Annotated in this window: 67 protein-coding genes (1 of these 67 only partly in view); 8 read left to right on the top strand and 59 right to left on the bottom strand. The window is 46.2% G+C overall.

Going from position 1 to position 55,455, the window contains the following annotated elements; genetic code table 11:
- Positions 1-250: 250 nt before the first annotated feature.
- The 8 genes from VSQ32_18555 to VSQ32_18520 all read right to left on the bottom strand — a co-directional run bounded on the left by VSQ32_18555 (position 251) and on the right by VSQ32_18520 (position 6,709).
- Positions 251-1,135, bottom strand: coding sequence for a hypothetical protein (locus tag VSQ32_18555; GenBank protein MEH2944792.1), 885 nt, complete (start codon positions 1,133-1,135; stop codon positions 251-253).
- Positions 1,136-1,275: 140 nt separating this feature from the next.
- The gene (locus tag VSQ32_18550) at positions 1,276-1,812 is read right to left on the bottom strand and encodes a L17 family ribosomal protein (protein ID MEH2944791.1); all 537 of its coding nucleotides are present in this window, start codon (positions 1,810-1,812) and stop codon (positions 1,276-1,278) included.
- Between the two features lie 304 nt (positions 1,813-2,116).
- A complete protein-coding gene (locus tag VSQ32_18545) occupies positions 2,117-3,076 on the bottom strand; it encodes a DNA-directed RNA polymerase subunit alpha (protein ID MEH2944790.1) in 960 nt (319 codons plus the stop codon).
- Positions 3,077-3,117: 41 nt separating this feature from the next.
- Positions 3,118-3,711, bottom strand: a complete 594-nt coding sequence (gene rpsD / locus VSQ32_18540; GenBank protein ID MEH2944789.1) for a 30S ribosomal protein S4 — start codon at positions 3,709-3,711, stop codon at positions 3,118-3,120.
- A 19-nt stretch (positions 3,712-3,730) separates the two neighbouring features.
- Positions 3,731-4,126, bottom strand: coding sequence for a 30S ribosomal protein S11 (gene rpsK / locus VSQ32_18535; GenBank protein MEH2944788.1), 396 nt, complete (start codon positions 4,124-4,126; stop codon positions 3,731-3,733).
- A 101-nt stretch (positions 4,127-4,227) separates the two neighbouring features.
- Positions 4,228-4,596 (bottom strand): 30S ribosomal protein S13, encoded by a 369-nt coding sequence (gene rpsM, locus VSQ32_18530; protein MEH2944787.1) that lies wholly within the window; start codon positions 4,594-4,596, stop codon positions 4,228-4,230.
- 361 nt (positions 4,597-4,957) lie between these two features.
- On the bottom strand, positions 4,958-5,071 hold the full coding sequence (gene rpmJ / locus VSQ32_18525; protein ID MEH2944786.1) for a 50S ribosomal protein L36: 114 nt from the start codon (positions 5,069-5,071) through the stop codon (positions 4,958-4,960).
- Between the two features lie 204 nt (positions 5,072-5,275).
- The gene (locus VSQ32_18520) at positions 5,276-6,709 is read right to left on the bottom strand and encodes an Ig-like domain-containing protein (protein ID MEH2944785.1); all 1,434 of its coding nucleotides are present in this window, start codon (positions 6,707-6,709) and stop codon (positions 5,276-5,278) included.
- Between the two features lie 316 nt (positions 6,710-7,025).
- Between VSQ32_18520 and VSQ32_18515 the strand changes: the two genes are divergently transcribed.
- The 3 genes from VSQ32_18515 (at position 7,026) to VSQ32_18505 (ending at position 10,052) form a co-directional block, all read left to right on the top strand.
- A complete protein-coding gene (locus VSQ32_18515; protein MEH2944784.1) occupies positions 7,026-7,259 on the top strand; it encodes a hypothetical protein in 234 nt (77 codons plus the stop codon).
- Entirely contained in the window at positions 7,256-7,606 is a 351-nt protein-coding gene (locus VSQ32_18510; protein MEH2944783.1) for a tyrosine-type recombinase/integrase, read from the top strand. The genes VSQ32_18515 and VSQ32_18510 overlap by 4 nt, the downstream gene beginning before the upstream one ends.
- Positions 7,607-7,850: 244 nt before the next feature.
- On the top strand, positions 7,851-10,052 hold the full coding sequence (locus VSQ32_18505; GenBank protein ID MEH2944782.1) for a polysaccharide deacetylase family protein: 2,202 nt from the start codon (positions 7,851-7,853) through the stop codon (positions 10,050-10,052).
- Between the two features lie 105 nt (positions 10,053-10,157).
- Here the strand turns inward: VSQ32_18505 and infA are convergent, their stop codons facing one another.
- The 33 genes from infA to VSQ32_18340 all read right to left on the bottom strand — a co-directional run bounded on the left by infA (position 10,158) and on the right by VSQ32_18340 (position 31,640).
- Complete coding sequence (gene infA, locus VSQ32_18500; GenBank protein ID MEH2944781.1) at positions 10,158-10,376, bottom strand: translation initiation factor IF-1; 219 nt, start codon at positions 10,374-10,376, stop codon at positions 10,158-10,160.
- On the bottom strand, positions 10,358-10,648 hold the full coding sequence (locus tag VSQ32_18495) for a hypothetical protein (GenBank protein ID MEH2944780.1): 291 nt from the start codon (positions 10,646-10,648) through the stop codon (positions 10,358-10,360). Before VSQ32_18495 ends, infA begins: the two co-directional genes overlap by 19 nt.
- Before the next feature lie 55 nt (positions 10,649-10,703).
- Entirely contained in the window at positions 10,704-11,477 is a 774-nt protein-coding gene (gene map / locus VSQ32_18490; protein MEH2944779.1) for a type I methionyl aminopeptidase, read from the bottom strand.
- A gap of 3 nt (positions 11,478-11,480) precedes the next feature.
- A complete protein-coding gene (locus VSQ32_18485) occupies positions 11,481-12,125 on the bottom strand; it encodes an adenylate kinase (protein ID MEH2944778.1) in 645 nt (214 codons plus the stop codon).
- 69 nt (positions 12,126-12,194) lie between these two features.
- Positions 12,195-13,514 (bottom strand): preprotein translocase subunit SecY, encoded by a 1,320-nt coding sequence (gene secY / locus VSQ32_18480; protein MEH2944777.1) that lies wholly within the window; start codon positions 13,512-13,514, stop codon positions 12,195-12,197.
- On the bottom strand, positions 13,514-13,957 hold the full coding sequence (rplO, locus tag VSQ32_18475) for a 50S ribosomal protein L15 (GenBank protein ID MEH2944776.1): 444 nt from the start codon (positions 13,955-13,957) through the stop codon (positions 13,514-13,516). Before rplO ends, secY begins: the two co-directional genes overlap by 1 nt.
- 23 nt (positions 13,958-13,980) lie before the next feature.
- On the bottom strand, positions 13,981-14,163 hold the full coding sequence (rpmD, locus tag VSQ32_18470; protein ID MEH2944775.1) for a 50S ribosomal protein L30: 183 nt from the start codon (positions 14,161-14,163) through the stop codon (positions 13,981-13,983).
- A 14-nt stretch (positions 14,164-14,177) separates the two neighbouring features.
- A complete protein-coding gene (rpsE, locus tag VSQ32_18465) occupies positions 14,178-14,687 on the bottom strand; it encodes a 30S ribosomal protein S5 (GenBank protein ID MEH2944774.1) in 510 nt (169 codons plus the stop codon).
- 17 nt (positions 14,688-14,704) lie between these two features.
- Positions 14,705-15,073: a 50S ribosomal protein L18 gene (gene rplR / locus VSQ32_18460; protein MEH2944773.1), complete on the bottom strand. Its 369-nt coding sequence runs from the start codon at positions 15,071-15,073 to the stop codon at positions 14,705-14,707.
- Positions 15,074-15,092: 19 nt separating this feature from the next.
- A complete protein-coding gene (gene rplF, locus VSQ32_18455) occupies positions 15,093-15,632 on the bottom strand; it encodes a 50S ribosomal protein L6 (protein MEH2944772.1) in 540 nt (179 codons plus the stop codon).
- 227 nt (positions 15,633-15,859) lie between these two features.
- Entirely contained in the window at positions 15,860-16,261 is a 402-nt protein-coding gene (gene rpsH, locus VSQ32_18450) for a 30S ribosomal protein S8 (GenBank protein ID MEH2944771.1), read from the bottom strand.
- Positions 16,262-16,280: 19 nt separating this feature from the next.
- Positions 16,281-16,466, bottom strand: coding sequence for a type Z 30S ribosomal protein S14 (locus tag VSQ32_18445; protein ID MEH2944770.1), 186 nt, complete (start codon positions 16,464-16,466; stop codon positions 16,281-16,283).
- A 13-nt stretch (positions 16,467-16,479) separates the two neighbouring features.
- A complete protein-coding gene (gene rplE, locus VSQ32_18440) occupies positions 16,480-17,025 on the bottom strand; it encodes a 50S ribosomal protein L5 (protein MEH2944769.1) in 546 nt (181 codons plus the stop codon).
- A gap of 23 nt (positions 17,026-17,048) precedes the next feature.
- Positions 17,049-17,360: a 50S ribosomal protein L24 gene (rplX, locus tag VSQ32_18435; protein MEH2944768.1), complete on the bottom strand. Its 312-nt coding sequence runs from the start codon at positions 17,358-17,360 to the stop codon at positions 17,049-17,051.
- Between the two features lie 13 nt (positions 17,361-17,373).
- A complete protein-coding gene (gene rplN / locus VSQ32_18430) occupies positions 17,374-17,742 on the bottom strand; it encodes a 50S ribosomal protein L14 (GenBank protein ID MEH2944767.1) in 369 nt (122 codons plus the stop codon).
- A gap of 14 nt (positions 17,743-17,756) precedes the next feature.
- A complete protein-coding gene (gene rpsQ / locus VSQ32_18425; GenBank protein MEH2944766.1) occupies positions 17,757-18,014 on the bottom strand; it encodes a 30S ribosomal protein S17 in 258 nt (85 codons plus the stop codon).
- 16 nt (positions 18,015-18,030) lie between these two features.
- Entirely contained in the window at positions 18,031-18,237 is a 207-nt protein-coding gene (gene rpmC, locus VSQ32_18420; GenBank protein ID MEH2944765.1) for a 50S ribosomal protein L29, read from the bottom strand.
- Entirely contained in the window at positions 18,224-18,664 is a 441-nt protein-coding gene (gene rplP / locus VSQ32_18415) for a 50S ribosomal protein L16 (protein ID MEH2944764.1), read from the bottom strand. The genes rpmC and rplP overlap by 14 nt, the downstream gene beginning before the upstream one ends.
- Complete coding sequence (gene rpsC / locus VSQ32_18410; GenBank protein ID MEH2944763.1) at positions 18,664-19,320, bottom strand: 30S ribosomal protein S3; 657 nt, start codon at positions 19,318-19,320, stop codon at positions 18,664-18,666. The genes rplP and rpsC overlap by 1 nt, the downstream gene beginning before the upstream one ends.
- 10 nt (positions 19,321-19,330) lie before the next feature.
- Positions 19,331-19,717, bottom strand: coding sequence for a 50S ribosomal protein L22 (gene rplV / locus VSQ32_18405; GenBank protein MEH2944762.1), 387 nt, complete (start codon positions 19,715-19,717; stop codon positions 19,331-19,333).
- A gap of 30 nt (positions 19,718-19,747) precedes the next feature.
- A complete protein-coding gene (gene rpsS / locus VSQ32_18400) occupies positions 19,748-20,029 on the bottom strand; it encodes a 30S ribosomal protein S19 (GenBank protein MEH2944761.1) in 282 nt (93 codons plus the stop codon).
- Between the two features lie 72 nt (positions 20,030-20,101).
- Entirely contained in the window at positions 20,102-20,947 is an 846-nt protein-coding gene (gene rplB, locus VSQ32_18395; protein ID MEH2944760.1) for a 50S ribosomal protein L2, read from the bottom strand.
- Positions 20,948-20,986: 39 nt separating this feature from the next.
- Positions 20,987-21,286 carry a 50S ribosomal protein L23 gene (gene rplW / locus VSQ32_18390; GenBank protein ID MEH2944759.1) on the bottom strand — a complete coding sequence of 100 codons (300 nt, stop codon included), beginning with the start codon at positions 21,284-21,286 and terminating at the stop codon, positions 20,987-20,989.
- Positions 21,286-21,906 carry a 50S ribosomal protein L4 gene (gene rplD / locus VSQ32_18385; GenBank protein MEH2944758.1) on the bottom strand — a complete coding sequence of 207 codons (621 nt, stop codon included), beginning with the start codon at positions 21,904-21,906 and terminating at the stop codon, positions 21,286-21,288. The genes rplW and rplD overlap by 1 nt, the downstream gene beginning before the upstream one ends.
- Before the next feature lie 23 nt (positions 21,907-21,929).
- The gene (rplC, locus tag VSQ32_18380; GenBank protein ID MEH2944757.1) at positions 21,930-22,616 is read right to left on the bottom strand and encodes a 50S ribosomal protein L3; all 687 of its coding nucleotides are present in this window, start codon (positions 22,614-22,616) and stop codon (positions 21,930-21,932) included.
- A gap of 107 nt (positions 22,617-22,723) precedes the next feature.
- Positions 22,724-23,041 (bottom strand): 30S ribosomal protein S10, encoded by a 318-nt coding sequence (gene rpsJ, locus VSQ32_18375; protein ID MEH2944756.1) that lies wholly within the window; start codon positions 23,039-23,041, stop codon positions 22,724-22,726.
- Positions 23,042-23,531: 490 nt separating this feature from the next.
- Complete coding sequence (locus tag VSQ32_18370) at positions 23,532-24,809, bottom strand: hypothetical protein (GenBank protein ID MEH2944755.1); 1,278 nt, start codon at positions 24,807-24,809, stop codon at positions 23,532-23,534.
- 37 nt (positions 24,810-24,846) lie between these two features.
- Complete coding sequence (locus VSQ32_18365; protein ID MEH2944754.1) at positions 24,847-27,549, bottom strand: hypothetical protein; 2,703 nt, start codon at positions 27,547-27,549, stop codon at positions 24,847-24,849.
- A 185-nt stretch (positions 27,550-27,734) separates the two neighbouring features.
- Positions 27,735-27,944: a hypothetical protein gene (locus VSQ32_18360; protein MEH2944753.1), complete on the bottom strand. Its 210-nt coding sequence runs from the start codon at positions 27,942-27,944 to the stop codon at positions 27,735-27,737.
- Between the two features lie 237 nt (positions 27,945-28,181).
- On the bottom strand, positions 28,182-28,841 hold the full coding sequence (locus tag VSQ32_18355; GenBank protein MEH2944752.1) for a hypothetical protein: 660 nt from the start codon (positions 28,839-28,841) through the stop codon (positions 28,182-28,184).
- A 72-nt stretch (positions 28,842-28,913) separates the two neighbouring features.
- Positions 28,914-30,257, bottom strand: coding sequence for an MATE family efflux transporter (locus tag VSQ32_18350; protein MEH2944751.1), 1,344 nt, complete (start codon positions 30,255-30,257; stop codon positions 28,914-28,916).
- A complete protein-coding gene (lgt, locus tag VSQ32_18345; protein MEH2944750.1) occupies positions 30,242-31,015 on the bottom strand; it encodes a prolipoprotein diacylglyceryl transferase in 774 nt (257 codons plus the stop codon). Before lgt ends, VSQ32_18350 begins: the two co-directional genes overlap by 16 nt.
- 169 nt (positions 31,016-31,184) lie before the next feature.
- Entirely contained in the window at positions 31,185-31,640 is a 456-nt protein-coding gene (locus VSQ32_18340) for a hypothetical protein (protein MEH2944749.1), read from the bottom strand.
- A 124-nt stretch (positions 31,641-31,764) separates the two neighbouring features.
- Between VSQ32_18340 and VSQ32_18335 the strand changes: the two genes are divergently transcribed.
- Positions 31,765-31,992 (top strand): helix-turn-helix transcriptional regulator, encoded by a 228-nt coding sequence (locus VSQ32_18335; GenBank protein ID MEH2944748.1) that lies wholly within the window; start codon positions 31,765-31,767, stop codon positions 31,990-31,992.
- A 244-nt stretch (positions 31,993-32,236) separates the two neighbouring features.
- Here the strand turns inward: VSQ32_18335 and VSQ32_18330 are convergent, their stop codons facing one another.
- Positions 32,237-32,332: a putative holin-like toxin gene (locus tag VSQ32_18330; GenBank protein MEH2944747.1), complete on the bottom strand. Its 96-nt coding sequence runs from the start codon at positions 32,330-32,332 to the stop codon at positions 32,237-32,239.
- Between the two features lie 337 nt (positions 32,333-32,669).
- Here VSQ32_18330 and VSQ32_18325 point away from each other — a divergent pair, with 337 nt between their 5' ends.
- On the top strand, positions 32,670-33,530 hold the full coding sequence (locus tag VSQ32_18325; protein MEH2944746.1) for a class I SAM-dependent methyltransferase: 861 nt from the start codon (positions 32,670-32,672) through the stop codon (positions 33,528-33,530).
- A 104-nt stretch (positions 33,531-33,634) separates the two neighbouring features.
- Here the strand turns inward: VSQ32_18325 and VSQ32_18320 are convergent, their stop codons facing one another.
- From VSQ32_18320 to VSQ32_18295, 6 genes are all read right to left on the bottom strand, one after another.
- Positions 33,635-34,756: a pyruvate kinase gene (locus tag VSQ32_18320; protein ID MEH2944745.1), complete on the bottom strand. Its 1,122-nt coding sequence runs from the start codon at positions 34,754-34,756 to the stop codon at positions 33,635-33,637.
- A 51-nt stretch (positions 34,757-34,807) separates the two neighbouring features.
- Positions 34,808-36,289, bottom strand: coding sequence for a L,D-transpeptidase family protein (locus VSQ32_18315; GenBank protein MEH2944744.1), 1,482 nt, complete (start codon positions 36,287-36,289; stop codon positions 34,808-34,810).
- A gap of 25 nt (positions 36,290-36,314) precedes the next feature.
- Positions 36,315-36,701, bottom strand: a complete 387-nt coding sequence (locus tag VSQ32_18310) for a hypothetical protein (GenBank protein ID MEH2944743.1) — start codon at positions 36,699-36,701, stop codon at positions 36,315-36,317.
- Between the two features lie 16 nt (positions 36,702-36,717).
- On the bottom strand, positions 36,718-37,239 hold the full coding sequence (gene nrdG, locus VSQ32_18305; protein ID MEH2944742.1) for an anaerobic ribonucleoside-triphosphate reductase activating protein: 522 nt from the start codon (positions 37,237-37,239) through the stop codon (positions 36,718-36,720).
- Between the two features lie 13 nt (positions 37,240-37,252).
- Positions 37,253-39,415 (bottom strand): anaerobic ribonucleoside-triphosphate reductase, encoded by a 2,163-nt coding sequence (gene nrdD / locus VSQ32_18300; protein ID MEH2944741.1) that lies wholly within the window; start codon positions 39,413-39,415, stop codon positions 37,253-37,255.
- Positions 39,416-39,533: 118 nt separating this feature from the next.
- A complete protein-coding gene (locus VSQ32_18295; protein ID MEH2944740.1) occupies positions 39,534-40,175 on the bottom strand; it encodes a DUF308 domain-containing protein in 642 nt (213 codons plus the stop codon).
- 253 nt (positions 40,176-40,428) lie between these two features.
- On the opposite strand from VSQ32_18295, the gene VSQ32_18290 reads away from it, so the two are divergent.
- Entirely contained in the window at positions 40,429-41,430 is a 1,002-nt protein-coding gene (locus tag VSQ32_18290; protein MEH2944739.1) for a polysaccharide deacetylase family protein, read from the top strand.
- Positions 41,431-41,483: 53 nt separating this feature from the next.
- Here the strand turns inward: VSQ32_18290 and spoVT are convergent, their stop codons facing one another.
- From spoVT to VSQ32_18245, 9 genes are all read right to left on the bottom strand, one after another.
- On the bottom strand, positions 41,484-42,029 hold the full coding sequence (gene spoVT, locus VSQ32_18285; GenBank protein ID MEH2944738.1) for a stage V sporulation protein T: 546 nt from the start codon (positions 42,027-42,029) through the stop codon (positions 41,484-41,486).
- Positions 42,030-42,181: 152 nt separating this feature from the next.
- Positions 42,182-43,648: a polyphosphate:AMP phosphotransferase gene (gene pap / locus VSQ32_18280; protein MEH2944737.1), complete on the bottom strand. Its 1,467-nt coding sequence runs from the start codon at positions 43,646-43,648 to the stop codon at positions 42,182-42,184.
- 49 nt (positions 43,649-43,697) lie between these two features.
- Complete coding sequence (locus VSQ32_18275; GenBank protein MEH2944736.1) at positions 43,698-43,973, bottom strand: acylphosphatase; 276 nt, start codon at positions 43,971-43,973, stop codon at positions 43,698-43,700.
- The gene (locus VSQ32_18270) at positions 43,973-44,329 is read right to left on the bottom strand and encodes an arsenate reductase family protein (GenBank protein MEH2944735.1); all 357 of its coding nucleotides are present in this window, start codon (positions 44,327-44,329) and stop codon (positions 43,973-43,975) included. The genes VSQ32_18275 and VSQ32_18270 overlap by 1 nt, the downstream gene beginning before the upstream one ends.
- Positions 44,330-44,507: 178 nt before the next feature.
- Positions 44,508-45,695 carry a hypothetical protein gene (locus VSQ32_18265; protein ID MEH2944734.1) on the bottom strand — a complete coding sequence of 396 codons (1,188 nt, stop codon included), beginning with the start codon at positions 45,693-45,695 and terminating at the stop codon, positions 44,508-44,510.
- On the bottom strand, positions 45,695-47,185 hold the full coding sequence (locus tag VSQ32_18260) for a biotin/lipoyl-binding protein (protein ID MEH2944733.1): 1,491 nt from the start codon (positions 47,183-47,185) through the stop codon (positions 45,695-45,697). Before VSQ32_18260 ends, VSQ32_18265 begins: the two co-directional genes overlap by 1 nt.
- 26 nt (positions 47,186-47,211) lie before the next feature.
- Complete coding sequence (locus tag VSQ32_18255; protein ID MEH2944732.1) at positions 47,212-48,102, bottom strand: carbohydrate ABC transporter permease; 891 nt, start codon at positions 48,100-48,102, stop codon at positions 47,212-47,214.
- A gap of 22 nt (positions 48,103-48,124) precedes the next feature.
- The gene (locus VSQ32_18250) at positions 48,125-49,015 is read right to left on the bottom strand and encodes a sugar ABC transporter permease (GenBank protein MEH2944731.1); all 891 of its coding nucleotides are present in this window, start codon (positions 49,013-49,015) and stop codon (positions 48,125-48,127) included.
- A gap of 17 nt (positions 49,016-49,032) precedes the next feature.
- On the bottom strand, positions 49,033-51,552 hold the full coding sequence (locus tag VSQ32_18245) for an ABC transporter substrate-binding protein (protein MEH2944730.1): 2,520 nt from the start codon (positions 51,550-51,552) through the stop codon (positions 49,033-49,035).
- Positions 51,553-51,732: 180 nt separating this feature from the next.
- Between VSQ32_18245 and VSQ32_18240 the strand changes: the two genes are divergently transcribed.
- Positions 51,733-52,413 (top strand): response regulator transcription factor, encoded by a 681-nt coding sequence (locus VSQ32_18240; GenBank protein MEH2944729.1) that lies wholly within the window; start codon positions 51,733-51,735, stop codon positions 52,411-52,413.
- The gene (locus VSQ32_18235; GenBank protein MEH2944728.1) at positions 52,406-53,692 is read left to right on the top strand and encodes a HAMP domain-containing sensor histidine kinase; all 1,287 of its coding nucleotides are present in this window, start codon (positions 52,406-52,408) and stop codon (positions 53,690-53,692) included. The genes VSQ32_18240 and VSQ32_18235 overlap by 8 nt, the downstream gene beginning before the upstream one ends.
- 6 nt (positions 53,693-53,698) lie before the next feature.
- On the opposite strand, the gene VSQ32_18230 is transcribed toward VSQ32_18235, so the two are convergent.
- Both VSQ32_18230 and VSQ32_18225 read right to left on the bottom strand, forming a co-directional pair.
- Positions 53,699-54,313: a non-canonical purine NTP pyrophosphatase gene (locus VSQ32_18230; GenBank protein MEH2944727.1), complete on the bottom strand. Its 615-nt coding sequence runs from the start codon at positions 54,311-54,313 to the stop codon at positions 53,699-53,701.
- A 61-nt stretch (positions 54,314-54,374) separates the two neighbouring features.
- On the bottom strand, positions 54,375-55,455 hold the end of the coding sequence (locus VSQ32_18225) for an SNF2 helicase associated domain-containing protein (protein MEH2944726.1). Its footprint extends 2,216 nt past the window's final position; the window shows 1,081 of its 3,297 coding nt (coding positions 2,217-3,297); its start codon lies beyond the right edge, outside the window — the gene reads right to left on this strand; it ends in the stop codon at positions 54,375-54,377.

The raw sequence follows: 55,455 nt of genomic DNA, 5'->3' as shown, positions 1-55,455 counted from the left end.
ATTTTATGATACAAACTCATTAAAAAAGAATTTCGTTTTACGAAATTCCGCACCGCAAATGCGTCGCTCTGGCGACATATTTCCTTTGCATTTGCGTGTGCATCTTTGTTTTTATCTTATAGGAAAGACACTTTCACGCTTTAGCGTGACAAGGTCTTTCCTATAAGATAAAAAATCGACAAAGCTGCTAAACTCTGCCGATTCCCTGTTATGAACAGTTTGTTTCCTTATCTGGTTTCCTACGCCTTTCCTACATCCCTCCGGCAGCCATATCCGCCGCAGGAACTTCTCCGCCTGCTCCGGAAGGGGCGCCGCCGGCCGGTGCCCCTTCCGGGCCTGCAGATGCCACTGGCACGGATACGCTGGCTGCTGACAGTTCTGCCGCCATGGCCATGGCTACTTCCTGTTCGATTTGCTGTTCAATCTGGGCTTCTGTCAGTTCCATACCGTCATCGCTTAATTCCAGTTCCACTCCTTCTAATGGGAAAAATGCAGGCTCGAATTCCATCTCGCAGGAATTATCACGGGACGCATTGCCCATATTCTTTTTATACTCCAGGTCTGCTTCTTCCATCTTCTCATGTTCCATATTGCGGTGAATCCGGCGGCGCTGCAGCAGTTGCTGGTGCTGGCGTTTCTGCTTCTGCACGTTCTGTGCCTTTTCATTTCTGGCTTTCTGCTTCAGATTCTGCTCTTTCCGCTTCATCCGCAGTTTCAAATCATTTTTCCGCTGCTGCTCCTCTGCCTTTGCTTCGTTGGCGTTTTTCTTCTGCATTTGTTCTTCCTGCTTCAGATTCTGAGTTTTCATCTGGGCGCACCGCACCATTCTTCTGGCATGGATAATGGCGGCAGCAAGCTCTGATTCATTGAACTGGCCGGTTCCCTTGGCCCGCAGAAGATTTGCCAGCTTTCCTTTGGCCTGCGTCAGCACTTTTCCCGCGCTCTGGGCTCTGGAAGCCCGCAGTAATGCGGAGCGTATTTCTCTGGGGTTATAATTTACCCTTTTCTTTATCACTTTATTCTGATTGCTTTTCCGGACCGGGCCGGTACGTTTTCTGGTATTATTCGTAGATATGCTTCCCTGCATACTCCCGGCAGACATTCCGCCGGCATTATATGACGATGCTACTCTCATGCTGTTCCCTCCCTGAAACTTTTCCGGAAATCCATTCCCTTTTTAATAACATCGTCAGATTTTTACAAAAAATAACCGCCGGAAAGAATACATTTCAAATAATCTTTCCGGCGGTTTCTTATAAAACGTCTTTTCCGATTCTATACTAATTCCAGAAGAACCTCTAAAGCACCGTCACCTTTACGCTGGCCAATTTTCACGATTCTGGTGTATCCACCGTTACGATCTGCATATTTTGGAGCAATTTCGTCAAATAATTTAGCTGCAACGTCAACTTTTCTGGTGTTCTTCTTCTTTCCTGCATTTTCAGCGGGTACAGATGTCACAGAGTATAATACTTTGTTCATCTTACGTCTCGCATGTAAACGGGAAGGAAGGTCCTTTTTGATTTTCTTCTCTACTTCGTCGTATACGGTTACTTTCTTGCCGTCTACCACTTCTTTTACTCTCTTGCCGTCTTTGTCCTTGCGGGGAACTTTGGCGGTTACCGTAACCTCTTCAAAATTGTCTTTTTCCTTCACTGCCATGGCAATCAGTCCTTCAGCCACTTTGCGGACTTCCTTTGCCTTTGCTTCGGTTGTCACAATTTTACCGTTGTATAACAATGCGGTTACCTGGTTTCTGATCAGGGCTTTTCTCTGGTCAGAAGTTCTGCCTAATTTTCTGTATTTAGCCATTTCAATAATCCTCCATTTTAAATATCCGGCAATGCCTTTTGGTCTTATTTACCGAACATGTGATACGCAGGGTTTCGCCCTTTGGTCTTATAAACCCTGTTCTATAGCGGAACCTGAACGAACATGAGCAGTTCGTTTGGCAGCACCCTGGCTCGGCTTACTCCTCACCTTTATTCTGCGGTACCTGAACGAACGTTAGCTGTTCGTTCAGTAGCACCCCTCCGAAGAATTTCATTCTTCTCCGAAGTTAGCGGTACCCAAACGAACATGAACTGTTCGTTTGGTAGCACCCCTCCGAAGAATTTCATTCTTCTCCAGGGTTTAACTGTAAACCAAGTTCTTTTAATTTTGCCAGCACTTCTTCCAGTGACTTGCGTCCCAGGTTCCGAACTTTCATCATGTCCTCCGGCGTCCGGTTGGTCAGTTCTTCCACTGTATTGATTCCTGCCCGTTTCAGGCAGTTGTAAGAACGTACGGACAGTTCCAGTTCGTCGATATTCATTTCAAGAACTTTTTCTTTTGCATTGTCTTCTTTTTCAATCATGACTTCTGCAGTTCTCGCATTCTCGGACAGGTCAATGAACAGGTTCAAATGCTCGCTTAAAACTTTTGCCGCCAGACTGACTGCTTCGTCCGGCTCTAACGTACCGTTGGTATATACGTCAAGTGTAAGTTTATCATAGTCTGTAATTTGTCCCACACGTGTATTTTCGATGGTAAGGTTCACACGTTCTACCGGTGTATAAATGGAATCAATCGCAATTACACCGATAGGTACATCTTCACTCTTGTTCTTATCGGCGCTCACATAGCCTCTGCCTTTTGTAATGGTCAGTTCCATATACAGTCTGGAATCTGCACCTCCGTTGAGATGGGCAATTACCAGATCAGGATTCAGCACCTGGATATCCGGGTCCACCTGGATATCTGCTGCTGTAACTATGCCTTCGCCTTCAAATTCAATGTAAGCAACTTTAGACTCGTTTGTTGGGCTGGTGTTTTTTAATGCCAGATTCTTGATGTTCATAATAATCTCAGTTACGTCTTCCTTTACGCCGGGAATGGAACTGAATTCATGCAAAACACTTTCGATTTTTACCTGGCTGACTGCTGCGCCTGGCAGAGAAGAAAGCATAATTCTTCTCAGAGAATTGCCAAGTGTAGTACCATAGCCTCTTTCCAGTGGTTCTACGACAAATCGGCCGTACTTCTTGTCTTCTGAAATTTGAGCAATTTCAATTTTCGGTTTTTCAAAATCGAACACTACAAAGTCCCTCCTTTTCGGGTATCGTTGCTTGTTAATGATTATTTAGAATACAACTCGACGATAAGCATTTCGTTTACCGGAACATCAATTGCCTCTCTGCTCGGTAATTCTTTCACGGTACCCTTCAGGTTTTCCTGGTCGGCCTCCAGCCACTCCGGTACCAGTCTTCCGGATGTTACCTCCAGAATGTCCTTGTACCTCTGAGAACCTTTGCATTTTTCTTTGATTTCGATTGTGTCACCTGCTTTTATCAGATAAGAAGGAATGTTTACCTGTTTTCCATTTACCAGAATGTGTTTGTGATCCACGATCTGTCTTGCTTCTTTTCTGGTTCTTGCCAGACCCAGACGGAATACTACGTTGTCCAGTCTGCTTTCCAGCATGATCATCAGGTTTTCACCTGTCATGCCTTTCATCTTATCTGCTTTCAGATAGTAATTGTGGAACGGTTTTTCCAATACGCCGTAAATAAATTTTGCTTTCTGTTTTTCTCTTAACTGAAGTCCGTACTCAGATACTTTCTTATTTGCTCTTTTCAGCTGTCTGTTGGACTTCTTGTCTATTCCTAAATAAATTGGATCCAATCCAAGGGATCTGCATCTTTTCAGAACCGGAACTCTGTTTACTGCCATCTTAACTTATACCTCCTAATCAGACTCTTCTACGTTTGGGCGGACGACATCCATTATGAGGTACAGGAGTAACATCTTTGATGCTTGTTACTTCAAGACCACATGCCTGAAGTGCGCGGATTGCTGCTTCTCTTCCGGAACCAGGTCCTTTTACCATAACGTCTACTGTTTTCAAACCATGTATAAGAGCTGCTTTTGTTGCTGTTTCTGCTGCCATCTGTGCGGCATACGGAGTAGATTTCCTTGAACCTCTAAAACCAAGACCGCCTGCACTTGCCCATGATAAAGCATTTCCTTCAGCATCCGTAATCGTTACAATTGTATTGTTAAAAGATGACTGAATGTGCGCCTGTCCACGTTCAACGTTTTTCTTTACGCGCTTTTTTGTCACTTTTTTTGCAGTGTTTTTCGCCATATCTAAACTAACCTACTTTCTTTGTTTTATTATCATGTTATAAAAAGTTTCACTAAATTCAGGCTGTGACTGTCAGCCTGCCTTCATAAAGTGCTCAATGCCTACTTTTTCTTATTTGCAACAGTACGCTTCGGACCTTTTCTGGTTCTTGCGTTGGTTTTTGTTTTCTGGCCGCGAACCGGAAGCCCTTTCCTGTGACGGATACCGCGATAGCATCCAATTTCCTGTAATCTCTTGATATTCAGGGCGATTTCTCTTCTCAAATCACCTTCTACCATCTGAGTCCGGTCAATCACTTCACTGATTCTCTTTACTTCCTCGTCCGTCAAATCTCTGACGCGGGTATCCGGATTTACTTTTGCTTCTGCAAGGATACGGTTGGAACTTACTCTTCCGATTCCGTAAATATAAGTCAATCCGATTTCAACACGTTTTTCTCTTGGTAAATCTACACCTGCGATACGAGCCATGTATGTCGTACACCTCCATAATTTTCTTTTCTTCACTGGCGCTGCCAGCTCACTTTCCGGCAGACTGCCGGCCGGCTGCCGCTGTCTTCGGTATTAAAGACCGGCTGCCTGTAACAATTGCAGACATATCCGCAACAAAATATGCCTTATACACGAAAAACAAACATATACAGCTACGGTTGCTCGCCCTGAAATGAGTGTATATCTTTGTTCTCTGATAAATATTCACTTCTGCACATTCACCGGATTCCCTCGGTATCAAAAAATCCGGCAACAGCCGTACACGCTGCTTATTATGAACAGTGAGAACAACTTATCCTGGTGTCTCACTACAGCCGCACATAAATAAGATGGTTTACTGTCATCCCTGTCTCTGTTTGTGTTTCGGATTCTCACAGATAATCCGGATACTTCCTTTTCTCCTGATGACTTTGCACTTCTCGCAAATAGGTTTTACGGATGATCTTACTTTCACAGCAATTCCTCCTTTCCTCTGCCTGTACAGGCAATTCGTGAATTTTTCTGCTAAGAAAAATAACTCGCTCCAAAAGCGTCCGCTTGATATTATACCATCCAAGTCCGGAAAAATCAAGGGGTTTGTCAAGTTTTTGCAGTAAAAAGGTACGGGCATCCCTTTCGGACGCCCGTACCTTTTTCATTACCCCTGCATCAGGTCAGATTATTTTACTGTAATCTTACAGGTTGCTTTACCGGTTTTCCTGGCACTGATTTTTCCATTCTTTACCGTTGCAACTTTTTTGTTGGAAGTGGACCAGGATGTTTTGTCTGTGGTATCGGAAGGAGTTACCGTTGCTTTTACATTAACGCTCTTGCCTTTTACCATATAAATCTGTTTGGTATTTAAGGTTACTTTTGAAGCCGGAACTTTTACTGTTACGGTACAGGTTGCTGTTTTATCCCCTGCTTTTGCTGTAATGGTTGCTGTTCCTTTTGCAACTGCCGTTACCGTTCCATTGGATACGGTCGCCACTTTCTCATTGGAACTGGACCAGATAACTGTTTTATCCGTTGCATTTTCCGGCGCTACGGTTGCTGTCAGAGCTGCTGTTTTGCCTTTGTCCAGCGTAATCGTTGTCTGGCTTAAGGAAATACCGCTGACTGCTACCGGCGTATTTGTACTGGTGCCTCCGCCCGGCTGTTCCGGTGTGGGCTGCTCTGGTGTGGGCTGTTCCGGTGTGGGCTGTTCCGGTGTGGGCTGTTCCGGTGTGGGCTGTTCCGGTGTGGGTTCTTCCGTCTGACCTTCTGTTACTTTTACGGTAAAGGTCTGCTGTTTCCAGCTTTCGGTCCGGGCCTCATCTGCCTGGCCTTCTGCTTCTTCTTTTACAGCAACGGTTACATTGATTTCACCCACCGCAACTGCAGTAATGGTTGCTTTTGTTGTATCATTTTCTGCAGAAGTTACCGTTGCAACATCTTCGGGCTTTGGTGCTTCCGGCTGATTTTCACTGCCTTCTTCGTTTTCATCCGGATTTTCCGGTTCTTCTTCCTTGGCAGGAAGCGCTGACGTCCATTCCAGTTCCGTTCCGTCTGCCACGCCGCTTACCGTGATTTCAGCAGTTTTATTCTCTTTCAAATCCAGATTTACGTTTCCGTCTGTCACACCGTCTAACTTAAAATTAACAGTAATTTTGCAGGTAAGAGGTGAGCCACCCGCTCCTGTTTTCTGTTCTTCGGATGCTTCCTTAACGGTAGCGCTGATATTTGCTTCACCTGCAACACCTGCTTTTACTTTTACAGTGGTCTCTGTTGCTCCGTCTGTCACTGTTGTATCGGCAGTCGCTTCTTCTGTTTCTGCCTGTTCTTCTTCGGCACCTTCTGTTTCAAAATCAATAACGGCTTTATTGTCGCTTGTCCAGGTAACTGTGCTTCCTGCTTTCAGCCCTGTGATTTTCAGCGTTCCTTTGTCCCCACTGGCCATTATTTCAGGATTATCCTCTGCGAATGCAGGTGTTGCAGTCTCTTCTGTGCTTTCTTCTGCATATACCATAGACAGGCCTGCGTATTCTGCAGGTACAAAAGAAAGGCTTCCTGCTGCCAGTACCGCTGAAAGCAGAACTGCCATGTGCTTCTTTGACAAAAACTTTTTCTTCATTTTGTTTCCTCCTTGTTTTTCATGGATTAATGTAACGTTTTATTGACAAAGGTTACATTTTGCCCCAATGATTTGAACAGACATACGCTCTGTCCCATCCGCTTATTCAGGGGATTTGAGAACTTGCAGAAAAAACGTAACAGTTCAGCCCAGGACTTTGCGCCTGCTGCAAAGTCCGTGAGAATGTGTGATGGTTGAGAGGAATCCGGCCTCTTTGCCGAAGGCAAACTGGAACAGGCCGGATTCAGTAACTATGAAGCCGAAGGCTGAATAGTTACGAAAAAACCGGTTCACAGCCTTTACAAGGAGGAAAATTATGAGTAAAACCCAGCCTATCCGACAGACCAGCCAACTGGCAGAAGTAAAAAAATACTATCTTACCGAGTGTCCCAATCCGCGCAATTACGCCCTGATTATTCTGGGCCTGAATACTGCGCTGCGTATTGGTGATATTCTGAAAATTACCTGGGACATGGTATATGATTTCAATACCGGACAGTTTCGTTCTCATTTACATCTGACAGAACAGAAAACAAAAAGGAAACCATGATTGCCCTGAACCGCATGGCGGTTACCGCACTGGAACTGCTGCGCCAGAATCAGTGCCCCATACAGCCAGGCGCCTGTCTGTTTGCAGGTCAAAAAGACAGAACATCCCATATCAGCCGCCAGCAGGCCTACCGAATCATAAAAAAAGCCGCAGATTATGCCAGCCTGCCGGAGCATATCAGCTGTCACTCTCTGCGGAAAACTTTTGGTTACCATGCCTGGAAAAACGGAACTCCTCCGGCACTTCTGATGGCTATCTTCAATCATTCTTCCTATCAGATTACAAAGCGTTATCTGTGTATTGAACAGGAAGATATGGACGATGTGTTCTGCCATCTTAATCTTTAAGGAATAAAAATTTTTAAATAGCTATAAAGTATTTGTAATCTGCACCGATATATAAGATACAGACTAAAAATGTAACCTTTGTCAATAAAAGGTTACATTTTTTATTTTATTCTAACCATATTGTTTCTGTTTATGCAAAACCGGTTTCATCCTGTACCGGCAGACTTCCTCTATCCACACACCTTGAACCCTGTATGCCAGTGGTGTATAATAAAAGAAACATCACACAAAGGAGTACTAAATCATGAGATCAGAATTCAAACACAAAAGAAGCACCTGTGTTCTGCTGGCAATGCTGCTGGCCCTGTCCTGCAGCATAACACCTCTGCAGGCGAAGGCAGCCTCTCCGGCGGAACAGGAAGAGACTTTGCCGGCAGAACAGGCAGAAACTTTGCCGGCAGAACAGGAAAAAGCCTTACAGGAAACATCTTCCGGCAAAAGGGATTACGAAAACAGCTCCGGGGAGGAACTTTCCACAGAACACCTGGAACTGCCGGAATTACCGGAAGAATTATCCAGAGAACCGGAAACAGTCACGGAAACCGCCGGAGAAAATAGTTCCCCTCAGGCAGAAGGGGAAAATATTCCCGCTGACGGGCTGGTACAGCAGGGAAATTATTATGTTCTCTATGTGGGAGGCCAGCAGGTAACTGCTGCCGGATGGCAGGAACTTCCCACGGGAAAATTTCTCATTGACGCCGACAGCCATGTGGCTGCCCGCATGGAAGCGGCCGGCAGTTCCTGGCTGTTCTTTCAGTACAGTTCCGATACCCTTTCCTGGGAACTCCGGGGCAATATCTGGGAAACCGTAAACGGTAAAGATTATTATTTTGACACCACCGGAATCTGTACGAAGATTTTTGACACGGTTTCCGCACAGCTAACTGTTTTTGCCAATGACCGGATGATTCCGGCAAACAATTACATATATCCGCTGAAAGACGGGCGCATATATTATTTTGACGCCGCAGGCATCTGCAACACCCTTTCCGAATGGAAAAAAATTTCATCTGCAGAATGGTATTATGTAAATGGAGATGGATATGTATCGGACAAACTGACAAGTAACAAAAACCTCCGGAAATATTACGTCTACAATTACAGCACATCTCAATGGGAAAAACAGAAAGACGTCTGGAAAACCATAGAAGGAAAAGAGTATTATTTTAATGCCAGAGGAAAATGCGTAAGAATTTATAATCCTGCCACAGAAAAATGCCAGAAATACGAAAACGGCAAACTAATTAAAATCAGAAAAGATATTGTCCGCCTGAAAAATGGGAAATATTATTATTTTAACGGCAAAGGCGTCCGGGTAACGAAAAAAGGGTGGCAGAAACCTTCCGGCAAACAGTATATGGAAATCGGGAAAAAGGGCTATGTAACCGGTAAAATAACGAAATCCGGAAATACCTGGAAATGCTACCGGTATGACTACAAAGACAGCAAATGGAAGAAACAGAAGAAGGTCTGGAAAACCGCCGACAAAAAAGTCTTCTATTTTAATGGTTCCGGCAAGTGTACCCTGCTTTACAACAAAAAAACCGGAAAATGCTACGATTACAAAAGCGGAAACATGGTTGTTGTCAGAAATGATGTGCGCGACATTCAGGGTACCCGGTATTATTTCGCTTCCAACGGTATAAGAAACAGTTCGCCGGGTCTGTATCTTACCGCTTCCGGCCGAATTATTTATGCGGAATCCAATGGAACCGTAAGCCGGGAGCTGTCCGGAGAAATTCTGGAATATACCGAAGCAGGTGGGAAAATTACCTCCTGCCGAATCCGTGACGGTCATTTTATGTGCTATTATAACAGTTCCGGAACCTTAACAAGGCAGATTGATTTGAATCAGCCCATGGTGGCGCTGACATACGATGACGGTCCCTCCCAGTATACCTCAGAAATTCTGGATATCCTGGCGCAATACGGGGGTACAGCAACCTTTTTTGTGGTGGGGAATCGGGTACCTTCCTGGCCCGGCGTGTTAAAGCGCGCTTTTGATATGGGATGTGAAATCGGCAATCACACCTACGACCACAAAATTCTGACCAAAACGGACGTTGCCACTATTCAAAGCCAGATAAATGGAACAAACGCAGCGGTACAGAGCATTACCGGTGTTTCGCCGGCTGTCATGCGTCCGCCGGGAGGGGGATACAATGGTACGGTTTCCGCCGCAGTGGGAATGCCCATCATTTTATGGTCCATTGATACTCTGGACTGGAAAACCAGAAATCCTCTGCTGACCCAAGCATCCGTTCTGAACCATGTACAAAACGGTGATATTATCCTGATGCATGATCTCTACAGCCAGACGGCCGCCGCGTCCGGAGTTATTATTCCGGAACTGCGTAACCGCGGTTATCAGCTTGTAACTGTCAGTGAGCTTTCTGACTGCCGGGGCGCCATGTCCAATGGAAGCGTGTACCACGCCTTTCCCTGAGACTGCATAAAACAGCCAGACTCCTCAGAATTGAGGATTCTGGCTGTTTTTATTCCCTGTCCATCAATCCTGAAGGAATTGACGGACAGGGAAGCCCGTTTTGTTCTATTTATCTCTCCATATGATTCTTCCTTTTGTCAGGTCATAGGGGGACATTTCAATGGTGACTTTATCTCCCGGAAGAATACGGATAAAATTCATTCTCAGTTTTCCGCTGATATGGGCCAGAATCTGGTGTCCATTTTCCAGTTCCACCTGAAACATGGCATTCGGCAGCTTTTCCACTACCGTTCCTTCTACTTCGATTACGTCTGCTTTTGACATATTGTTTCCTCCTGATATTCCATGCTTTTCTGATAAAGCTGAATGGCTCTTTTTATTTCTTCATTCCGAAAATTCTCCTGCGTAAAGACTTCTGTAATTTCTTTCGGAAGCTGTTTTATTATCTGAATATGTTTTCTGTTCTTTTTTTTCGGCTTTTCCAGTGGTTTTAATTTACCATCCGCCAGATACACCATATCGGCTTCTTCTTTTACAATTACATAAATGCTGTCTTTGTCGTGACCGGATCTGGAAACTGCTAATTTTATATCCATGGTTTTCTCCATCTTCCTGCGGACAGACGTTTACTCACATCTGCTTTCAGCCTGATTATGCCAGGTTGCCTTCCATGCCTGAAAGACTCAGGATTTCCGGCTCCCCGGATGTCACCAAAATTGTATTTTCGTAATGGGCGGACAACGAACCGTCCTGTGTTACAACCGTCCAGTTGTCATCCTGCCATGCCACATCAAAACGCCCTGCATTGATCATGGGTTCAATTGCCAGTGTCATGCCTGCTTTCAGTCTTACGCCTCTGCTTTTCTGGGTAAAATTGGGAATCTGGGGGTCTTCATGGAGCCGGGTTCCTATCCCGTGCCCTACCAGATCCCGGACTACTCCATATCCAAAGCTCTCCGCGTAAGTAGCAATTGCATTAGAAATCTCATGTAGATGATTGCCTTCTTTTGCGTATTTTATGCCTTCAAAAAAACTCTGCCTGGTTCTTTCAATCAGCAGGGAGGCTTCTTTTGAAATCTCCCCGATTCCGTGAGTTCGGGCTGCGTCGGAGTGATATCCTTTATAAATGACTCCGATATCCAGGCTTACAATGTCGCCTTCTCTGAGCTTTCGTTTCCTGGTGGGAATCCCGTGGACTACCTCATCATTTACCGATACGCACACCGAAGCCGGATATCCATTGTAATTTTTAAAGGATGGAATGCACCCGTAACTCCGGATAATTTCTTCTCCCAGACGGTCGATGTCCAGAGTAGACATGCCTTCCTTCAATTCCTTTTCCAGATTTTCATGCACCTTTTCCAGGATTTTTCCTGCTGCCCGCATTAACTCAATTTCTCTGGCAGATTTAATTGATACTGACATTTTTTACGCTCCTAAAATTCCCACAATGGCACCAAATACATCTTCCATTGGCTGGGTTCCGTCTACGGTCTTTAAAATATTCTGTTTTTTGTAATAATCAATCAATGGCTGTGTCTGTTCATGGTAAACATCCAGACGTTTCTTTACCGTTTCCGGCTGGTCGTCGTCTCTCAGTACTACTTTGTTGCCGCAGCGATCACAGATACCTTCCACTTTGGTGGGGATGGAAACGATATGATAAGTTGCGCCGCAGTTCAGACATGCGCGTCTTCCGGACATTCTATTGATAATATTTTCGTCGGGAACGTCCACATCAATGGCATAATCCATTTTTTCATTAATTTTTGCCAGGGCCGCATCCAGTGCTTCCGCCTGGGGAATGGTTCTTGGAAATCCGTCCAGAACAAAACCGTTTTTGCAGTCTTCCTGTCCAATACGGTCCATAACCAGATCGCAGGTCAGTTCATCAGGAACCAGAAGCCCCTGATCCATGTACTCTTTTGCTTTTTTTCCAAGGTCAGTGCCTGCTTTCAGGTTGGCCCGGAAAATATCTCCGGTAGAAATATGAGGAATGGAATATTTGTCTGCAATCTGTTTTGCCTGTGTTCCTTTTCCTGCTCCCGGTGCTCCTAACATAATAATCTTCATACCTGTCTCCTCCTTTTTTACTCTGAATGCCTGGCCGTCCGCAGACAGGCCAGGCATAGTCATAACTTATCAGTCATTTAAAAAACCTTTATAATAGCGTACCAGCATCTGGGACTCAATCTGTTTCAGTGTTTCGATGACAACACCTACTATAATGATAATAGATGTTCCGCCGAAAGACACATTGGCGCTGAATACTCCGTTGAAGAAAATCGGAATAACCGCAACAATCATAAGTCCAACTGCTCCGATAAACACAATATAATTCAGAATTTTCGTCAGATAATCACTGGTTGGTTTTCCAGGTCTGATGCCTGGGATAAACCCGCCCTGACGTTTCATATTATTTGCCACTTCCAGCGGATTGAAGGTGATGGATGTATAGAAATATGCAAACGCAATAACCAGTACAATGTACACCAGCAAACCGATACTGTAAATGGGGTTTTCCGGATCACACCAGTAGGACTGGGACAATCCGTGGAGAATTTTGCTTCCGATTCCTGTTCCCTGGCCTTTTCCCATAATGGTTGCAATAATGACCGGGAACTGCATAATGGACTGGGCAAAAATAATAGGGATTACGCCGGCAGTATTTACCTTCAGGGGAATATGGCTGGACTGGCCGCCCACCTGTCTCCGGCCCTGAATTTTCTTACTGTACTGTACCGGAATCCTGCGCTCTCCATCCTGCAGAATAATAACGAATACCACAGTAACCAGAATGACTGCCAGAATTACCGCTGCCGCGATAATTGCATTTCCCACGTTGGGAGCGTTTGCAATAAACTGGGTGTAAAGGGTCATCAAATCTTCCGGAATCCGGGAAATAATATTGATTACCAGCACGATGGAAATACCATTTCCCACGCCATGCTCCGTAATCCGCTCGCCAATCCACATCAGAACTGCAGAACCTGCGGTCAGGCCGGTCACCATCATGATGACGTGGGGTGCGTCAAACTTATCCAGATATCCGCCCCGGCCAAACCCGATGGCCATGGCAATGGACTGAATCAGTGCAAGGGCAACCGTTACATAACGTGTAATCTCTGCAATCTTTTTTCTTCCATCTTCTCCGTCTTTCTGCATTTCTTCCAGCTTCGGTATGGCTATGGTAAGAAGCTGCATAATGATGGAAGATGTGATATACGGCGTGATATTCAGTGCAAATACTGACATCTGTTCAAAGGAACCGCCCGTGATGGCGTCAAAAAAGTTCAGTGCGTCGGTTCCCTGGGCTGCAAACCAGTTTGCAATGACATCGCCTTTTACACCAGGAAGGGGAAGCTGGGAGCCGATACGGATAATCACCAGCATTGCCATCGTATAGAAAATACGATTCCTGATATCTTTTATTTTAAATGCATTGCGGAGTGTCTCCAGCATTAGATCACCTCTGCTTTTCCACCAAGAGCTTCAATCTTTTCTTTTGCGCCTTCACTGAACGCATTTACCTGTACGGTCAGCTTCTTGGTAAGCTCTCCTCTTCCAAGGATTTTCACACCGTCTCTCGGTTTCTTAATGATTCCCTGCTCCAATAATGCTTCTATCGTTACCACTGCATTGTCTTCAAATTTTTCTTCCAGAACTTCCAGATTCACTGTAACGATATCTTTTGAATTGATGTTGGTAAATCCGCGTTTGGGGATTCTCCTGTATAAAGGCATCTGACCGCCTTCAAATCCTGGTCTCGGTGCTCCGGAACGAGCCTTCTGACCTTTGTGTCCCTTACCTGCTGTCTTACCATTTCCGGAACCATGACCGCGGCCTCTTCTGAAATTATTGCTGTGCTTTGAACCTGCTGCCGGTTTTAAATTTGATAAGTCCATGTTGACACCTCCTTACTGTTCTCTTAGATTTCTTCTACTTTCACTAAATGTTTTACCTGTCTTACCATCCCTCTGACTGCTGCGTTATCGGGCATTTCCACACTGTGGTTTAATTTTCTCAGACCCAGTGCTTCTACTGTCTTACGGTTCTTTGGTACCGCGCCGATTGGGGATTTCACAAGGGTGATTTTTAATTTCTCTGCCATTTTTCATATCCTCCTTAACCGAGTATCTCTTCTACAGATTTACCGCGGAGTTTTGCTACCTCTTCCGGAGATTTCAACTGACTTAAAGCATTAATCGTAGCAAGAACTACGTTCTGCTTGTTGTTGGAGCCCAGAGATTTTGTACGGATGTTTTTGATTCCGGCCAGCTCGCATACGCTACGTGCCGGACCGCCGGCAATTACACCGGTACCTTCGGGAGCTCTCTTTAACAGTACGGACGCACCGGTATGTTTTCCGGTGATATCATGAGTAATACTGTTGTTATCATCTAATTTTACAGAAATCAGTTTCTTGATTGCGTCTTCTTTCCCTTTGCGGATTGCTTCGGGAATTTCCGTTGCTTTTCCTAAACCTGCACCTACATGACCATTGCTGTCGCCAACAACAACCAAAGCTGTAAAACGCATGTTACGTCCGCCCTTTACAACCTTTGTTACACGTTTGATTGATACTACTTTTTCTGTTAATTCCAATTGACCAGCATCAATAATTGTACGTTTCATGTATTTGTCTCCTCCTATTAAAAGTCTAATCCGGCTTCTCTTGCCGCATCAGCCAAAGCCTTAATCTTGCCCTGATAGATATAACCACCTCTGTCGAAGACAACGGTTGTAATGCCTTTTTCCAGCGCCCGTTTTGCGATTACGGTTCCAAGGTGTGCCGCTGCATCCACATTGTTGGTCTTTTCCAGTTCAGCTTTTACATCTTTCTGAAGAGTAGACGCGGAAACGATGGTATTTCCTGCTGTATCGTCAATTACCTGTGCATACATATGGTTATTGCTTCGAAACACAGCTAAACGTGGTCTTTCGGCTGTACCGGAGAAACGATTACGAATTCTTCTGTGTTTTTTCATACGGACTTCTGCTCTTGATTTCTTATTAACCATTTTTTTGTTCCTCCTTTAATTATTTTTTACCGGTCTTACCAACCTTACGCCTGATAACCTCATCCACATATTTGATACCTTTGCCCTTATAAGGTTCAGGTCTTCTCTTGTCTCTGATTTCCGCTGCGTACTGGCCGACTTTCTCTTTATCAATTCCGGAAACCGTAATTTTGTTTCCTTCTACTTTGGACTCCAGGCCCTCCGGGTCCGTCATAACAACCGGATGGGAATATCCCAGGTTCAAAGTTAATTCTTTGCCGGATTTGGATGCTCTGTAACCAACACCGTTTACTTCCAGCTCTTTGGTGTAACCATTGGTTACGCCCACTACCATATTGTTAATCAGGGTTCTGGTCAGACCGTGTAAAGACTTCATTTTCTTCAAGTCGTTGGGTCTGGTTACAGTGATTTCAGAACCTTCTAATTTGATTTCCATTTCTGTTGGAAGGGTTCTCTCAAGAGTTCCCTTCGGACCTTTTACAGTCACATGATTATTTTCTGCAATATCTACAGTAACGCCTGCAGGTACTGCGATTGGCATTCTTCCGATTCGTGACATGCCCGTACCCTCCTGTAATTTATTGTTTTTTATAGGCTGTGAGAGTTCCACTCGACTAACGCGCTGCCTTCGCCAAAAACCGGCTCGTCACCGCCAAGTCTCGGGAACGGCTTTCGCACTAAGTTTCTTTCAATGAAGATACTCTCTACTTCGTTACGAGTATCCGCTTTCTCACTAAGCTCGGCATCCCTCGCTAAGTGTTCAATGTGTCACCAAGTGCTCAATGCCTACCATACATAGGCCAGCACTTCGCCGCCTACTGCTAATTTTCTTGCTTCTTTATCTGTTACAACACCCTGATTGGTGGAAAGAATTGCGATTCCAAGTCCGCCGAGAACCTTCGGGATTTCATTTTTGCCGGCATATACGCGAAGTCCCGGTTTGGAAATTCTTTTCAGTCCGGTAATGATTTTTTCGTTTTTGTCTTTGCCGTATTTTAAGGTAATACGAATGGTTTTGAAGTTGCCGTCTTCCACAATATCATATTTTGTAATATAACCTTCGTCCACAAGAATGTTGGCAATTGCAACTTTCATCTTGGAAGCCGGAACATCAACTGTATCATGTTTCGCAGTATTTGCATTACGGATTCTTGTAAGCATATCTGCAATCGGATCATTTATAGTCATGATATATTTTCCTCCTTTACTACCAGGACGCCTTTTTCACTCCTGGGATCTGTCCTTTATATGCTAATTCACGGAAGCAGATTCTGCAGATTCCGTATTTTCTCAGATATGCATGTGGACGTCCACAAATTCTGCAGCGGCTGTATTCTCTGGTAGAGAATTTCTGTTTACGCTGCTGTTTGATTTTCATTGCTGTTTTTGCCATTGAAATTCCCTCCTTACTGTTTTGCAAATGGCATATTGAACTGTGTCAGTAATTCGCGGGCTTCCTCGTCTGTTTTGGCTGTTGTTACAAATACAACGTCCATACCGCGGATTTTATCAATCTTATCATACTCGATTTCCGGGAAAATAAGCTGTTCTCTGATTCCAAGGGCATAATTTCCTCTTCCGTCAAATGCATTTGGATTCACGCCGCGGAAGTCACGTACACGGGGCAGTGCCAGGTTAATCAGACGGTCAACAAACTCATACATTTTGTCGCCCCGTAAGGTTACCTTGCATCCGATTGGCATTCCCTCTCTGATTTTGAAGTTCGCGATGGAATTCTTTGCTTTGGTGATAACAGCCTTCTGACCGGTGATGATTTCCAGGTCTTTTACTGCCGCATCAAGGAGTTTTACGTTTTCTTTTGCTTCACCAACACCCATGTTGATGACTACTTTTTCAATTTTCGGTACTTCCAGAACATTTTTATATCCGAATTTTTTCATCAGAGCGTCTACGATTTCGTTCTGATAAATTTCTTTTAATCTGCTACTCAACTGAATGGACCTCCTCTCCTGAATTAATCAATCACTTCGCCGGTGGATTTGGCAAAACGTACTTTTTTGTCCCCGTCCATTTTAAAGCCCACACGGGTGGGTTTTCCTTTGTGAACGTACATTACGTTGGAAATATCAAGGGGTCCTTCCTGATGAACGATACCGCCCTGCTGATTTGCCATACTTGGTTTGGTGTGTTTGGTAATCATGTTGATGCCTTCCACCAGTACCGTATGGTTCTTTCGGTTGATTGAAATTACCTTGCCTTCTTTGTCTTTATCTTTTCCGGCGATTACCTTCACAAGGTCGCCTTTTTTAATCTTTAATGTTGCCATAGACCCACACCTCCTATAATACTTCCGGAGCTAAGGAAACAATTTTCATAAACTGTTTTTCACGAAGCTCTCTGGCAACTGGTCCAAAGATACGGGTTCCTCTTGGGGTCTTGTCATCTTTGATGATAACAGCCGCATTTTCGTCAAATTTGATATAAGAACCGTCTTTACGACGAGCACCTTTTTTCGTCCGAACTACTACAGCTTTTACCACATCGCCTTTTTTAACAACGCCGCCTGGTGTTGCATCTTTAACCGTAGCAGTGATGATATCTCCGATATTTGCATATCTTCTTGTAGAACCGCCCATAACACGGATGCAGAGGATTTCTTTTGCTCCTGTATTATCGGCTACTTTCAGTCTGCTTTCCTGTTGAATCATGCCGGTAGCCTCCTTTATTTCGCTCTTTCAATGATTTCCACAAGTCTCCATCTCTTGTCTTTGGATAAAGGCCTTGTTTCCATTACTTTCACAGTATCTCCGATTTTGCATTCGTTGTTTTCGTCATGAGCTTTTAATTTATAAGTCTTTTTTACGATTTTGTTGTAAAGAGGGTGTCTTACATTGTCTCTTACAGCAACTACGATGGTTTTATTCATCTTGTCGCTTACAACAACACCGGTACGTGTTTTTCTAAGATTTCTTTCTTCCACGATATGGGTTCTCCTTTCACGCTTCTTTTGCCTTCTCTGTGATTATCGTCTGAATCCTGGCAATATTTTTACGAACCTCTTTGATCCTTCCCGTATTATCTAACTGATTCGTTGCATTCTGGAATCTTAAATTAAAAAGTTCTTTCTTTGCAGCTACCAGCTGCTCCTGCAGGGTCTCTACGGACGCTTCTCTCAATTCATTTACATAATTACTGGTTTTCATTTGACTCACCGCCTTCTAAGTCTGCTCGTGAAACTACTTTACATTTACAGGGCAATTTATGTGTGGCAAGACGCAGTGCTTCACGCGCTGTTTCTTCCGGCACACCGGAGATTTCAAATAAAACACGTCCTGGCTTCACAACTGCTACCCAATATTCCAATGTTCCTTTTCCGGAACCCATACGGGTTTCTGCCGGTTTTGCGGTTACCGGTTTGTCCGGGAAAATTTTAATCCAGACTTTACCGCCACGCTTGATATAACGTGTCATTGCGATACGGGCTGCTTCTATCTGATTGGATTTAATCCAGCAGGGCTCTAAAGATACGATACCGTATTCTCCGTTTGTAATTTTATTACCTCTTAACGCCTTGCCTGCCATGGAACCACGGAACTGTTTACGGCGTTTTACTCTTTTTGGCATTAACATTATTTATCGCTCCCTTCCTTTGTGTCTTTTGTTGGAAGGATCTCGCCTTTGTAAATCCATACCTTTACTCCGACTTTTCCGTAAGTGGTATCTGCTTCGGCGAATCCATAGTCGATGTCTGCTCTTAATGTCTGAAGGGGAATGGTTCCCTCACTGTAAAATTCAGTACGTGCCATGTCGGCGCCGCCCAGACGTCCGGATACGGAACTCTTGATTCCCAGTGCTCCGGCTTTCATACTTCTGCCCATGCAGGATTTCATGGCTCTTCGGAAAGAAACACGGTTCTCTAACTGAAGGGCAATGTTTTCTGCTACTAACTGAGCGTCTTTGTCCGGCCGTTTTACTTCTTTGATGTCTACTACCAGTTTTTTATCTGTAAATTTCTGAAGTTCTGCCTTTACTTTTTCAATTTCAGCTCCGCCTTTTCCGATTACCACACCTGGTTTTGCGGTATAAAGGATTACCTTTACCCGGTCGGAAGCTCTCTCTATCTCAATTTTGGAAACTCCTGATGCATATAATTTCTTTTTCAGAAATGTTCTGATATTGTAGTCTTCTACCAGAAAATCCGCAAAATCACCTTCTGCATACCATTTAGAGTCCCAGTCTTTGATAATTCCAACTCTTAAACCATGAGGATTTACTTTCTGTCCCATGTTCGCCCTCCTATCTTTCATCAAGCACAATTGTAATGTGGCTCATTCTCTTTTCGATTCTGTAAGCTCTTCCCTGTGCTCTCGGTCTGACTCTCTTCATTGTTGGTCCTTTGTTTGCATAGCATTCTGCAATATAAAGATTCTCTGTGTTCATGCCGTTGTTATTTTCCGCATTGGCAATTGCAGATTTCAGCAGTTTCTCTATTACGCCGGATGCGTATCTTGGATTATACGCCAGAATTGCCAGTGCAGTCCGTACGTCTTTTCCGCGGATTGCGTCAAGTACGAAGCAGGCTTTCTGAACAGATACCCTTGCATAAGATAACTTTGCTGACGGTCTGGTATCTTTCTGCGCGTTTCTTTCTCTCTTAATTTGACTTCTGTGTCCTTTCGCCATGGGTTTGGAACCTCCTTCCTGAATCCTTAATTAACGGACTTTCGATTTCTTCTCGTCTTTTCCGTGTCCACGGTAAGTTCTTGTTGCCACGAACTCGCCCAGTTTATGTCCAACCATGTCTTCCGTTACATATACAGGCACATGCTTTCTTCCGTCATGTACTGCAAATGTATGGCCTACGAACTGTGGAAAAATCGTAGAACGGCGGGACCATGTCTTGATCACGCTTTTTTCGCCTGCTGCGTTCATGGCATCTACTTTTTTCAATAAACTTGCATCAGCAAATGGTCCTTTTTTCAGTGAACGACCCATAAATTCAACCTCCTGAATATTAATCCCGCTCTGCCGGGTATTCCCTTATTTTAAGCATTTCAGTTATTCTGATTATTTTAATGCTCTTCCGTCTCTTCTTCTTATAATGAGCTTATTGCTTGCCTTGTTTTTCTTTCTGGTCTTAAGACCCAGTGCAGGTTTGCCCCAGGGAGTAGACGGGCCCGGACGTCCGATTCCGGTCTTGCCTTCTCCACCTCCATGCGGATGGTCGTTGGGGTTCATAACAGAACCGCGTACGGTGGGTCGGATACCCATGTGACGCTTCCGTCCTGCTTTACCGATTTTTACAAGGTTGTGGTCTGTGTTTCCTACCACGCCGATAGTTGCTCTGCAGTTGATGGGCACCATTCTCATTTCGCCGGAAGGCAGTCTTAAAGTTGCATATTTGCCTTCTTTTGCCATAAGCTGAGCGCTGTTTCCTGCGGAACGTACAAGCTGTCCGCCTTTACCGGGGTGCAGTTCAATGTTGTGTACCTGCGTACCAACGGGAATGTTTTCCAGAGGCAGGCAGTTACCCACTCTTACCTCGGCTTCCGGCCCGTTCATGAGCTTCATGCCGTCGGTCAGGCCTTCCGGAGCGATAATGTATGCTTTTTCACCGTCTGCATAGCAGATCAGAGCAATGTTTGCCGTCCGGTTTGGGTCGTATTCAATTCCGATTACAGTTGCCGGAATTCCGTCTTTTTTATTTCTCTTAAAATCAATGATTCTGTATTTTCTTCTGGAGCCGCCGCCGCGATGTCTTACCGTAATTTTACCCTGATTGTTACGACCAGAACGCTTCTGTAAAGAAACCAGCAGGGATTTCTCCGGGGTTTTCTTAGTGATTTCAGCGAAATCAGAACTGGTCATATTCCTTCTGGAAGGTGTATATGGGTTATAGGTCTTAATTCCCATGATTTTTCTCCTTTCATCTTTTCACTTCATGTTCCATGATTACAGGCCTGCAAAAATCTCAATCTCCTTGCTGTCTTCTGTCAGCTGAACGATTGCTTTCTTGGTTTTGGCAGTTTTACCTGCTACCATGCCTCTCCGTTTCTTTTTGCCGCCCACGTTCAGAGTGTTTACTTTCTTCACTTTCGTACCCTCGAACATCTTTTCCACAGCTTCTTTTATCATGGATTTATTTGCTTCCGGATGTACCAGAAACGTATATTTCTTCTCGCCCATGGCGTTCATGCTTTTCTCTGTGATCACCGGCCTGAGGATTACGTCATAATATTTTATATTTGCCATTATGCATACACCTCCTCGATGGTTGCTACCGCATCTCTGGTTACTACTACGGTGTCATATTTCAAAATATCATATACATTGATGGTATTGGTCAGTGCAGTTTTTACAGCCGGAAGATTTCTTGCTGACATAACCACGTTCTGGTCATTGTCATTCAAAATCACAAGGGCTTTGTTCACTTTCAGGTTGGTCAGAATCTCTTTGAACTTTCTGGTTTTAATCTCATCCAGTTTCAGTTCGTCTACCACAATAAATTTGTTGTTATTTACTCTGGAAGTCAGTGCGGATTTCAGAGCCGCTCTCTTTTCCTTTTTATTTAATTTGAAGGAATAATCTCTTGGAACCGGAGCGAATACCACGCCGCCGCCTTTCCACTGAGGAGCACGGATGGAACCCTGTCTTGCATGTCCTGTTCCTTTCTGTCTCCATGGTTTTCTTCCGCCGCCGCGGACTTCGGAACGTGTCTTTGCTTTCTGCGTTCCCTGACGTTTGTTTGCGAGCTGCTGTACTACTGCCATGTGTACCAGATGCTCGTTGACTTCCACGCCAAACACCGCATCACTCAGCTCAAGGCTTCCAACTTCGTTGCCTTCCATATTATAAATAGCTACGTTAGCCATTGTTAAGTCCTCCTTTCATGGTACTATTTTTTTGCTGCTTTTACAGTCTCTTTGATTGTTACTAAAGATTTCTTCGGGCCCGGAACAGCACCTTTCACCAGAAGCAGATTGTTCTCAGTGTCTACTCTGACAACTTCCAGATTCTGAACAGTTACTTTTACAGCACCCATATGACCTGGCATTCCTTTGCCCTTAAATACCTTGCTCGGACTGGAACATGCACCGTTGGAACCCTGATGACGGTGGAATTTGGAACCGTGAGCCATAGGTCCTCTGTGCTGGCCATGTCGTTTAATAGCACCCTGGAATCCTTTTCCTTTGGAGATTGCAGTTGCGTCAATCTTGTCGCCTTCTGCAAAAATATCAGCTTTGATTTCATCTGCCAGATTATAGTCAGCAGCGTTCTCAAATTTAAATTCTCTTACAAATCTCTTGCCGGACACGCCTGCTTTTTCAAAATGGCCTCTTTCTGCCTTTGTTACACCGTGTCTGTTTCTGATTTCTTTCTTTCCATTGGCATCTCTGTTGACGATTCTGTCTTTCTTGTCAACAAAACCAACCTGTACTGCGCTGTATCCGTCGTTTTCCACAGTTTTCACCTGTGTTACCACACACGGGCCAGCCTGTAATACGGTAACCGGTACCAGAGCACCGTCCGTATTGAAGATTTGAGTCATTCCGACTTTGGTAGCTAAGATTGCTTTCTTCATTTCTTTACCTCCTGTTTACTCTACAGCGGAACGTTTCATACCCATGGGGCAGCGGAACCGTTCATCCTAGAACAGTCGACACTTTATATCAACCCTTCAGGACTGTTTTACTTATTCTTCATTTTAATATCAATGTACACACCTGCCGGCATCTCCAGTCTGGACAATGCGTCCACTGTCTTCTGGGTGGGTGTGATGATATCAATAAGTCTTTTATGAGTTCTCTGCTCAAACTGTTCTCTGGAATCTTTGTATTTATGAACCGCTCTTAAGATGGTTACTACTTCCCGTTTGGTGGGAAGGGGCACCGGGCCGCTCACCTGTGATCCGTTTTTCTTTACAGTTTCGATGATTTTCTTCGCAGATGCATCCACTAACTGATGGTCATATGCCTTCAGTGTGATTCTCATTACCTGACTTGCCATAAAAAAAGTCGCCTCCTTTTCGCACTTTACCTCAGTACGACAAGCGGTGACTGTACACTTCTCCGTGTGTGTCATAACTTTTACACGGCTTCTGCAATCCTGCAGATTCTATATTGTGATACAGTGACTTGTCGCCAGTTTCCTAACTTGACATTCGCTCCACGGAAAACCTGCCTTTTGAGGCAGCAACCTCGCGCTTCATCGCTATCATGCCACAGCACGTATTATTATAAAACAAAATATTTCAGAATGCAAGTGTTTTTTTCCTGTCTTTTATCATAATGTGTAACGGTTCGTAACAGGACAGACAGGTCTACGCACTTGCTGCGCTGACCGTGAGAATATGATTCAGGAGAGCAAAAATCCTATTGCGAAGCAATTTTAAATGGATTTTTGCATGTAACAGGGCAGCTTGTCTGAACTGTTACAACTATTACACATTCTCACGGACTTTGCAGCAAGTGCAAAGTCCTGGGCTGAACTCTTACTATTAAATGTACCCCTCAGCTACTACCAGGTCCACTGTCTCATCCTCAGACAGTACACAGGCAAAACACCAGCCTTTTCTTTTATACTTTTTATGAACCCAGTTCACATAATTAGCCAGAGAATTATACCTGGCTCCCCTGTCCGGTCTTCCGGGAATTACCGCCTCTCCGTCCAGAATGGCCCCTGCCAGATGGCATCTGCCTTTTGCATCTGCTACAATTGCTCCGTCAACTGCAGAAATTCCCATTATTTTATCTCTGTTCTTTTTCTGTAACATGGGGAATGGTTCCATCTGATATGCCCGCTTATTCTTTACCAGACGCTCGCTCTCTTTTTTCAGCATATTCCAGCTCATAAACACAATGGAGGTTCCATGTTTCTGTTCTTTCAGCATGTCCACAATTTTCTTTACGATATCTTCTTTTATGTTCCACTCCGGACGCCTGTTTATCAGAGAATCCAATTCCTTCTGCCACCTCTCATCTTTTTCTCCCCCTTCCAGCGCTGGAATTCTGTATTTTCCCTCGCGGTACTCAAATAATACCTGATTATCTTCCAGTACTTCCCAGCTTAAATGCCCTTTAAAAGCAACAGAAATTGCCGGCAATTCTGAAGATTTCTTTGAAAGAATTCCTGTAACGTTGTACGTTTCTTCTTCTTTTGACAGAAGCAGCCCTCCGCTGCTTCCGGACATCTCCATCATTTTCCGAATCGCCCGTGTATTTTCCGGCAAAAGTTTCCATTCTCCAGATTCTCCGGATTCTTTCTCTTTGACAAATACGAGTTCTCCCCGCTGTTCCGGACACCCAAAATACATTCTGGTTTCCACCATTCTCTGCTCGTATTTCTGAGCAGATATCTGTATCAGCAGTTCCGGCGCCGGAAGCTCCTTCTCTCTTATCATCTTTTTTACAAACCGGTCAACCAGCCATTCCCGCTCCAGCATTTCTCCCATAAGCGCTTTCAACAGTCCGCTTTCACCGGACTCCCCGGAATCTGCCAGATGTTCTTCCAATACTTCCAGATGCAGCAGATTTGTAAAGCGTTTTTCCAGTTCTTCCAGTATCATTTCCAGAAAATACTGCAGCGTCCTGTCCGGACTTTCCCCGCGAAACAGCCATCCTGCCTTCGTTTTCTTTTCCTCTGCTGTCAGGCGCGCGTCATCCCATTCTGTTCTCCTGCCGCTGCAAATAACAGCTTCTTTTGGACTCATACCCAGATAAAATTCCAACTCTGCATTGGATGGAAATTTTTTAAATTCCTGCCTGAGCCGTTTCATAAAAAATCCGCAAAATACTTCTCCTGTATTCCCTTCCTCATGCATACTCCCGTTCTTCTGTCTCCTCTCCCTTTTTCTGAATCTCCTCCTGCAGACATTGCTTATATCTGTCTATGTACTCCTGCATATCCCAAACCAGTTCTTCTGCATTTTCCCGGCTCTTACGATAAATATCCATCAGCTGCTCCTGTTCCCTTTTCAGTTCAGACTGTTCCCCGTTTTGCCCCTCCAGGGCTTCCTGAAAACTTGCTTTGCACTTCAGAAGATAAGCCGCAATACATTCCAGAACCTTGCTGTCCAAAAATGCATCCACTGTTTTATAAGGAAAATCTATTGTGCAGCTGCTTTCTTCTCCAAAATATCTGTCCAGAAAGCTTCTGATATTCACAGCCATCTCTTTCAGACCCGGATTGTTCCCTGCAGCAACCTTTTCCCACTCCATATCTGTCCAGCAATACCCTTTTTCGCTGTTCCCGTTATACATACAACATGCCACCAGACCGCTTCGGATTACCATTTCCGCAGGAATCTCCCAGTCCTGCCTCCCCTGGTCAGAAGCACTTTTCCAGACAGCATACAGATAATCCTCCAGAGATAATTCCAGCGTCAGGATAGCAACCAGATCAGCCTCGCATTCTTTGAAAAAGCTCATCATCATATCAATGGCCTGTTCTACTGAAAAACGGTCTTCATCCCAAAGGAAAACCCTGTTTACTTTTTTGGCAACATCTCCCTGCTTTTCAGAGAACGCTCTCTGCTTTCTGGCTGCCTGCGATACACCCTGTTCTACCCAGCGCAGATACTCTGTTTCCCCCAGATACCCAAACAACTCCTCTCTTTTATAAATCAGCACCTGGTCCACACTGTCCAGTAAAATTTCTTTGAGCCAATGAGTATAATACCGGTACATCTGATGTCTGTTGTAATGAACATTCAGCTCTTCCTCTTTTTCCACACGGAATCTGTATTTTTTCAACGTCTCTTTATCTTCCCAATATGCTATCTGGGCCCTGAGAAATTTATCCAGCCTTTGTTCAAATACACGCCAGTATGTTTCGTTCTGAATTTCTGCGTATTCTTCCCTCAATTCCACTTTAAAAAATTTTGCTGTGATATTAGCCACAATTTTAACAGCACAGTCATACCGATATTCTCTGTTGCGAACCGTCTGTCCCACAAAATGCCCCACTTCATGGCTCAGCATAATCAGCATAAGTTTCATATCATAAATCTGATTTTCCGGTATACTGACGAAAAACAGCCTCTTATTTTCAGACATGTTTTTAAACAGTTCCCGTACCTGAACATTACTGACAACCCCCAGACTGGTGAGGAATTCATATTCGTGTTCTGGTGTGTTCTCTTCCCCTGTTTTGCCCAGAAATCTTTTCATATAGTAAAGAAAGGCATTATAAAATGCATTGAGACGTACCGGAGCATTATATATTCTGATATCCAAATCAAGCGACTGTGTGAACTGCCTGTCTGAGCGCACGGAATTCTGAACGCAGAGATTCAGGCTTTTCACAAATTCATAAAAAGCATTATAAAAATGAAGATTATTGATATTCCCGGCCTCTCCCGCAATCTGCAGTACCATATGTACGGGCAGATACATGGAATAGTATATATAATCCTGAACAGGTGTATTTTCAAACTTCTGCAATGCATTGGTAATCTGATACAGATACCGTTCCAATGTTCCGGCAGAAAATCCTTCCTGAGTTTCTCTGACTTTGTAAATCAATCCCCTGAGTTTTTCTCCCAGTTTCCGGCAGGCTTCCTGAAAAGGAGTCTCAGAAATTTTTCCGGGACTTTCCCAGGAAATTTGCAGGGCTTCTTCATCATTCTGAATACCGGTTATAATCGTCGTAAGCCCGATAAAAGAATCTCTGTATTCCGGGCAGCTGTGATTCAGCCTGCCATTCTCATCCTGAAAAAATGTCAGAAAATCATACCATGACATATCTTCTATAATCATCACTTCATCGTTACAGCCCAGAATGGATTCTTTTCTCACAAGTTTAGCACATTTTTCATCCATTTTCTCCCTGATATATTCAATGCTTCCGGGCTGACGTTCAATTGCATAAATATAAACGCGCCCCACTCTTTTTTCCTGCAGCCGTTTTATCCCGGAACTGTTCAAAAATTTTTTCTGCACGGCAGAAACCGTATAACTATAGGATAATTTTATCCCAATCTCCCTTAACAGAGATTCATCCTCTTTACGATGGAATCCGTCAATCAGGACTGCTCCGTCTTCATATTCACGACATAAAAGAATCAGAAGCATGCTGCTGTTATCAAGGGTCAGATATGTAATAGCCTGTCTCCTGCCTTCTTCCGATAAATTTTCTTCCAGCTTCCTCCTGTGGTTAATCCCCGCCCTGTCTTTCTCCATTGTACCCTGAATTAAAACAACAAAAATAAAGGGGTATTCCGTCCCCTTATCCAACGCTTCTTTCCAGAATTTATTATCATAATCTCCGTTATCTTCCTCACTTCGGAAGCCATATATGATCTGAGCCGAATATCGTCCGTCCAGTTCCTGCATCTGGTTCACATCATAATCCCAGAGCCTTTCCAGAGAACACTGGCCCTCCTGAAAAATATTCTCTCCTACTTTAACTCCATCAAAGTAACCAAAAGCTATGTATTGCCATTTGTCATGCGGTTTATCATCCGGAGGCAAAAAATCATTGTACAAAACAATTGGCCTGCATATATTATAAGCCATCCCCACTTCCCCTTATCCCTTCTGTATCTTACTTTGACGCGCATGAGCGGATTGCCTAGCAATAAGTTTTATCTCCGCAAGCTGCGCATCTTAATTTTTATTCTATAGGAAAGATACTTTCACGCATTATCGTGACAAGTATCTTTCCTATAGAACAAAAAAAGCCCTGTTTAGGGCTGATTTTGCTAATATCTGATCTTTCTGAGATTTCCATAAGACGTATAATCCACCCCCGGCTGCCTTCCTCTCGGCAGGGCCTCTGCATTCTCTTCTGATATATCCTGCTGTTTTGCAGCCTTCAGAAAACTGCTGATGGGATCCTTCTCATTCAATCCATACATAATCCGGGTAGACTTCTCTATGTCAAGCGTTCCCCGTGCGAATCTTTCCTCCATAATTCCCCTCCGAACTTTACAATGCTGTCATTTTAGTATATGCAGCTGCCATAAAAATAGCCTTCCAAATAAAGGAAAGTAACACAGGCAAAATGCTAAATAGCTTGTCCTCTTTTGCTTTTTGTTGTGACTGCTGTAGCCTGATTCTATCACATATTTTTTCATATGTCAATTAATTTCCACATATTTCCATATCTGACATAAAAATTATGTAACAGCTTATGAGCAAAGCCGGCATTAACCTTTACAATCCATCACCGAAATCCATTCCTCCGGATAAAACTGCTGCAGAACCTCTTCCTGTCTGTCCTCTGCGGACTCCGGCAGTTTTTTCCCGGACTGAACATTGTCTCTGACTCCCGTGGGCTGTCCCGGATTTTCCTGTTCCTGCGCCTGTTCCACTTCCGGCTTGTTCATGGCCTTCGGGTCTTCTCTGGCGTCCTGTATGGCTGCTTTTACCGCTTCACCCAGAAGTTCTCCGAACTGGGGATTCTTCTTTGTGACTTCCGCAACCTGCTGATAGGCCTGCTGTACAATGGTCTGCTGTTCTTCTTTGGAAGAAGCCTGCTGCAGAGCATGTCTGATTCGTTCTCCTTCTTTTCGGGCAAGCTCCGCCATCTGAGCAAGCTGGGGATTCATCCGCCGTAATAATTCCCGTTCCTCCGGCGTTACCGACTCACCTCTTGCGATTCTTTTTGCTATCTGCAGAATCTTTCTGGCGTCCCGTTCGTTCTCGTCCACTTCCTTTGGCTCCAGCAATTTCTGCAGGACTGATTTTTTATTATCATCTGTCTCCGCTCCGGTCAGATTGCGTATTACCTGATTGACGTCTACCAGCAAATCTCCGTTTCTTCTCTTTGCAGTTCCCGTTTGCGGATTCGTAATATTCAGATTCATTCTCATTCCTCCCGTCTGGCTGATACAATGCTTCTCTGACAGTTATATCGGCAAGTCGGCGGAATCAGGCCACTATCCTGTCCAGCCGATAAGCTGTTTTTTCTTTTTCCCGTAATAAATCAACCCCACTGCGTCTGCCAGAAACCATCCAATGGGAACGGACCACCAGATTCCCGTTACTCCAAAAGCCGGCACTGCGGAAAGCACATAGGCCAGCACCACCCGCGTGCCAAGGGAAATCACTGTGAGCACTACGGACATTCCCGGCTTTCCCAACGCCCGGTACAGGCCGTACAGCAGAAACAGGCATCCGATTCCGCAATAAAAGACGCCTTCAATCCGCAGATACCGGACTCCTTCCATGATCACTTCTGTTTCTGACGTCTCAACAAACAGTGCCATCAGGGGCCGGGCAAAAACCCATACAAACACTGAAACCACAATACAAAAGGCCATAGATGTAATCATCGCTCCTTTCAGGCCTTTCCGGATACGTTCTTCCTGCCTGGCTCCATAATTCTGTGCAAGGAAGGTGGAACATGCATTGCCGAAATCCTGCACCGGCATGTAGGCAAAGGCATCAATTTTCACTGCTGCTGCAAAAGCCGCCATAATCACAGGACCAAAACTGTTCACCAACCCCTGCACCATGAGAATACCAAGGTTCATCACCGACTGCTGTACGCAGGTCAGTATGGAAAACCCTGCAATTTCCCGCACACATTCCAGCCGAACGTTCCAGAATCTCCGGACGGCCCGCAACTGAGGGCACCGCCACATCCCGTACAGCACAATTCCAATGCCGGAAATATACTGGGAAATTACGGTGGCTCTGGCTGCTCCGGCTGCTCCCTGGCCAAGCTGCAGCACAAACCACAGATCCAGCAAAATATTCAGCACCGAAGATGCTGCCAGAAACACCAGCGGCACCAGGGAGTTTCCTACCGCCCGCAGAAAAGAAGCCACGTAATTATACAGAAATGTGGCTGTAATTCCCCGGAAAATAACCGCCAGATATTCCCGCATATACCCCCATACCTCATCGGGAACCTGTAAAAATATACGGATTCCGTCCAGGCAGGCAAATGATATCAGATTCAGCAAAACAGTCAGTATTCCTATCAGTACAAAGGATGCTCGGATACTTTCCGCAAGCCCCTGTTCATCCCGTCGGCCAAAACGAATGGAAAATACTGCTCCGCTCCCCATACAAAGTCCCAGGAGAATGGAAGTCAGAAATGTCATCAGCGTAAAGGCAGAGCCTACCGCTGCCAGCGCGTTGCTTCCCAGAAATTTTCCCACAATCAGCGTATCCGCCACATTATAGCACTGCTGTAACAGATTTCCCAGAATCATGGGAACCGCAAATTTCAGCATGGAGGCCATTATGGGCCCTCTGGTCAGATCCCGGTCCATTCCTTTTCATCCTTTCCGGCATGTTTTTCCGCCCACAAAAACATACCGATTCCCAGAATCAGAATAAAAATGGAGATGAGCTGGGATGTGGACAGGAATCCAAAAGTTCCCCGGTAATCATTCCGCAGCATTTCTATTACAAATCTTCCAATACTGTAAAGTATACAGTAAACAGCCGATATTTTTCCCTTTTTCGGCTTTTTTTTCGCATATGCCATCAGCAAAAATGCCATGGCAAAATCTCCAATACTGGAATAAATCTGGGTTGGAATCAGTTTCACTCCGTTGGGCGCATAATCTGACTGCCAGTACTGAATACTGAGCAGGGAATCTGTCTCTCTTCCATAACAGCATCCGGCAAAAAAGCAGCCGATTCGTCCGCAGCCCTGAGCAAAGGCCACCGCCGGCAGCACCAAATCCAGATAAGACAGAAAATCCACTTTTTTATAACGGCAATAGCCCCATCCGGCCACTACTCCGCCGATAATTCCTCCGTACACTACCCATCCGTTCTGAAAATTCCAGAGAATGGACGGGTCTTTCAAAATATCCCGAAAGCTCACAGTATAGTAAAGAAGTTTACTGCCTGCTGCTCCCCCCAGTACGGCACACCAGAAGATTCCAAACAGAATATCCGGGTTCAGCCCCTGCTTTCTGGCACGCTTTTCACTGATAATCAGTGCGCTCATGTAACCGATTGCCACCATAATACCATACAGGTGTATGGTCAGGGGGCCAATGTGAATATCATTAATCATAATTTCCTCCAGTTTTACATTTGTTGTATAATCCTCATTCATACTCAGTCTATTGTAACAAACTTATCCGTATCTGTGAACCATTTTTATTGTATCCGACCTGCCAGTTTCTGTTTATACATATTATATAGGAAATATTTCAGGATTTTTGTGGGACTGCCACATGGATTCAGACTGACATCCGAAAGAAAAACAGCACACGTACCAGCTCTTTTTGCCTGTCAATCCACACTTCGTCCGCATGTAAAAACATGCCGGCAAACATTTTGCGGATTTCCTTCACCGTATCTTCCACAAAAAACATCTGTCCTGTTGTAAACTCAATGGTAGAATATGCCTTATTGTCCGTGTCTATTTCCAGATTCAAGTCCAGGATTCCGGCCAGCAACAGAGCGTATTTACAAAATTTTTTGAATTGAGCCTTTTTCCCTTCATCCTGCTCCAGACTTCTTTTTTCTTCCCTTTCTCTGGCACATTTTATACAGGATTCTATCTCCTGTTTTGCTTTTCTTTCATCCCTGGCTATTTCTTCCGGTGTTTTACGGGCTTTTTCTTCCTGATGCCTTGCTAAAATTTCTTCCAGTTCTTTTTGAGCCAAATCATAGTAATTTCTGGTGATTTTCATATTTTACCCCTTATCTCTTTTTTCTTAAACATGCACCTCTTTGTATAGTGAATCTCTTTATAGTGAATTATATTTTATGACCTCATTATATATAATTGCAGTATTAAAGTAAAGAGGAAAACCTATGGATTATGGAAAACTGGAACTTCGCATTAATGAACTTTTAAAAGCAAAAGGTATTTCAAAGAATCAAATTTGCAAAAACTTGAATATTCCCCGTTCCAATTTTAATCGTTACTGTAAAAATGATTTTCAACGACTGGACGCTGCTTTGCTCTGCAAATTATGCTATTATCTGGATGTGGAAATCGGTGAACTTATCAATTATCTGCCACCGGAGCAGGGAGATTGACGAATGGAAATACTCGGTATGGGTGAAAGATTGCCTTTCCGACCGGGAGCTGGACTCCATTGCTGAAATTATTTCTATTTTTAAAGAAAAGAACCGCCAGGAACAGTAAAAACAAAATCCTTGCAATAATTTCACCTGTATGCTATAGTAAAGACATCAAAAGGAGCAACCGCCCATATAGTGGTTAGCCTCCATGTAGCTTTATAAGCCTACCAGCACCGGCTAAGTGACAAGGTAGGCTTATTTATTTTCGCTTGTTGTTCCTATCTATATAGGCAAGCAATGAAATGAGAAAAGTACCACCCAAAATCATCAGGCTCAATACTTCATATGTACTCATATCCACCACCTCCCTCTTTCCTTATTTCCCATGATGGGATTCGTGCCGAATAGCACAATGGCGAATGCCATTTCAGAAAGGCGGGAGGCTTTCCACCCTGTAACACGATTACTCCTGTTCAGAATATACCATATCCTGACATCGTTTGCAAACACATCTTCCCGGTTCTCAGTTTTCATTTTCCACAGTTTAAAAATACGGGTTCCCATAAACTTTAAAAATTACTGAAACATTTCCGATAATATGCTATAATGATTCAGGCACTTTTGACATCTGAATCCTGTACTTTACGGAATGCAGTTTTATATTACAGATAAATCGGAAAGGACCTGTTATAATGTGGATTGCCAATCAATGGAAAGAATATGAAGTCATCGACTGTTCCAAAGGAGAAAAATTAGAACGCTGGGGCAAGTACCTCCTGGTAAGGCCTGACCCGCAGGTAATATGGGATACCCCTGCAAATCATCAGGGTTGGAGCCACCCGAACGCTCATTACCACCGCAGCAAAAAGGGCGGCGGCGAATGGGAATTTTTTGACCTGCCTCAGCAGTGGGACCTCCATTACGGTTCCCTTACTTTCCACCTGAAACCATTTAGTTTTAAACATACCGGACTGTTCCCGGAACAGGCTGTAAACTGGGACTGGTTCGGAGAGAAAATCAGAACAGCACAGCGCCCTGTGAAAGTTCTGAATCTTTTCGCCTACACCGGAGGGGCTACGCTGTCTGCTGCTGCAGCCGGAGCCAGCGTTACCCATGTGGACGCTTCCAAAGGCATGGTCACCTGGGCAAAAGAAAATGCTGCCGCATCCGGGCTGAGTGAAGCGCCTGTCCGCTGGATTGTGGATGACTGTGTAAAATTTGCAGAGCGGGAAATCCGCCGGGGCAATCATTATGACGCCATTATTATGGACCCGCCCTCCTACGGCAGAGGGCCCAAAGGAGAAATCTGGAAAATCGAAGACAATATCCATCCCCTGATAAAGCTCTGCAGTCAGCTTTTATCAAATCAGCCTTTATTTTTCCTGATTAATTCTTATACTACCGGCCTTCAGCCTGCAGTGCTTGCATACATGCTCGGAACAGAATTGAAAAAATTTCACGGAATCACAGAAGCTCAGGAAATTGGCCTTCCGGTTTCTTCCAATGGACTGGTGCTCCCCTGCGGAGCCAGCGGAAGGTGGGAAGCAGTATAACACCGTACAGAACTTCCCGTTCCGCAATGATAATAATACCTTACAGAATTTCCTGCACCGTAGCAACATTAACGCTGAGCAGAACTTCCCGCATTACAGCAATCTTAATGGCGGACAAAGTTTTCCGTATCACGGCAATATTCCTCCGCTGCGTCTACCGTATTGGCCAGATACCGAATTACTTCCTGCGGATATTTGCCTGCAGCGGTCTCTCCCGTTACCATCACCCCTGCGGCTCCTTCCGCCACTGCCCGGAAAATGTCCGATACCTCTGCTCTGGTGGGAACTTTCCGCTCCTCCATGGAAGCCAGCATCTGGGTAACCACCTGGAAAGGCTTCCCGGCCTCCCGGCACTGTGCTGCAATCCGGGCCTGTACCGGAGGAAGTTCCCACAGGGGCATACTGTTGCCCAAATCCCCTCTGGCAATCACAATCACATCCGCCCAGGGCAGAAGATTTTCCAGATTCCGCACTCCGTCCATATTTTCTATTTTGGCAAATATTTTTGTTTCAGAAGCATTTGCATTTATTAATTCCTGTTTTAATTCTTTTAAATCTTCTGCACTTCGCACAAAAGGAAGCATCACTCCCGTAACACCATGGGAAACAGCCGCTGCAAGATTTCGTTTATCGCTTTCTGTCAGGGTTGGCAGATGCAGCGAAACCCCCGGCAATGCGATACTTTTCCTGGGCTTCAGCACACCGCCCCGTAAAACTCTGCAACGAATCCCGGTTCCGGTAATCTCTTCCAGTGCAAGCTGAATCTTGCCGTCATCCAAAAGGATTTCCTGTCCCTGTTTCCGGAAAGATTCCGATTCTTTCTCCGTACCTGCCGGGGAACCGGCCGCTGCCTGCTCATATGCGGGCTGTTCTTCCGGCAGTCCAGGCAACAGAAGCTCCCGCAATTTGGACAGCAGAATCTCCGGCAGAGGAATCGCTCCTTCCCCCGTACCAAATTCTGTCCATGCTCCCTCTTCCAGAAAAAGCGGCTCATCAAAATCTCCGATTCGAAGTTCCGGCCCCTGCAAATCTATCAGCAGTCCGGGTTCTTTTCCGGCAGCATAAGCGGCATTTTTAATCATATCCGTCCAGTGCCTGCACGCTTCCAGATTTCCGTGGGACAGGTTCAGGCGAACTCCATCCATTCCCAGCCGGAACATTTCCGTGAGTATTTCCTGATTTCCACAGGAAGGGCCTATGGTTCCATATATATCTGTCCTGCTCATATCCGCTCCCTTTTTTGCTGTATTTTTCTGCTGTATTATTCCTGATTCTCCCTATTCCTGATTCTCCTCTTTCTCCGGTTCCACATAAGAAAACGCATTGGAAATTTTCGCGTTTTCTGCGGAAAGTTCTACGGGTTCCCGGTAATAGGCAATAACCGGCGTTCCCACTTTTACCTTTTCGTAGAGAATGGCGGCAATCTCCAGAGGCGCGTTGATACACCCGTGGGAACCGCTGGATTTATAAATTTCACCGCCGAAATTTCCATTTCTCCAGGAAGCGTCATGTATGCCCACATTATAGGCAAAGGGCATGAAGTACGTTACGTCTGACTCATAGTCCTCTCCCTTTAACACCGCCGGGCTTTCTTTATAGACAATCTTGAATACTCCGTCCGGCGAACCGTTATTTCGGCTTACATTTCCCGTCACCACGTCTGTTTCTGTCACCAGGGCCCCGTTTTCATAGTACCAGAGATGCTGCCCGGTGTAGTCAATCTCAATGTAAGTAGTACCGATATCATTTTTTCCCTCTGCGAAAGGCCGCTGGGAATACATGGGTTCCCGGCTTACGGGTTCGCCTGCTTCCAGATCCGCCTTTATCTGTTCCGCTTCTTTGGGTTTGTTTACAATCCACCCGTAATCCCCGCCGCCGATTTCCACGGTATCACCGGAAGACGTCTGAAAAGAACGCACGTCTGCATATGTATTGTAGGTACTTGCAAGATACTGGACATATTTTTCTATTTCGTCCTCTTTTAAAGAGATAGCGTACAAATCTCCCACCTGAATAAAGCTGCGAATTTTCTCTTTTGCCAGCTTTTCTTCATAATCTTTAATTTCATAAGTGATTTCCGCATTTTCATATCGCTCAATCCGATTCATGGCTTCCCGAACCGGTTCGCTTTCCCTGGTATACTCCGGATTGACATAATCTTCGTCTCCCAGCGTTACCTGGGTATCTCCGGCAGAAACGGCCTGCTTTACCTTCGCCAGTACCTGTTCCGGAATCATATGGGTTCCCATTTCTTCCGGCTCCACGTAATACCCTTCTTCGCCCAGTTTTATTTCCGCATTTTCCGGTTCTTTTATACTTCCTTCCTGAAAGCAATCCATTCCTGCAACTGCACCGGAAATTAATTCTTCTTTATATTTCATGGTCACCGGAACTTCTCCCTGTTCCGGCTGGAATACCGCCACAATCCACCGGAAGGGATTCTGCCCTTTCAGAAGTTTTTCCACGGAGCCGTCGGGCACATACTCGCAGTCAATATCCTGCCCGTAAATATGGTGCTTTCCTCCATCCCGGTCAAATACGGTCAGCAGATAGTCCTCCACACCGTCTCCTACCTTATCTTCTGCTTTCTCCAGATTCATTCCGCCTACTTTCCATCCGTTGATTCTGGTGCGGAAGAAAAAATGGCTGCTGAAATAAAACGCCATGCCGAAATAGATGGCTGCCAACAGCAAAACAACGCCTGCCGTACCGGCTGCAATTTTGATTCTTTTTCTTCTCTTACGTTCCCGTTCCCGCATCTGCATTCCTCATTTCTGTTTCAGGCTATTCCTCAATTGTCACATATACCATGAATTCCTCCATTTTCTCTCCCTGTCCTGCCCTTGGATAAATCCTCGTGCTTACCGCTCTCTGTTCCCCGTCAATAATTCTGATATAAGAATATTCCAGCACAGATTTTCCTTCCTGAAATTCCTTTAAAATGGATGCAACGGAAAATCTGTCCAGAAACTCTTTCTGATATTCCCGCTGTACCACTTCCGCTCCAAGAAGCTGAATCATTTTATCATATCTCATGGAATTATAGTCATTCTGCAGAATTTCAGCCAGGTATTTTTCCTCCTCCGGTCCTTTGATAATACAGTATTCCCCTGTATGGACCCTTATCAGCACCACTTTAAAATATGTTTTCTGTTCCCCGCCATACACCATAGTTTCTTTCCCTTATTTACTCCTCTTTCAGACATACCCTGCCCTCCCGCAGGCTTTTTTGTACATCAATGATTCTCTGATTCTCTGAACCCCGAAATCTCAGGGAAATATTTTTCTGTTCCTGTATAAATTCCCCGTCTACCAGCACATCAGTCAACGACAGCATTTCATCCGTGGCTTCGCACCTGGCCCGGCTCTCTCCCAGTAAATCCCGGTCAAACAGATATCCGGTATAACACCAGATATTTTTCTCCGGATACTGTTCTTTCACCTGACGCAGCAGGGGAAGCAGCCCTCTCTGGTTGACCGGTTCGAAAGGCTCCCCGCCCAAAACAGATAATCCGGAAATATAATCAGGCTTTAACAGACGGATTATTTCCTGCTGTGTTGCGGCTGTAAATGGCTCCCCATATGCGAAATCCCAGGTCTCCCGGTTAAAACACCCCCGGCAGTGATGGGTACAGCCGGAGACAAACAGGGAAACCCGTACTCCTTCTCCGTTACTGATATCCGTTTTTTTGATTTCCCCGTAATTCATAAGCACGCTCCTGTTACAAATGCAGCACCCGCTCCTGGATTTCCTGAGTCCTTCCCTGATTCCAGAACTGGGTTCCAATATAACCGCAGGTTCTGCGGGCCACGTTCATTTTGTCTTCGTCCCGGTTCCGGCAGTTGGGACATTCCCACACCAGCTTCCCGTCCGTATCCGATACAATCTTAATTTCTCCTTCATAGCCGCATACCTGACAGTAATCGCTCTTGGTATTCAGCTCTCCGTACATAATATTGTCATAAATATGCTGCATAACCGTCAGCACCGCCTCAATATTGCCCTGCATATTCGGCACTTCCACATAGCTGACTGCGCCTCCCGGAGATAATTTCTGGAACTGTGACTCAAACGTAAGTTTACTGAAAGCGTCTATTTCCTCTGTTACATGAATGTGATAGCTGTTGGTAATATAATTCCGGTCTGTCACTCCTTCAATCACACCGAACCGCCGCTGCAGGCATTTTGCAAATTTGTAGGTGGTGGACTCCAGAGGAGTTCCGTACAGGCTGAAAGCAATATCCGTCTCATCCTGCCACCGTTTGCAGGCCTGATTCAGACGCTGCATCACTTCCAGCGCAAAAACTGTTCCCTCCGGGGCCGTATGGGATTTGCCCGTCATATATCTGGTACATTCACAAAGCCCCGCATATCCCAGCGATATGGTGGAATATCCTCCATAAAGCAGCTTATCAATTACCTCGCCCTTTTTCAGTCTTGCCAGGGCACCATACTGCCAGAGAATGGGAGCCACGTCAGAGAGGGTTCCTTTCAGCCGGTTATGGCGCAGCATAAGGGCCTCCCGGCACAGATCCATCCGTTCCTCCAGGATTTCCCAGAACCGCTCCATATCCCCGCCGGAGGAGCAGGCCGCGTCCACCAGATTCAGGGTTACCACTCCCTGGTTAAATCTTCCGTAAAATTTGGGATTTCCCGCCTCATCATGATATACCGTCAGGAAAGAACGGCATCCCATACAGGGATAGCAGTTGCCTTCTTTGTTTTCCTTCATAACCTTTTCAGAAATATAATCCGGCACCATCCGTCTGGCCGTGCATTTTGCCGCAAGTCTGGTAAGCTCCCAGTAAGGGCTTCCCTCCCGGATATTATTTTCCTCAAGCACATAAATCAGCTTGGGAAATGCAGGGGTAATATACACGCCTTTTTCATTTTTCACTCCCTGCATACGCTGAAGCAGCATTTCCCGGATAACCAGCGCCAGGTCGTCTCTGAGACGTCCTTCTTCCACTTCGTTCAGATACATGAATACCGTCACAAAGGGGGCCTGTCCGTTGGTAGTCATCAGGGTAATCACCTGATACTGTATCATCTGGACGCCTCTGCGGATTTCTTCTTTCACCCGCAGTTCCGCCACCTCGTTGATTTTATCTTCTTCCAGAACAAGGCCTGCCGCTGCAAACTCCCGTTTTACAATTTTCCTTAATTTCTGACGGCTCACTTCCACAAAGGGAGCCAGATGCGACAGGGTAATACTCTGTCCCCCGTACTGGGAGCTGGCAATCTGTGCGATGGCCTGCGTTGCCACATTACATGCAGTGGAAAAACTTTTGGGTTTTTCAATCATGGTCTCGCTGATGACCGTTCCGTTCTGCAGCATGTCTTCCAGATTTACCAGACAGCAGTTGTGCATGTGCTGGGCAAAATAATCTGCGTCATGAAAATGAATGATTCCCTCCTCATGGGCATGTACTATTTTTTCCGGCAGCAGAAACCGTTTTGTAATGTCCTTGCTGACCTCTCCGGCCATATAATCCCGCTGTACGCTGTTGACAATGGGATTTTTATTGGAATTCTCCTGCTTGATTTCTTCGTTATTACATTCAATCAGACTTAATATCTGCTGGTCTGTGGAATTGGATTTGCGCACCAGAGCCCGCTTGTAACGGTAGGTAATGTATTTTCTGGCAACCTCATAGGCTTTATAGCCCATAATTTCATTTTCCACCATATCCTGAATTTCTTCCACGTTATAGGTTCTGTCCATGTGTTCGCAGAAATCGGTAATCCGCTCTGCGATTCCTTCCATCTGTTCCTGAGAAAGCCTGTCCTTCTCCGCCACTTCTCTGTTTGCCTTTGTAACTGCATCTGTGATTTTACCTGCGTCAAAGCCCGTTTCTTTTCCGCTTCGCTTGATAATTTTCATTCTGCTTCCTCCAAAACACTAAATATGGTACTATTTATTTCCTCCAGCACTATATATGCCTGTCTATTATAGTATTATCTGCATAAAAAATCAAGATGAAAAAAGCAGGATTTTGTCGTTACCCTTCTTCATGTTCCGTGGATTCCACCACTCCCTCATATACTTCCGGTTCCTCAAAATCATCCGTTTTCTTTTCTGTTCCCTGCTCCTGATAAGTCCTGGTGCGTAAATTCAGATACACGATATTGCCAGTTTCCACGATTCCGTCCACCAGTAAAATTGCCGCCGTATAATTCTGATAAAATTCCATATCCTCAAAGGGGTTCAGAATCACCGAAACGCTGAATCCCAGCAGCACAATGGTCACCGCAAAAAATCCGGCCCAGGCCCGGTCCTCCATGCATTTCAAATCCAGGGCATACTGCAGCTTAATGACGCCGGACAGCAGCAGCAAAAGTCCCAGGGCTGTAAGAAATGACACTGCAATGCGTTCCGCACTGACCAGCCCGCAGATTCCCAGCAGCACAAACAGCACACCTTCTGAAAATCCATACTCGTTAAGTCTCTCGTAACCGCCTGTCATAAAATACCGCACAATCATGTAAATTCCCAGGATTACCACGAATCCGCAGATAAAATAGCAGATATCCTTTACCTCAATCTGTGGTACAAAGAGTATCAGCACAGCCACCAGAATGGATATGGCTGCTATCAGAGACACCACTGCGGTACTGAACAGACTTTTCTTTTTCTCATTCATGTTACACGCTCCTTTTTCTCCCGATGGGATAATTCCATGAATTTATATTAGAACAGTTTGATAATAAAATCAAGACTTTCCCGGAATGAGAAAACGGACTTTTCCTGCCCTGGATACTGTTAAAATTTTTAATCATACGGCCATTGTGGTACTGGCTTTTTTTGTGTATACTGGCAAATATTTGCAACAGTGCAGGTATCTGAGCTGCTGTAAATATGGTAATGATAACCGTTTCCAAAAGAGGAGAATGCGTATGAAAAAGAAATTGCCTGTTATTTTTGCAGTGACCTGCGCTGTTATTTTTCTCTGTGTCTGCGGATTTCTGGCCTTTCAGTACCAGAAGCTGGACCGCCGCTTTCAAAAGCTGGAGACAGAGGCCTTTCATCTGCAGGAAGACAACTCTGAGCTGAATGAGGAACTGGAAGACAGTACCGCCCGCCTGGAGAGCCGTGAAAAATATATTGCAGGCCAGAAAGATTATATTGCGGAATTATATGATCAGATTCAGACTTTTGGCGAAGATGAGAATGAAACTGCTGACGGAGATGAGAATGACCGTTATACCGGCAGTAATTCCAAAAACGACCCCTGCCCCAACCTGTATGCTGACAGAGATAACCTGCCGGTGCAGTCCGGGCAGAAATACGTCTATCTGACCTTTGACGACGGCCCTTCGGCTCTGACTCCCAAAGTACTGGATTTACTGGATAAATACGACGCTCACGCGACTTTCTTCGTGGTTGGTAAAAATAATGAAGAGTATGCGGAATATTTATCGGAAATCGTGGAGCGGGGACATACCCTGGCCCTTCATTCCTACAGCCACAATTACAATCAGATTTACCGGTCCGTGGACGCTTTTCTGGCTGATTATGAAAAGGTATACGACTGGGTATATGAGGAAACCGGCTATTCTCCCTGTCTGTTCCGTTTTCCCGGCGGCAGCACCAACGGCTCCTCCTATGTAGTGAAAAATATTATAAAGGAAATGGAGCGCCGGGGATTTACCTATTATGACTGGAACGTCAGCTCCGGTGACGGGAGTAATCTGACTACTGCGGAAAATATCATCGACAATATCTGCTCCACCGTGGGTTATGTGGATAATCCCGTGGTACTGATGCACGACGGCCGCGGAAAAGACGCCACGCTGGCAGCCCTTCCCACCGTCCTGAAAAACCTCTCTGAAAAAGGCTATGAGTTCCGTTCCCTGGATCAGAATTCGGAACCGGTACAATATCGGAAATCTGAGTAAAACTTTGCCGGATAAGGGGACGCGGCCATTTTCTTTCGGGAAAACAGATAAAGCTACTGCTCCATCTGTTTTCCGAGAAATCCCGCTGCCACCCTTGCCAGCTTGCTCTCTGTTTCACCCATCCCGGTTTCTTCTTTATTATACATAACCACGGAGCCGATGGCGTCTCCTTCTGAGATTATGGTAGACACCACCTGGGACTGGAATTCCCCTGAGTCGTCCAGCGTAATTTTCACAAAGCCCTTTTCATCTTTCTGGGCATAAAAGGTCTCACGGTCTGTAATTACATTTTCAAGCTGTTTACTGATGGGTTTTCCGTCAAATTCTTTTTTTCCGGCTCCGGCAGCCGCAATAACATGGTCTTTGTCAGTAATGCATACCAGGCAGCCGCTGGTCTGGGCAAGGCTTTCCGCATACAGGCCTGCAAACTGGCCCAGTTCCCCGATGGGAGAATATTTTTTCAGGATAATTTCCCCTTCCCGGTCCGTAAAAATTTCCAGGGGATCGCCTTCCCGGATTCTCAGGGTACGGCGGATTTCTTTCGGCACTACCACTCTCCCCAGATCATCTATTCTTCGAACAATTCCCGTTGCTTTCATAATAAAATCCTCCATTTACAAATCTTATCCGTATACCGCCTGTATGGGATGCGGTAACCATACCATACGGCGGCAGCGATTATGGTACTATTATCTGTAAACGGAGGCATTTTATACCTGAATTTTTATTTTTCCACGGCAGCCCTTTTGCTTTAAAGGACTTTCTCAATTTCCTCAATTACAATCTTCAATGCCTTAATTCTGGCATATTTTTTATCGTTGGATTCCAGTACATGCCAGGGTGCGTAGGCAGTGCTGGTTTTTTTCATCATCTCATTTACCGCTGTCTCATACAAATCCCATTTTTCCCGGTTCCGCCAGTCTTCTTCCGTAATTTTCCACTGCTTTTCCGGAGTGTTCTGACGGTCGGTGAAACGCTGAAGCTGGACGTCCTTGTCAATCTGTACCCAGAATTTGATAATCACTGCGCCCCAGTCGGCCAGCTCTTTTTCAAATTCGTTGATTTCGTTATAAGCCCGCTGCCAGTCATTTTCACTGCAGAACCCTTCCAGACGTTCCACCATGACTCTTCCGTACCAGGTACGGTCAAAAACAGCCACATGGCCTGTTTTTGGCAGACGGTTCCAGAACCGCCACAGATAATGCCTTGCCTTCTCATGGGGTTCCGGGCTCGCAATGGGATGCACCTCGTAACCTCTTGGGTCAAGGGCTCCGGTAATCCGCTTGATATTTCCGCCCTTTCCCGCTGCGTCCCAGCCCTCGTAGGCAATCACCACGGGAATCTTTTTCAGATAGATTTCATTGTGCAGCATACGCAGCCTGTTCTGCAGCACGTCCAGTTCCTGTTTGTATTCCTCGTCTGTCAGAACCTTATCCAGTGTAATTTCAGACAGTTTCGGCACCTTTTCCATGGGAAATACATTCTGCAGAAGAGGTACCGCCATGGCGCTGTTCTTCAATGCGGTTTCAATTCCGCTGACCAGTGTTTCCAGCACCTGTAACTGAGCCCATTTCTTGCTCTTTGCGTCTACGATGTACCAGGGGGAGGTGGACGCGTTGGTATCGTTTAAGTACCTGTCGTAAACCTTCAGGCATTTATCGTAATGTTTGTTCTGCCAGGCGTCGTTTTCGCTGACACGCCAGCTTGTGGTTTCATTCTTCTCCAGTCCCTTCAAACGCTTTTTCTGTTCTTTCTGGCTGATATGGAAAAAGAACTTCATAACAAGGTATCCGTTGTCCGTCAGCTGGCGCTCAAACCGTTTTACACTGTCAATCCTCTCTTTGTACTGCTTTTCTTTCATTTCTCCGTGCAGGCAGCCGCGGGTTACCTCATCCATCCACCCGGAATCCAGAAAACAGAATTTACCTGCCTCCGGAATTTTCACAAAATAGCGGTACAGAAATGGTTTCCGTTTTTCTTCCTCGGTGGGGATGTCCATGGTTGCCACTTTAAAAAATCTGGGGTCAATGTCACGGATAATTTTTCCCAGGATACTGCCCTTTCCCGCTGTGCCCCATCCTTCAAATAACACAAATACCGGCAGTTTATGCTCCTTAATCAGCATCTGCTGCGCCCCCAGTTTTGCTCTGGCCGCTCTGAGGCGTTCCTCCAGTTCTTCTTCCTCCGGTTTCTCCGGCCTGTTCCAGTTCTTTAACATAACTTCTCCTCCTTTTCATCCCGGCCCCTTTGCCGGAATCTGATTCCAATCAGTGTCTCACGGAAAAACTCCGTTCCCCCGACTCTGTCTCTATGCGGTTTCTGGTAATCCAGTCTATGCGTATATAGGAATCCTGCTGCAGAGACTGAATGATTTTGTCCAGTTCTTCCTCCCGGCCCTGCATCTGAGCTTCCACAGACCCGTCATAATGATTCCGTATCCAGCCGGTTACCCCGTAATGTCTGGCCAGATACTGAGCCTTGAACCGAAAGCCCACGCCCTGCACCCTTCCGGTAAATATCAGATGTTCTCTTATGATTCCCATTATCCCAGCAATTTCTCCCATTCTTCCGGTTTAAATCCTGTGGTGACGCCCTTATCGGTAACCAGTATGGGCCGTTTCACCAGCATTCCGTCGGTGGAAAGCAGCTCATATTTTTCCTCCAGGGTCATCTGAGGCAGGCGGTCCTTTAACTTCATTTCTTTATACACCATTCCACTGGTGTTAAAAAAACGTTTGATGTCCAGCCCGCTTCTCTCATGCCATTCTTTCAATTCCTCTGCAGTGGGATTCTGCTCCTTAATATGACGGTCTGCAAAAGCAGTCTGCCGTTCTTCCAGCCATTTTTTCGCTTTCTGGCAGGTGGTGCATTTGGGATATTCCACAAACAGACATTCCATGATGTGCTCCTCCTTATCTTCCCCCGAATTTTAAATTCCAGGGGATTCTGTACAGCCATTGCCGCTTTGTTTATTATATCAAATCTTATCCCGGAATTCAATTTAATTGTCAGACAAAAATCAGCCAGAACCCTTCCTGATTGAAAAGTTATGGCTGATTTCATTTTGCAGCGCTATTTCACTGGTGTGAGTGCTCATATTTCTGTTTTTCTATCGGAGAATATTTCTGCGTGTCAGCCCTGGAAATGTATTTCCTGCCGAAAAATATTCCGCAGGCTGCCACCAGCCCCTCCGCCAGCAATCCGCAGGCTGCCGCCTGAACAAAGTCTTTCATCCACCGGCTGTCCAGTCCTGATTTTGGTATCTGCATCAGCAGTCTGATTCCTTCTGTTTTATCTTTCCACAGATTGCTCCAGAAGGAAAATTCAGACCAGCGTGTGGGGATATAAGCGTCGGGTATGTGCACCTGATGTTTCAGGAAAGCCAATAAAAGTACTGCAAGCCCCAGACAGGCCCCGGCCGCCCCGGCTTTTCCCGGCACAGATTCCTGATTTCTGCACAGACGGTACAGATATCCGCCAAAAAAAATACAGAAAGTAACAGGCGCCAGCAGCAGACAGGCGCCTCCCATTCCCGCCAGCAGTTCCATATCCAGAACCTCCGGAGAGAAGCCGTACCGGCTCATACAGACAAGCTGTAAATCTTCCACAGAAGTATCTTCCGGCAATCTTACTTCCATCCGATTCATCCGGTTCTCCTGCTCCCCGCTGCTTCCTGCAGGGGCTGCGGGCACATCCATTTCCGCTTCCTGAGCGGCCTTTTTCTGCCCGGCCCCGGACTGGCTGCTTACCTGAACGGCAATAAACGGTTCCGCTCCTGCAATCACCTTTCTTATTGTATAACTTTTTTTCTGGCAGGTAACTTCTTTTCCCGCCACCTGAGTGCTGCCGAACAGTTCCCAGGCTGTTTTTTCATCTATCAGACATCCTTCCGTGTCTTCCTGTGCGGGAATCCGGGAATCTGCAAACAGCAGCTCCGGATTGCCGCAGAGAAAGACAACGTCTGCTTTTGCCTGTCTGGAAAGATTTTCGTTGGCCACCGGCACATCTTCCTGCCGGCCCCAGATACAGAAATCCATAGGCTGCCCCTGTTCTGTTTTTCCCTGCTGCACTTCTTCTTTTATCTGCTGATTCTGCTCTGCCGCTGCCAGGGCTTCCGCAACGGTTACCGGCTGTTTCAGATAAAATTTCACACTGTCCCCGGCAGAGAGCAGACTGCCCTGGCCCAGAGCTGACAGGTACAGCAGCACTCCGGTTATTCCGGAAACTGCTGTCATAAGCAGGTATGTTCGGATTTTGTTTCTCATCAGGATTCCTTCTTTCTGACCCGGCTGCCTTCTTCCAGGGCCCGGCTGGATGCGCTGACCACTTCCTGGTCTCCGGTGAGAACCCCGTCCTCCAGTGCCGCTTTGACATTGTTCTTATCCCTGACCTTCACGTCCAGGCGTCTCACCACCAGTTCTGAGCCCAGCACGCCCTGTTCTTCCTGCACCACCAGCACATAATATCCTCTCTCTTCTTCCCGCAGCGCCTGAACGGGCAGTACCGTACTGTAATTTTCTGATTTCTGCGTGATTTCCACTTCTGCTGCTGTGCCAGCTTCCAGCACGCCCTCCGGTAAATCCACAGTCACATCCAGCAGACTGTCATCTTCTTCGTTTTCCGTTACGGCCGTAACGGTATAACCGCCGAGTTTCTCTTTGCTGCCGGAAGGGGTAATAATAACCGGACTTCCCTTGCTGACATATTCCTCGTTGAATTTGTCCACGGACACCGTAAGGCGTCCGCCCTGGGAGGTATCAGCAAGCCGCATGGCGGTTCCTTCTGTGGTAAAGTCTCCGGTGACAATGGAAATATCTGTTATCATGCCCCGAACCGGAGCTGTAATCTTCCCTTCCGCCTCCTGCAGGGCCAGCAGTTTATCCAGGGCCAGTTCCTGCTGCTGCCGGGTAATCTCATTCTGTTTCGAGGTACTGTCCGCAGCTTTCTGCAAAGAAGCGTCCTCCAGCTCCCTGGCTGCAGTTTTCACATGCTCTGCCCGCGAGGAAAGGGCCGATTCATAAGCGGCCTGCGCTTCCGATACCGCCTGTTCCAGACGGGCTTTTTCTGATTCCCACTGAGACGTATCCTGTTCCGGCTCCGGCTCCTGATCTTCCTCATCTGTCCGTGGCTGTCCTGGATTTTCTGCTCCTTCTCCATCCTCTTTATCCTCGGAACCGCTTCCATCCTGCTGCCGGTTGTCTTCCATATCTTCCTGGGAGTTATCCTTTTCCGCTTCCGGCACAGGATTGTTTAAAAAGTCTTCCAGCGCCCGCTGTGCCTCATCCAATGCTGCTTTTGCGGCGGCCACATCCGCATCTCCCTGGGAAACGGCCTGGCTGTAATCTTCCTGGGCCCGGTTTTTTCTCAGTTCCCGCTCCCTTTGCTCCACACTGCCGGCACTCTGAGCATCCTGATTCTGCAGTCTGGCCTTCTCCATCTCCTGTCTGGCCGCCAGAATCTGTTCTTCCAGTTCCTCCATATCTATGGTAAACAGCAGTTCTCCTTCCTCCACAGTCTGGCCTTCACGGACGCAGATTTCCTTCACACGCTGCCCGCTTTCCGTATAAACCGCCATTTCTTTTCCTGCTTCCACTTTGCCGCTGCCCGTTACCGTATGGTCAATGGTTCCCGTGGAAATCTTTACGGTTTCCACTCTGGCCATGGATGCTCCGCTCACCCCTCTGGACAGGATGGTAAATCCAAGCATCACTGCCAGAAACCCGCCGAATATTCCAAATATTTTCTTTCTGTCCATGGTCTGTTCCTTTCAAAATACCGTTTTTATTCTTTTACCGCACCTGCCATAATTCCTTTTTCCAGATAATCCTGCCCTCCCAGAAATACCAGCAACGCCGGAAGAAAGGTGATAACCGACGCCGCAAATGCCATACCGGACTGGCGGACCGACGTAATATCCGGCAGAAACACCGACAGGGGAAAGAGGCTTTTTTCCTTCAGAAACGTCAGGGGCTGCTCAATCAGGCTCCAGTATTCCAGAAATCCCAGCACCATGGCGGCAATCACGCCGGAGGAACCCATCGGCAGTCCGATATGGTAAAACAACTGCCACTCTCTGGCCCCGTCCAGCCTGGCGGACTCCAGCAGACTGTCGGGAATTTCCGTAAAAAATCGGTAAATGATAAACACCGGAAAGGTGGAAAAGATTCCGGGCAGTATAATTCCCCACAGACGATTCGTCAGCATCAGTTTATCCAGTATCAGATAGTCCGACAGCATCAGCACCTGAAAGGGCATCAGCATCAGTATCATGTAAATCAGGAAAAATCCTTTTTTCCAGGGAAATTCATATTTTGCAAATCCCCAGGCCGCCACGGTTCCCACCACAAGCTGTCCTGCCAGCACTCCAAAGGTAATCCGGACGGAATTCCAGAACATGACGAAAAATTCCGGGGAATCCAGAAGGATTTCCACATAATGCCGCAGCGTGGGATAGTGAGGCAGCAGCGGAAAATCCGCATACCCTTCCCTTCCTGCAATGACTGCACCCAGATACGTCCCCAGTTCATCTTGCCCCATAAAAGAGCCTGCAATCAGAAAAATCACCGGATACAGTGTCGCAAGGGCAAGGAGTGCCAGCAGTCCCCACAGCAGTTTCTGTCCTGCGTGAAAGTTCTTTCTCTGTTCTCTTTTCCTGTCGGAATTTCTTTGCATTAACATTCCGTCCTCCGTAATATCAGTATTTTTCCTTACTGTCCCAGGCCTTCTGCAAAAGCAGAATCAGGCCCAGAAGCACAATGCTTTCCAGCACTGCCGCTGCTGCCATCTTATCGAAGGAAAAGGTACGAAACCAGTTGTTGAACAAATGCTGCATCATATAAATACTTTCGTGAGGATAATCCCCTGCCACCAGGTATGCCTCCCGGAATACCTTAAAGGAATTCAGGAAGGACAGCACCGTTATGGTGTACAGGGAGGATTTCAGATTGGGCAGAGTAATGTTCCGGAAACACTGCCAGTCCCCGGCTCCGTCCACCCTGGCCGCCTCATAAATATTTTCTGAAATTCCGGCCAGTCCGGCCATCCACAGCACGATATCATAGCCAAGGTTCTTCCAGATATAACTGAGCACCAGTACCCAGAAGGCCTGCTCCGTATTCATCCAGTCCTTTCCAATGACGCCCAGGTGGCTGAGCCACTGATTTACCAGACCCTGACTGTGAAACAGAAGCCGCCACATCACCGCCACAGATACGGCGGGCAGCGCCATGGGCATGAGAAAGGCGCTTTTGATAATTCCCCCGTATCTGCTCCGGTATAATACCACCGCGCACACCAGGGCTGTGAGAATCAGAACCGGAATACAGATTACTGTAAACTTCAGGGTATTTTTCACTGCCAGCAGAAACGCCCCGTTTTCCAGTATGGTACGGTAATTGTCAATTCCTGCAAAACGGTTGTCTACCGCTCCCAGAAAAGAGCGGCGCACCACGTCTCCGAATGGCAGAAGATAAAAGATAAGCACCCCGGAAAAACCAGGCAGAATCCACAGCAGGCCCCGCCATTTTCTCACGTATGTTCCGGTTCTGTCCCTGTTGCTTTTGTATCTTCTGTTCCTGCGTATCATTCCTGTCCTCACGCTTTCTATTCAGCCAGATAAATATTGACTTTCTGCATTATGGCGCCGGTGGCTTCTTCAGGGCTCAGTTCCCCTTTCAACACTTTTGTCCCCTCTTCCACCACTGCATCCCGAATCACTTCATCCTGCAGGGAAGGAGTGGCAAGAGATTCCGCCAGCTCTGTAAATTTCTTCATCTCTTCTTCGGTTCTGGGCCGCAGTTCATAGTCCAGTCTTTTATCCATATCGGCTCCGCCGACGCCCACCAGTCCATCTTTCCCTTCATACTCGTGCCCGTCGTTGGTGGTGCGGAAGGCGTCTTTTTCCACTGCAAATCCGCCGCCCTGAGAAAATTTCTGTGCCTGAGGGGTAAACAGGAACTTCACGAACTGTTCTGCTGTCTCCTGCTGAGTACTCTTGCTGCTGATTCCCATAATCATAGCGGGAACAAAGACATGTTCCGCCTGTCCCGGCATACGTCCGTAGTCTCCGTCCCCCAGTTTTTTATTGGCCGCCAGAATAAAATCCATATCATAGCCGCCCAGCAGGCCCACATTCACTTTGATATCTCCAAAAGCCACGTCAAAGACTCCCTGGCTGATACTGTCATGGTCCATCATCTCTGTGTCTGTTCCTTCTTCCATCATGGCCACATCCATTTGTATGTCGTCCAGGCTGCTGTCATATTCTCCATAAGCATTTTTCAGTTTCGTCAGAAATTCCGTAATTTTTCCTTCGTCCAGCGTTTTATCGTCTTTTCTCCAGGCTGCTCCGCAGGTATACCAGAATTTCCGGATAATCTCATCCGGCTGCTGATTGGAAAGGCAGCCTGCCTGGCCGGTCAGTTCGTCAAAATCCTCTGTAAAATATGCGCCGGACGCCTGAAGCACCGGTATTTGAAACCGGGCCGGAAGGGCACAGTTCTGTCCCTGCTCATCCTCATATGCTTTCAGAATACTTTCAAAATAATTTCCCTCCGTAACCACGGAAGAAATATCTTTCAGTATTCCCTTTTCGATATAAGTTTCCACGGGCATTCCGTCCAGTACCAGTACATCCGGGCCTTTGCCCGCCATAATCTCCGTAGTCAGTGTTTTCAGTGCGTCAGAGGTGGTCATACCGCTGTTCCCCGACATTGCCGCTTCGTAATTAATGTAAACGTCCGTATGGTCTTTCTGAAAACTGCTGATTGCCTGGCGCAGCTCCTTATTGTTATAAAGAGAATATACTTTCAGCTCTTTATCAGGCTTTGCGGGCGTATCCGGGGACCAGGTGTATTTCAGCATTACCATACCTCCCGATGAACCGGAACTGGTGTCATTGGCTGCCACCAGCAGATTCTGCTCATCCAGCATGGTCAGAGCACCTGCATAAAAAGATGGCCCGCCCAGGGAATTCATGGTTCCGTCAATTAACTGCTCCAGTACGCTGCCGCCGAATTTATAGTGATACAGCCCGCCCCTGGACAGGCCGTAAATGCTCTCCCCATTGTCTGTGGTGTCAATCACCGTAAATGTTCCGTTTTCGGAAATTACCTTCTGTAATGCTTCCTCCGTCTGTTTCTGTTCTCCTGTTTCCGTGTCGTAAAGAAGGGTTTCCGTACTGGTCTGAATCACCATGGTTTTTCCGGCCACAAAACACTGATGAGATTCCATGGTTCCGTCAAATTCCCAGGTCTGTGCCACGCTTCCGTCTGCTGTGCTGACCTGATAAATGTTATCCTGTATATCTTTAATCAGAAGCTGGTCATTGCCCAGAAACTTTAAATCCAGGGCCATGTTTCCGATATTCATACCGCCTGTTTCTCCATTTTCCGGATTGCTTTCGCTTTCCGGACTGTCTTCGTTCTCCGGACTGCTTTCGCTTTCCGGACTGTCTTCGTTCTCCGGACTGCTTTCGCTTTCCGGGCTGTTTTCGCTTTCCGGACTGCCTTCGCTTTCCGGACTGTTTTCGTTCTCAGGGCTGTCTTCGTTCTCCGGATTTTCGATATCGCCGCTGTATACAAAGGTGTGAGCAGAGCCATTGCCTTCTTTCATTTCCGGTAATTCAAAGGAAAGTCTGCCTCCCTTTCCTGTTTTATCCAGAAGATACACGGCGGGCTTTATCCCGCTTCCTTCCACAATCTCATTAAAAACACATGCAGTCTGTCCGTCAGAAGACAGGGCGGCATAGTCGATATATCCCGTTCCCTCATCCTGTAATTCCTCCGGAAAGTCGAAAGCCTTCTCCCAGGTTGCGCCAAAGTCTCTGGAATCCCAGGCATTTTTCAGGCCATTTCCGTCACTTCCGATGAAACGGATGGTTCCGTCTTCCAGTTTTTTCATATCATAAATATTGGAAAATTCCGTGGGCAGCGTCACTTCTTCTTCCAGAAAGCGGCCCATGGCAGTATCTCCCCCATTTCCGTCTCCCGTGCCGCTTCCTTCCGCTGCTTCCTGCCCAATTCCTCCGTTTTCTTTTTTGCTGCATCCGGAAAGGCTCCCCAGAATCAGCAAGGCTGTTAATAAGAATCCTGCCATCCGTTTTAATCTGCGATACTTCTTCATCTTTTTCCTCCTTTATGTCAATCTGTTTGGGAATCTGGAAACAAGGATAACACAGCAACCTCTAATCTTTCTCTAAATCCTTTTAAATTTTTTAGAGATAAATTAGAGACAGATGTGGTAAACTGTCTGTAAACAATACCAGAAACGAACGCCTGCAGACAATCAACGGAGGCTGGCCTTATGCGAATACTGATTATAGAAGACGACAAATCTCTGGCGGAAACTCTTCGTTTCCAGTTAGAGCACAATCATTTTGAAACAGACGTATGTTATGACGGGGAAGAAGGACTGCACTTTATCGAACAGCAGTCCCATGATCTGATTCTTTTAGACCGTATGCTTCCTGTGCTGGACGGAATTTCCGTATTAAAAATTACCCGCGAAAAAAATATTTCCACCCCTGTTATTTTTGTTACGGCTCTGGGGGCTCTGAATGAAAAAATTACAGGGCTGGACTGCGGGGCGGACGATTATCTGGTGAAACCCTTTGATTTTGAAGAATTGCTGGCCCGTATCCGATGTATTTTACGACGTCCCTCCAAATGGGAGGGCGGCAGGCCTCTGAATTTTGAAGATATTTCTTACGATGCAAAACAGAAAAAACTGTACTGCGGCAGCCTTTCCTGCTCTCTTTCTGCCAGAGAAGGAGATTTGCTGGAATTTTTCCTGCGCAATCCGGGACAGACCATTCCAAGAGGCTCTCTCCTGGCCAGAGTCTGGGGTCCGGATGCGGAAGTGGAAGACGGAAATCTGGATAATTATATTTATTTTCTGCGCCGCAGGCTGAAAAGTGTCAAAAGCACCATACACCTGAAAACAGTCCGGGGTATCGGTTACCAGCTGGAGGTCTCTCATGTATAGAAAACTGCACCTGCGCCTTACCATGTTCTGTACCTTTATCTGCGGGCTGATTCTGGTTGTCATGTCCCTGTTCTGCCTTTCTTTTTCTGAAACGGAGTCCCGGAACAGCCATTTTGCAGATTTTCAGATTAATATCAGTATGTTGAAAAACCATCTGGAAAGCCAGACCATTCTTTCCCACGACTGGCTCTCCCAGGTCACGGCAGACACGCATTTTGAAATAGATATCCGGGACAACGGCTCCGGACTGATATTTGAACATCTGAATCCCCTTTCTATTGATGAGGATTTGTTTGCACTGGCAAGACAGATGGCCAGAGAGGACCATATGGTCCTGGAAGAAGCGGTTTCCGCAGATTCCGTCCTTTCCACACATGCGGAGTTTGAACTGACCCGGAACGGTCAGAATTACTATGCCGCTGTTCTTATCATTCCCAAAAACAGCGGTGTGCTGAATGTTGCGGTCCTCTATCCCCTCACCGGCTTATACCAGACGCTCCGGTTTCGCCAGATTCTTTTCCTGTGCGCAGACGCAGGGGGCATTCTGCTGCTGGCCCTGTTTTTCTGGTTCTTTACCTGGCACATGATGCAGCCCCTGATAATCAGCAACCGGAAACAGACGGAATTTATCGCCTCCGCCTCCCATGAACTGCGCTCACCCCTGACTGTCATGCTCTCCTCCCTGTCCGCCATGAAACATGCTTCTGACGGAGACAGAGAACGGTTTTCGGAAACTATCCGTCTGGAAGGAAAACGCATGAGCCGCCTGATTGATGATATGCTGACACTTTCCGGGGCTGACAGTTCCCGGTTTTCCATTCATAAGGCCCCTGTGGAAATGGATACTCTGCTATTGTCCGTTTATGAAAAATTTGAACCTCTGGCCCGGAAAAAATCCATTTCTCTGCACATCACCCTGCCGGAAGCACTGATTCCGCCCTGCTGCTGTGATAAAGAACGCATGGAACAGGTTTTTTCCATTCTGCTGGACAATGCCCTGAGCTACACTCCGCCTCAGGGAACCATTGCCCTGTCACTGGAAACATATTCCGGCAAACTGATTTTCCGGGTGGCAGACAACGGCCCCGGCATTCCGGATACGGAAAAAGAAGCGGTATTCGACCGTTTCTACCGCTGTGATAAATCCCATAAAGACAAGGCCCATTTCGGACTGGGCCTCTGCATTGCAAAAGAAATTATTCATATACACAAAGGCAGCATCCGGGTGGAGGATGCCGCAGGAGGCGGAGCTGTTTTCGTGGTGACGCTGAGCCAGTGAAATTGGTTATCCGTTCATTCCAGGAATGCGCCGGAAAAATTCCCTGACCCCTTCCGCTGACGCGGCAAGTTCATCCTGGGCATTACCCGGCAGGTCATAATAATAATTTCCGCTGGAAATCTGAACGGATAATCGGTCAATGGGAAATCCTTCCTGAGTCCGGGGATGAGGCCTGTGGGTAATGTGAAAAGGCAGGCCCCACAAACTGCTGTCTTCACTCTCATAAATCTCCTGTCTGCCAAGATAAAAGCAGACTGCGCTGCGGTACTGGCCTTTCAGGCCGCCGAACCGCCCTGCCAGACTGCTGAAGTAATCCGTCAGCTCCTTATCCGTAGCTGCGTGGCCCTGAATCCTTCTCACACAGAGCCCCGGCTGCAGTTCTTCCGGAAGACCGTCAAAATAAAGCCCGGTATCACAGGAAAACACCGGAACCCGGATTGCTTCATAATATGCCTCCGCTTTGATTCGGGCATTTTCCAGCAGCGTCTTCCCTGTCTCCTCCGGCTCCGGAACAGTCTCTTTTCTGTCCTGTAATCCTTTTATGGTAAGATTCAGAGGCTGCAGAATCCGCCTCATAAGCAGCAACTTTCCCTCATTGGATGTTCCATACAGTAATTCCATGGTATCTCTCCTCATCTGTATCCTGTCCGGCAGCCTCAATATTTCTTCCGTCTGTATTCCGTCAGACTGCGCTTTCCAGCAACTTCATCATTTCCTCTCTGGTAAATTTCACGCCTTCAAATCCTTCCTGTCCCAGAAGCTGTTCCGCCAGCTCATTCTTTTTTTCCTGCAACTTTAAAATATTTTCTTCAATGGTTCCCTGGACAATCAGCTTATACACCGTGACAGGATTTTTCTGCCCAATCCGGTGGGCGCGGTCCGTGGCCTGATTCTGAACTGCCACATTCCACCAGGGGTCATAATGAATGACAATATCCGCCGCAGTCAGATTCAGCCCGGTTCCTCCGGCCTTCAGAGAAATACAGAATACCGGTATGTTTCCTTCCTGAAACCGCTCCACCAGTTCTGCCCGACGTTCTTTGCCGGTGGCCCCGGTCAGGCTCAGGTAAGAAATCCCCTCTTTCTTCAGTTGCTCCTGTATTCTGGCCAGCATGGAGGTAAACTGAGAAAAAATCAGGATACGATGACCGCCGTCCATGGCATTTTTAATCAAATCCATACACATCATCAGCTTGGCCGATTCTCCATGATAATTCTCGTAAATCAGAGACGGGTCGCAGCAGAGCTGACGCAGCCTTGTAAGTTCTGCCAGAATCCGGATTTTCTGTGCGGAAAATTCTTCCTCGGTCTGGCTGTCCAGCATCAGTTTCATACGCTGTACGTGGGCGGCGTACAGTCTGTCCTGTTCCCCTTCCATCCGGGCAAATACTGCCTCCTCCATTTTGGCCGGCAGGTCTTTCAACACATCTTTTTTCAGACGCCGCAGCACGAAAGGACGAATCATGCTGCGCAGACGTTCTGCCGCTTCTTCTTCCTGATTCGATACCAGGGGAATTTCAATTTCTTCCCGGAACCGGCTGTAACTGTAGAGAAATCCCGGCATCAGATAATCAAAAATACTCCACAGTTCGCTGAGCCTGTTTTCCACAGGCGTTCCGGTGAGGGCCGCCTTAAATCCCGCCCGGATTCCCTTTACCCCTCTGGCCGCTTTGGTGTTGTGATTTTTGATATACTGGGCTTCATCCAGAATTTCATAGCCGAACCGGTGATTCTCATACAGCTCCACATCCCGCCGGAGCAAA

The organism is Lachnospiraceae bacterium JLR.KK002 (assembly GCA_036941025.1).
In the GTDB taxonomy this organism is placed as follows: domain Bacteria; phylum Bacillota; class Clostridia; order Lachnospirales; family Lachnospiraceae; genus Petralouisia.
The sequence above is the reverse complement of the archived record's forward strand: the minus strand, read 5'-3'. Positions and strand labels throughout refer to the sequence as shown.

Bases quoted from the DNA above. Each gene is read 5' to 3' on its own strand.
- VSQ32_18555 (MEH2944792.1), bottom strand. From the start codon at position 1,135: ATGAGAGTAGCATCGTCATATAATGCCGGCGGAATGTCTGCCGGGAGT.
- VSQ32_18550 (MEH2944791.1), bottom strand. From the start codon at position 1,812: ATGGCTAAATACAGAAAATTAGGCAGAACTTCTGACCAGAGAAAAGCC.
- rpsD (MEH2944789.1), bottom strand. From the start codon at position 3,711: ATGGCAGTAAACAGAGTTCCGGTTCTGAAAAGATGCAGATCCCTTGGA.
- rpsK (MEH2944788.1), bottom strand. From the start codon at position 4,126: ATGGCGAAAAACACTGCAAAAAAAGTGACAAAAAAGCGCGTAAAGAAA.
- rpsM (MEH2944787.1), bottom strand. From the start codon at position 4,596: ATGGCTCGTATCGCAGGTGTAGATTTACCAAGAGAAAAACGTGTTGAA.
- VSQ32_18520 (MEH2944785.1), bottom strand. From the start codon at position 6,709: ATGAAGAAAAAGTTTTTGTCAAAGAAGCACATGGCAGTTCTGCTTTCA.
- VSQ32_18515 (MEH2944784.1), top strand. From the start codon at position 7,026: ATGAGTAAAACCCAGCCTATCCGACAGACCAGCCAACTGGCAGAAGTA.
- VSQ32_18510 (MEH2944783.1), top strand. From the start codon at position 7,256: ATGATTGCCCTGAACCGCATGGCGGTTACCGCACTGGAACTGCTGCGC.
- VSQ32_18505 (MEH2944782.1), top strand. From the start codon at position 7,851: ATGAGATCAGAATTCAAACACAAAAGAAGCACCTGTGTTCTGCTGGCA.
- infA (MEH2944781.1), bottom strand. From the start codon at position 10,376: ATGTCAAAAGCAGACGTAATCGAAGTAGAAGGAACGGTAGTGGAAAAG.
- VSQ32_18495 (MEH2944780.1), bottom strand. From the start codon at position 10,648: ATGGATATAAAATTAGCAGTTTCCAGATCCGGTCACGACAAAGACAGC.
- map (MEH2944779.1), bottom strand. From the start codon at position 11,477: ATGTCAGTATCAATTAAATCTGCCAGAGAAATTGAGTTAATGCGGGCA.
- VSQ32_18485 (MEH2944778.1), bottom strand. From the start codon at position 12,125: ATGAAGATTATTATGTTAGGAGCACCGGGAGCAGGAAAAGGAACACAG.
- secY (MEH2944777.1), bottom strand. From the start codon at position 13,514: ATGCTGGAGACACTCCGCAATGCATTTAAAATAAAAGATATCAGGAAT.
- rplO (MEH2944776.1), bottom strand. From the start codon at position 13,957: ATGGACTTATCAAATTTAAAACCGGCAGCAGGTTCAAAGCACAGCAAT.
- rpmD (MEH2944775.1), bottom strand. From the start codon at position 14,163: ATGGCAGAGAAATTAAAAATCACCCTTGTGAAATCCCCAATCGGCGCG.
- rpsE (MEH2944774.1), bottom strand. From the start codon at position 14,687: ATGAAACGTACAATTATTGATGCTGGTCAATTGGAATTAACAGAAAAA.
- rplR (MEH2944773.1), bottom strand. From the start codon at position 15,073: ATGGTTAATAAGAAATCAAGAGCAGAAGTCCGTATGAAAAAACACAGA.
- rplF (MEH2944772.1), bottom strand. From the start codon at position 15,632: ATGTCACGAATCGGAAGAATGCCAATCGCAGTACCTGCAGGCGTTACT.
- rpsH (MEH2944771.1), bottom strand. From the start codon at position 16,261: ATGACTATAAATGATCCGATTGCAGATATGCTTACAAGAATCCGTAAT.
- VSQ32_18445 (MEH2944770.1), bottom strand. From the start codon at position 16,466: ATGGCAAAAACAGCAATGAAAATCAAACAGCAGCGTAAACAGAAATTC.
- rplX (MEH2944768.1), bottom strand. From the start codon at position 17,360: ATGGCAACATTAAAGATTAAAAAAGGCGACCTTGTGAAGGTAATCGCC.
- rplN (MEH2944767.1), bottom strand. From the start codon at position 17,742: ATGATTCAACAGGAAAGCAGACTGAAAGTAGCCGATAATACAGGAGCA.
- rpmC (MEH2944765.1), bottom strand. From the start codon at position 18,237: ATGAAAACCAGTAATTATGTAAATGAATTGAGAGAAGCGTCCGTAGAG.
- rplP (MEH2944764.1), bottom strand. From the start codon at position 18,664: ATGTTAATGCCAAAAAGAGTAAAACGCCGTAAACAGTTCCGTGGTTCC.
- rpsC (MEH2944763.1), bottom strand. From the start codon at position 19,320: ATGGGACAGAAAGTAAATCCTCATGGTTTAAGAGTTGGAATTATCAAA.
- rplV (MEH2944762.1), bottom strand. From the start codon at position 19,717: ATGGCGAAAGGACACAGAAGTCAAATTAAGAGAGAAAGAAACGCGCAG.
- rpsS (MEH2944761.1), bottom strand. From the start codon at position 20,029: ATGGGTCGTTCACTGAAAAAAGGACCATTTGCTGATGCAAGTTTATTG.
- rplB (MEH2944760.1), bottom strand. From the start codon at position 20,947: ATGGGAATTAAGACCTATAACCCATATACACCTTCCAGAAGGAATATG.
- rplW (MEH2944759.1), bottom strand. From the start codon at position 21,286: ATGGCAAATATAAAATATTATGACGTAATCCTCAGGCCGGTGATCACA.
- rplD (MEH2944758.1), bottom strand. From the start codon at position 21,906: ATGGCTAACGTAGCTATTTATAATATGGAAGGCAACGAAGTTGGAAGC.
- rplC (MEH2944757.1), bottom strand. From the start codon at position 22,616: ATGAAGAAAGCAATCTTAGCTACCAAAGTCGGAATGACTCAAATCTTC.
- rpsJ (MEH2944756.1), bottom strand. From the start codon at position 23,041: ATGGCAAGTCAGGTAATGAGAATCACACTGAAGGCATATGACCATCAG.
- VSQ32_18370 (MEH2944755.1), bottom strand. From the start codon at position 24,809: ATGAAACGGCTCAGGCAGGAATTTAAAAAATTTCCATCCAATGCAGAG.
- VSQ32_18365 (MEH2944754.1), bottom strand. From the start codon at position 27,549: ATGGCTTATAATATATGCAGGCCAATTGTTTTGTACAATGATTTTTTG.
- VSQ32_18360 (MEH2944753.1), bottom strand. From the start codon at position 27,944: ATGGAGGAAAGATTCGCACGGGGAACGCTTGACATAGAGAAGTCTACC.
- VSQ32_18355 (MEH2944752.1), bottom strand. From the start codon at position 28,841: ATGAATCTGAATATTACGAATCCGCAAACGGGAACTGCAAAGAGAAGA.
- VSQ32_18350 (MEH2944751.1), bottom strand. From the start codon at position 30,257: ATGGACCGGGATCTGACCAGAGGGCCCATAATGGCCTCCATGCTGAAA.
- lgt (MEH2944750.1), bottom strand. From the start codon at position 31,015: ATGATTAATGATATTCACATTGGCCCCCTGACCATACACCTGTATGGT.
- VSQ32_18340 (MEH2944749.1), bottom strand. From the start codon at position 31,640: ATGAAAATCACCAGAAATTACTATGATTTGGCTCAAAAAGAACTGGAA.
- VSQ32_18335 (MEH2944748.1), top strand. From the start codon at position 31,765: ATGGATTATGGAAAACTGGAACTTCGCATTAATGAACTTTTAAAAGCA.
- VSQ32_18330 (MEH2944747.1), bottom strand. From the start codon at position 32,332: ATGAGTACATATGAAGTATTGAGCCTGATGATTTTGGGTGGTACTTTT.
- VSQ32_18325 (MEH2944746.1), top strand. From the start codon at position 32,670: ATGTGGATTGCCAATCAATGGAAAGAATATGAAGTCATCGACTGTTCC.
- VSQ32_18320 (MEH2944745.1), bottom strand. From the start codon at position 34,756: ATGAGCAGGACAGATATATATGGAACCATAGGCCCTTCCTGTGGAAAT.
- VSQ32_18315 (MEH2944744.1), bottom strand. From the start codon at position 36,289: ATGCGGGAACGGGAACGTAAGAGAAGAAAAAGAATCAAAATTGCAGCC.
- VSQ32_18310 (MEH2944743.1), bottom strand. From the start codon at position 36,701: ATGGTGTATGGCGGGGAACAGAAAACATATTTTAAAGTGGTGCTGATA.
- nrdG (MEH2944742.1), bottom strand. From the start codon at position 37,239: ATGAATTACGGGGAAATCAAAAAAACGGATATCAGTAACGGAGAAGGA.
- nrdD (MEH2944741.1), bottom strand. From the start codon at position 39,415: ATGAAAATTATCAAGCGAAGCGGAAAAGAAACGGGCTTTGACGCAGGT.
- VSQ32_18295 (MEH2944740.1), bottom strand. From the start codon at position 40,175: ATGAATGAGAAAAAGAAAAGTCTGTTCAGTACCGCAGTGGTGTCTCTG.
- VSQ32_18290 (MEH2944739.1), top strand. From the start codon at position 40,429: ATGAAAAAGAAATTGCCTGTTATTTTTGCAGTGACCTGCGCTGTTATT.
- spoVT (MEH2944738.1), bottom strand. From the start codon at position 42,029: ATGAAAGCAACGGGAATTGTTCGAAGAATAGATGATCTGGGGAGAGTG.
- pap (MEH2944737.1), bottom strand. From the start codon at position 43,648: ATGTTAAAGAACTGGAACAGGCCGGAGAAACCGGAGGAAGAAGAACTG.
- VSQ32_18275 (MEH2944736.1), bottom strand. From the start codon at position 43,973: ATGGGAATCATAAGAGAACATCTGATATTTACCGGAAGGGTGCAGGGC.
- VSQ32_18270 (MEH2944735.1), bottom strand. From the start codon at position 44,329: ATGGAATGTCTGTTTGTGGAATATCCCAAATGCACCACCTGCCAGAAA.
- VSQ32_18265 (MEH2944734.1), bottom strand. From the start codon at position 45,695: ATGAGAAACAAAATCCGAACATACCTGCTTATGACAGCAGTTTCCGGA.
- VSQ32_18260 (MEH2944733.1), bottom strand. From the start codon at position 47,185: ATGGACAGAAAGAAAATATTTGGAATATTCGGCGGGTTTCTGGCAGTG.
- VSQ32_18255 (MEH2944732.1), bottom strand. From the start codon at position 48,102: ATGCAAAGAAATTCCGACAGGAAAAGAGAACAGAGAAAGAACTTTCAC.
- VSQ32_18250 (MEH2944731.1), bottom strand. From the start codon at position 49,015: ATGATACGCAGGAACAGAAGATACAAAAGCAACAGGGACAGAACCGGA.
- VSQ32_18245 (MEH2944730.1), bottom strand. From the start codon at position 51,552: ATGAAGAAGTATCGCAGATTAAAACGGATGGCAGGATTCTTATTAACA.
- VSQ32_18240 (MEH2944729.1), top strand. From the start codon at position 51,733: ATGCGAATACTGATTATAGAAGACGACAAATCTCTGGCGGAAACTCTT.
- VSQ32_18235 (MEH2944728.1), top strand. From the start codon at position 52,406: ATGTATAGAAAACTGCACCTGCGCCTTACCATGTTCTGTACCTTTATC.
- VSQ32_18230 (MEH2944727.1), bottom strand. From the start codon at position 54,313: ATGGAATTACTGTATGGAACATCCAATGAGGGAAAGTTGCTGCTTATG.